The following is a 57,671-nucleotide window of genomic DNA, read 5'->3' as shown; positions in this document are numbered from 1 at the left end:
TTAGAAAAAATTTTCTATACTATTTCTCATTTCTAAAGCTTTGGTGTAATGATTGATTTCAGATCTAAATGCACAAGCATTCTTGTGTGTTTTAGAATATTCGTGTAGATGTTTTTTAAAAATATTTACTCCTAAATTTCCATAATGTTTTATAATCTCATCAAAATGAAATAAAATAATTTCTTTTTTTAAAGCCTTATCTATTTTTTTTCCTTCTTTGATTTCATAAAAAATCCAGGGGTTTCCAACGCTTGCTCTACCTATCATTAAACCATCACATTTTGTGATATTAAATACTTCATTGGCATTTGAAGCATTAATATCGCCATTTGCAATAACTGGAATTTTTACTTGACTTTTAGCATAAGCTATAGATTTATAATCTGCATTCCCGCTATAAAGAGCCTTTCTTGTGCGTCCATGAATACTTATAAAATTTATTTCAAGTTCTTCACAAATTTTAGCCATTTTTTCAGGATACTTATCATCAAATCCTAAGCGAAATTTGACACTAGTTAGAGATTTTTTGTTGTGCTCTTTAATGGTTGCAACAAGTTTTTTAAAAAGATCTAAATCTTTTAGCAAGGCACTGCCTGCACATTGTTTTACAACTTTATTTACTGGGCATCCGCAATTAAAATCAATCCCGTCTATAAAATCAATTTCATTTAATATCAATACCGCTTTTTTAATAATTTCAGCATCACTTCCTGCAATTTGAACTATATAAGGTTTTTCAAGTTCTGCTTTTTTTAACATATGTAGAGTTTTTTTATTTTCATAAACTAAAGCATTAGAACTTATCATTTCACTAATGGTTACATCAGCACCGAATTTTTTAACAACATTTCTAAATGGCAAATCTGAAAACCCCGCCATAGGGGCTAAAAATAAAGGTTTATTATTAAAATCAATCATACAATTAATTTATCAAGATCAAATTTTTTATGATGTTCTCTTAATAAAAGAATATTAGCAAAGTCGCTGAATTTCTTTTCATCATTTTTAATTTCATTTAATAATTCATCAAACATAGAAAAATGAGCTAAAAGATATAAATACGCTTTTAAAGCTTCATTGTGATTATCTTTTATTTTTTTAAAAATATTTAAAATTACATCAGGATTTAAAGATGCAGTGCTTGATTTTGCAATTTGCAGGAATTCGCTTTCATTTAAATCAGATCTATTGATTAATACTTCAAATTCAGCCAAGCTTAACTTTAGCTCTTGATTTTTAAAACGATTAATGATGGTTAAAATTTGATCTTGGGTTTTATTTATCTTGATATTTTTTATTTGTTCATATGTGCCTTTTTTTATAAGTATATCAAAAGCATATTCTGAGAGTTCATCTTCTATTTGTTCAAGATATTTTATTTTATTATAAGCATAATTTATATCATTTGCCATATGGTTTTTTTCATTTTGCAAGAATAAAATATTATTTTTTTCAAGTTTAAATTTATTAAGATTGCGGTATTCTCCACGTTTTATACCATCAATGAGATCTAAAATATCATTTATTTTGGAATTTGGTTTGTCTTTTTGATGGGTTTTTAGAATTTTTGTTAAATTAGCAACCTGCTTAAATTCTTTTGTTTGAAAGTTAATTTTTGTTTCTTTTTCCAAAAGTAAGTCAATAATAAAATTTTCAAATTTATTACTATCTTTTAAAAAATATTTAAATTTCAAATAATTTAAAAAACTATAAAAGCTTATATGTAAAATTGTAAAAATTATAAATATAACAAGGACGATAGCAAACCAAGTCATAACAGGAAGTTCTATAGAGTAACTAAAAATATTTAAAGTATAAGTTCCAAGATCAAGATAAAACATAAACAGCATTATAAAAATGGTATATATTAAAGACGCAAATATAAAAAGACTAATTTTCATTGTTTTTGCCTTTTTCTATGATTTCTCTACAAGTGATACAGTATTTTGCATGCGGTTTAATTTTTAATCTTTCTATGCCAATATCATCTTCACAAAGTTCGCATGTGCCATAAATATTATTTTTAATTTTTTCTAAAGCGTCTAAAATTTCATTTAATTCTTCTTTTAAATTTGCACTAATAGCTAAATCAATTTGCGAGTTTGTTTCTATAACTGAAAAATCAATGCTATCACTTGGTGCGCTATTGTGTAAAGCTTCAATTTCCGCTGAGTTACTATGTAAATTTTCTATAATAAAACTTTTGCGTTTTTCGAGAAATTTCTTTAAAAAATTTAAATCATTTTTATTCATGTTGATTCCTATTTGTGGTAAGGGTGATTAAAATTAATACAAAAAGCTCTATAAATTTGTTCCAATAATAAAATTTTCACAAGTTGATGAGCTAAAGTAAAAGAACTAAAACAAAGACTAAAATCTAAAGTATCAATAAATTCTTTACGTAAGCCAAAAGCTCCACCTATAAAAAAATTAACCTCATTTTTATCTTTTAATAATCTAGCAAATTCTAAGCTATTAAGATTTTTACCTCTTTCATCTAATGCTATTGAAAAGTTTTTTTTATAAGGTTCAAAAGCTTTTTCATAGCTTTTTTGGGCCTCTAAAGGACTAATATTTTGTGCAAGAGATATTTTTTGATTAAAAAGGTTAAATTCTTTAATTTGAGAATAATTAGAAATTAATTTGGTGTATTTTTTTGTAAGTTCTTTAAGCTCGTCTTTTTTTTGTATACAAATGATGTTTACACGCAAATTTATTTTCCACTTAAAAATTTTAAAATATCGCTAAGATATTTTTTTTGTTCGCTTCTTGGAACTATAGCATCTATAAGTCCATGTTCTAATAAAAATTCGGACTTTTGAAAACCTTCTGGAAGTTCAGCACCTATGGTTTGTTTTATCACCCTTGCACCAGCAAACCCTATTAAAGCACCAGGTTCTGCGATAATGATATCTCCAAGCCATGCAAATGAAGCAGAAACTCCGCCCATTGTAGGATCAGTTAAAACAGATATATAAGGAATTTTTTCTTTAGAGAGAAGTTTTAAAGCAGCACTTGTTTTACTCATTTGCATTAAGGAATAGCTACTTTCTTGCATTCTAGCTCCACCTGAGGCACAAACTATTACTAAAGGGCTTTTACTTACAATAGATCTTTGAACAGCACGAACAATTTTTTCGCCTTCAACGGACCCAAGACTACCTCCCATAAAAGCAAAGTCAAAAATTACAAGTTGCACTTTAAGAGTGTTTATTAGACATTCTCCACTCACAACAGCACTTTTTCTTCCAGTTTTGCTTTCGCTTTCGGCTAGTCTTTTTTTATAAGATTTGCTATCAACAAATTTTAAAGGGTCATTTGCTTCTAGATTTTGATCAAACTCTATAAAACTTTTCTCATCACATAAAAGTTCGATCCTTTCTTGGGGTGAAATTCTCATATGAAAATCGCATTTAGGGCATACATTAAAGCAAGTTTTAATTTCCTTATAATACATTAAAGCATGACAATTTGGACATTTAACCCAATGCTCTGGCATTTCATTTGGGCTAGGTTGTTTTTTTCTAATTCTTGAAAAGATATCTGCAAAATTCATTAAACACCCTTAAAAATTCTTAGAAAGGGATTATATCAAATTATTCTTAAGTGATTAATAAGAATATTAATAAGCGATTTATATAGGTTGTTTTATTAAAATGGGTTGGTTATTGAGCTAGCTTTAAAAAAATATAAATTATAAAATTTATAAAGTTAGCAATTGGGTTTTTAAAAAACTTAAAGCTATAAATACACAATCTAAATCAAAATACCTTAAAGTATTTTAAGGTATAAAAATTTTTGACTAAATTTATAATCCTATTACACTAATGCGTGTATTTTTATAATTAGGATTAAGTATGATATCTATCATAGCACTTGCATAATCATCATAGCCTATTTTACTTTCATTATTGGCATTGACTTCAAAAAGTTCTCCTGTTATTTTATAATTATGATTTTTTGGAAGTTCTGGAATAAAATTAGCAGCTGGTGAAACATATACCCATTTAAAACCTTGCTCATTGCGTAAAAAAGCAAGAACTTCTGCAGTGGCTTTGGCTATATTCAAATACTCTTTAGGAAAAGCTGGAGTATCCATAAGTCTTACAGTATGGCTTTTGTCCATATATAAACTTCCAGCTCCACCTACAACGAATAATTTAGAATTACTTCCTTGTAAAATTTTGCTTAAAAATTCTATATGTTTTTTATGTAAATTTAAATTTTCCCATTCTCCAAAAGCATCAATAATTGCATCAAAATGAACTAAATCTTTAGCATCAAGCTCAAAAAGATCTTTTTGTATTATTTTAGCCTTAGAAGAAAATTCGCTCATTTTAGAACTGTTTCGCACAAAACAAGTAAGTTCTAAATTCCTTTCTAGTGCTTCTTTTGCTATCGCTTTTCCCGCTTTACCGCTTGCACATAAAATCGCTATTTTCATAATTTATCCTTTAAAATATGTTTGATATAAAATAAGTGTTAGAATTATAAATATACTTATATTAAAAAATCAAGTAGATATTATTTTATAATATAATATATATTTTAGGAGTATTGTGTATTTTCAATATTTTTATTATATAATTTTTTTAAAATATGCTATAATTTTAAAAATAAGGTTATAAATGAAAAAATATTATTCTCTTTGTCCAATTGAAACAGCGCTTAATCTTATTGGAAATAAATGGAAAATTTTAATTATTAGAGATTTATTAGATGGAACTAAAAGATTTGGAGAATTAAGAAAAAGTATTTCATCTACAAAAAATCAAAACATTTCTCAAAATGTTCTTACTCAAAATTTGCGCGAACTTGAGGAGGCAAAACTTATAAAACGCAAAGTTTATGCAGAAGTTCCACCAAGAGTTGAATACTCGCTTACTTCTTTAGGAAGTAGCTTAGAGTCTGTATTGAAAAGTCTTGAAATTTGGGGAAATGATTATAAAAATTTAATTTAGCCGTTATAAAATTTTTGAAATATTTTATAATTTATCTTTTATTCTAAGTTATTTAAGCTAACTTTGACACTAAGGGCGATAAAGCAAAAGCTTTTTAAGGCATAAAAACAATATCTACTAAGCTTTCGTTTTCTAAAACTTCACATTCTTTTGGCGCTATCATCAATGCGGCTTTATTATTAAGATTATTGATGATGGCGCTAGAACCTTCTTTTTTGCCTTCTAAATTTGCCAAAATACGTCCATTTTTAAATTCTACATTGCAAGCTATAAATTCTAAATAAGGCGTTTTTTTCTTATAACTGCCTTGCAAAAAGGCTTTGCAAATATAATCTTTTGGTTGAAGCAGCCAAGCATTTAAAATTTCTCTCGCATAAAGATTGAACATTACCATAGCTGAATAAGGAAAACCAGGTAGAGCGATGATAAATTTTTCATTTGCTTTGGCTATTTTGATATGACGTCCAGGTTTTATATCAGCTTTATTGATAATAAGTTCATATTCTTGAATAGCCTTTTTTAAGAAATCAAAATCCCCCATAGAAACTCCACCCGTTGTAACCAAAATATCACAGCTTTGTAAAGCACTTTTAAGGGTGGAAAAAGTAGCTTTTTCATCATCTTTTAAAAGCGGGAAAACTCTGGTGTCGCAATTTAACTTTTTGGCTAAATTTGCTATAGCTATATGATTTGATGATCTAATTTGAGCAGGATTTTCTAAAGCTTCTCCTAGATCTTTAATCTCACTTCCGCTGCTTAAAATGCCTATAATAGGTTTTATAAATACACTAATATGAAAAAATCCAAGTTCAGCCAAAAGTGCTATCTCGCTATAATTTAGCTTAGTGCCTTTTTTTAGTAAAATTTCATCTTTTTTATAATTTTCTCCAATCTCTCTAACCGCAAAACTTTTAGGAACTTTTTTTTCTATATAAAGCATGTTATTTTCTATGCGTATATTTTCAACAGGCACTAAAGTATCACTTCCTTCACTCATAAGTGAGCCAGTAAAGGTTTTAACACAAGTGTCATTTAAAACTTTAAATTCAGGCATTTTTCCTGCAGGAGTAATACCTAAAATTTTTAAAGGTTTTTCTTGATCTTCAAATTTAATTGCATAACCGTCCATGGCTGATGTTAAAAATTCAGGTTGATTTTTATCCGCTTTGATATCAGTTGCTAAAATACGCCCTAAGCACTCTGTAAGAGCTATCTTTTCAACCTTTTCATAGGTTTTAATATGAGAGTGTAGAATTTTTAAACTCTCTTCATAAGACATCAACATAAATTATCCTTAATGCTAATTTTATATAGTTACATAAATTTGTCATACTTGATTTCATCATAGAAATGTGTTTAAAAATTATGCTATATTATTTTTTGGTTTTAAATCATTGCAAAAGACCAGCACCTTGTAATTTGCTCGATCTATCTTTTGCATAAATTCTTTTTTTGTTAATTACATCATATTTCCAAATAGGAGCATTTGCTTTAAAATCTTCTACAAAATCATTAATAAGCTTAAGTCCTAGTTTTCTTTGCTTGCTTAAAATTCCTGCAAGATATGAGCTTTCTCCTATTTTAACATCGCCAATGGAGTGTGCAAACATAAATTTTATAGTTTCATTTTGAAATTTTTCTTGCCAAGTATTAAACCAAGATTTGAGTAAAGGCTCATAAATGTCAAAACTTAAAGCTTCTATATTGTTATCATTTCTTACTATGCCACAAAAAGTAAGCAAAGCCCCGCAATTTTGCTTTACGCTAAATTCATACCATTTTGCATAAATTTCAGGGATATTTAAAGCTCCTTGAGTGAGTATAAAATTTTGCATCAACCACCACCTACAGGAGGCAAAAGTGAAATTTTATCTCCTGAATTTAAAACTTGATTTTCATCAAAAATGATTTTATCATTTAAAGCAACCGCACAAAGTCCAAGCCATTCCTTTAGACTCTCATCTTGTTTTAAAATTTCTTTTAATTCTTTAAGATTGGAGACTTTAAGTTCTATACTTTCTTTATTAATAGGTCCTAAAAATTCTATTTTAACCATATCTACTCCGTTTTTATTCTGTATGATACTAAAATATTTTTAATATCAATCTTCATAATATTAAATTTTAAATTTATGATTTATATATTTTATTGAAATTTGTTATAAAAATAGTTGATTTTAAAATAGCTTTAAGGGGGGGGGTATAATCATTTTTTATTTTTTAAGGAGAAAATTTATGGTTAAAACCTCATTTTATGCAAACAAAGTTTTATTGGGATTAAGTTTGGGGGCTATTTTAAATGCAAATGCATTAGCAAGTCAAACTATTGATATAACCTATAAGGAATCAGGGAGCAATTTTCAAGATAAATTCCAATATGATAAAAATACTCAAACTTGGACTCCTACTTTTGGGTTAAATGAAGATACTATTATAAATATTGGAATTTGGGATTTTCCTGATTATGGTGGAAATGATGAAATTTATCAAGAAGAAATGAAACTAAATATTGAATTAGCCAAGGATAAAACTTTAACTTTTAATAATAACAATAAAAAATTATCAGCACAAGAAAAGAATCCAGTTAATATAAATAATCTTAATGCTAGCGCTAAAAAAGTTGAAGCTAATGATATTATATTTCATTTTACAAAACCTTCGACGATTAATGCAGATTTTAGCGTAGTAGGCACAACAGAAGATGCTCCAGTAAATGATGAAGAAGCGGGTTCAGTTATAGGTATAGGAGGAGGTGGAGCCTCTTTGGCTAATCAAATTAATACAGGTTCTTTAACTATCAATGGAAATTTTAATGCTTCTAAAACTTTGATTTTATCCAATGTAGAAAATGCTTTTAGGGTAAATGGAACAGCTACTATTAAAAATTCAAATTTTGGTATTTTAAGAACAAATTATAGCGAGCTTGAAGCAAATGATTTTGTCTTAATAAGAGCAAAAGAATTTAATAGTGATATTTTGGATAAGAGTGCTAATAATGCGGCTGGAGCTATTTTATTTAAAGATTTAAACTCTTATTTAAGTACCAATAATGAAATTTTAAAGGATAAAAACAAATATAAAGATATTCTTCATACTGGCTACACTATATACAAGTGCTCAAGGTTATGAGTTGGCAAAAGCAGATCTTGAAAATCAAAAAAGCGAAATTCAAAAACTCATTGAGGAGGCAAATAAAAATGGTGGCAAGATAGATGATGATAAATATTTACAAACCATAGCTCCAAATTTAGCAGGAAATGATAAAAATGCGGTTTTAGTTTTAAGGGATGCGGCTGTTTTATTGGGAGCAATAGGGGCTGATTTAGCCAGTAGAGAGGGTGTTGAATTAGCACTAAATATTAAAAAAGATACAGATAATACAGGAAAAAATATATCTAATCTCAGCTCAGCTTCTAATGCAACTAATACCACCATAAACGTATCCAATGATATAGCTATTACTCAAAGAATAGCAATGCTTAATAATCCTTATGGAAATTATGCTTTAAAAATGAGCAATCTAAAATTTGCCGCTTTAGAAAGTGATATGAGGTCAAATTATATAAATGATTATGCTAATAGCGTATGGGCAAATGCTTTTGGTGGAGCTAATATTATAGATGGCGATAGTGCGGCTTTATATGGTGCTACTATAGGCGCTGATAAACAAGTAAAAGATAATGTTTTACTAGGGACTTATTTTACCTATGCAAAATCAACCATTAAAGATAAACTTTTAGAACAAAAAAGTGATAATTTTCAATTAGGTTTTTATTCTATAATCAATTTAAATCCTAAAACAGAGTAAATTTAAGAGCATATGGGCAAATTTCACCTACTAAGCAAAACAATGTTTTAGTTGATGGAGCTTATAAGGCTGATTATACAAGCAAATTCTTTGGACTTAGTGCAAGTTTAGGTCATATATTTGATTTTAGCGATAATACTTTATTTATTAAGCCTTTTGCGGGTTTAAATTATTATTATAGCTATACTCCATCTTATACAGATAAAGGACTTGTTTCTAAAAATATTGATTCTATGAGTAATAATTCTTTTTCTCTTGAAATAGGAGCTGAATTTAGAAAATATATGAATGAAAGTTCTTATCTTTTTATCACTCCAAAAATAGAGCAATTTATTATTAATAATGGAGATGATTATGTGGCAAATCTAGCTGTAAATAACGCTTTTTTTACAAGTGTAAAAGCAAATGATAAGAAAAAAACTTATGCCCAAGTAGTATTAGGTGGTAATTTAAACATCAATGAAAGATTAAGTTTTAATGCTGGAGTTGGTGCTAAACAAATATTAAATGGTAAAGTAGATAATAAAAATGAAACTTATATAAGCGGACAAGTAGGACTTAAGTATAAGTTTTGATTGTTTGCTTGATTGATTAAGTTTTTCTAATAGAGTTTATTCTATTAGAAAAATTCTTTTATTGTAAATATTTATTTTAGTTGAGTAAAGGATTACTATTTTCTGAGCCTTGGGTTTTATATTTTTTAACTACTATGCCTCTTTTATTAAATTCAAAAACAGTGCTTTCATCTTTATCAAATCTAGGTAAAGAAGTAATTCTAGTAAAATCATAATACCATATTTCTTTATTGCCTATATTTGTTTTTCTTATAGGATAGCCTATAATTTTTTCTATATCTTCTTGCGTGCTTTTTCCTATAATAATTGCATCTAATTTATTTTGATTAACTTCTAATCCTTTTGATAACAAGCACTTAAGCTAAGTCCTAAGAAAATCCATAAAATGTATTTCATAAAATTCTCCTTATTGTTTATCTTTTAAAGCTTTTGAGATTTTTTGTTCAACTTTATATTGATTAAGAGCATAAATAGTCTAAATCATAGCAACCAACCAATAAGAGTGATTTGCAAAATAAGACAAATTAAAGCAGCAAAAGGTCTTTTAATGGTTAAAAACCAAGTCAAGGCAAGATAAAACAAATTATTAATCTCATATTTATCCTTTATTTAAAAATAAAAATTCCATTATACCCCACCCCATAAAAATAAGCTTAAATATAGTTATAAATTTGAATTTTGTAGAGTTTTGGTGAAAAATTGTAGATTAAAATTATTTTTGGAATTTCAATACCAAAAAAGGTATTGAAAGTTATTTTTGTATTTCTAAGATACCCATCATACCTAAATCTTCATGTTCTAAGATATGACAATGATACATTCTAATACCTTCATAATTTTGCACCATTCTAAGCCTTAATTCTTCATTTGGACGCACGTTAATAGTATCTCTTAAGGCTCTAAAATTTGCTTTTGCAGTTTTGCCATTTAGTTTAGAGCTTATAAGTTCAAATTGTGTTCCGTGTATATGAAAAGGATGATCCATATGAGATTTATTTATAATGACCCAATCTTCTACTTCATTTAATTTTGATTTAAGATCAATACGTTTCATATCAAAAACTTTTCCATTTAGTAAAAACATAGAAGCAAGAGATTTTTTTATCTCATCTTCACTTTTTTTGTCTATACCATGCATTTGCATGTGATCTTCGCTCATAATGACTTCTTTAAAATTCTTAGGTTCTTCTTGTTTTTTGAATTTTTTTAAAGTTGAAGGGATATTGTTAGGATTTTTTTCTATTTTAATATCTGCTAAAAATAAATTCCTAGGTTCTTCTTTTATGAGCATTTTATCTCTATCATAATAAAGACTTTCTAGTTTAAATTCTCCTAGTTTATCGGCTTTTATTAGAACTTCAACTCTAGATGCAGGAGATAAGAATAATTCTTCTTGCTCTATAGGTTTTTCTATGAGCCCGCCATCTGTACCAACAAGAATGAATTTTGCATTTTGAATTTTTAAATTTAAATATCTTGCTGAGCAAAAATTATAAATACGTATTCTTTCTGCATTAATTGTAATTTTAGGTTTTAATTGTCCGTTGATTAAAACGATTTCACCTTCTCTTCCATTGAGCCAATCATTTAAATTATTTTCAGGAATTTGAGCTTTATCATCTAAACGTAGATCGCTAATAACTAAATCTTTTTCTTCTAGATGAGATAAGGCATCTTTTTTAGCTTTTACTACAAAGACTCCAGCTAAACCCATAAAAACTTGTTTGGCTGTGATGTAGTGAGGGTGCGGGTGATACCAGTAAGTTCCTGCACAATTTTGTGGTAAAGTAAAACGGTAAATTCTCTCTCTTCCTGCTAGAATAGGATCATGAGGATTGCCATCTTGATCAGGTGGTACTGGAAGCCCGTGCCAATGAATCGTAGTTGGTTCTTTGAGTTTATTTTTAACAAGAATTTCTATAGTATCTCCTTCATAAACTTCTATTTTGGGTCCAGGGATAAGATCATTATAGGTATAGAATTTGGTTTTAAAACCTTTAATAATTTCTAATTGACTTTCTTTAATTTCTATAGTGGCTCTAAAAAAATTTTTTTCTTTGCTTTCATTTTTGAGAAGTTTTAAGGCATTTAAATTTTGATGAGCTGGAAATTTTTTTTCATCTATTAAATTTACATTTTTGCTTAATTTTATAAAGCTTGTATCTATATTTGAGGAATTTGTTAAATTCATAGAATGCATGTTATGCATATTGTGAGAATTTGCAGCATAAGCTATACTTGCACTAACACCTGTTAAAATATTAAATTTTAAAAATTGTCTTCTATTCATTATTTATCCTTTTTGCTTGGGTTTTTGATTATATTATTTAAAATTTAAATGTTAGTAAATGTTAAAATATGCATTATGAAATATTTTTATTAAGGTAATGAAATGTTTGATTTTGATGTGAAAACTCCAGCTTATATTTTAGAAGAGAATAAATTAAGAAAAAATTGCGAACTTTTAGCAAGTGTAGGTGAAAAAAGTGGTGTTAAGGTATTGTTGGCTTTAAAAGGTTTTGCGTTTTCAGGAGCTTTGAAAATAGTAGGAGAATATTTGCAAGGTTGCACGTGTAGTGGACTTTGGGAGGCAAAATTTGCTAAAGAATATATGGATAAAGAAATTCATACTTATTCTCCTGCTTTTAAGGATGATGAGATAAAGCAAATTTCGGATTTATCTCATCATATAGTGTTTAATTCTTTGTATCAGTTTGAAAAATTTAAAAATTTATGCTCTAAAAATTCTTTAGGACTTCGTTGTAATTTGGAATTTTCTTTAGCACCAAAAGAGCTTTATAACCCTTGTGGAAGATATTCAAGACTTGGAATTCTAAGTAAAGATTTAGAAAATGTGGATTTAGATGGCATAAAAGGACTTCATTTTCATGCGCTCTGTGAAGAAAGTGCTAATGCCTTAGAAGCCGTTTTAAAAGTATTTGAAACAAAATTTGGCAAATGGATTAAAAAAATGCAATGGGTTAATTTTGGTGGTGGACATCATATTACAAAAAAGGGTTATGATGTTGAAAAAATCATTACTTTATGTAAAAATTTTAGCGATAAATACGGTGTGCAAGTTTATCTTGAACCTGGCGAAGCAGTTGGCTGGCAAAGCGGTGTTTTATTAGCAAGTGTAGTTGATATAGTTGAAAATGAGAAAAAAATAGCTATTTTAGATGTCTCAAGTGAAGCTCATATGCCAGATACTATTATAATGCCTTATACAAGTGAGGTTTTAGATGCAAGGATCTTAACAACAAGAGAAAACGAAAAGATTTCAAATTTGCAAAAAGGAGAGTTTGCTTATCTTTTAACAGGAAATACTTGTTTGGCTGGAGATGTAATGGGTGAATATGCTTTTAAAAAAGAATTAAAACGGGGAGATAAAGTAGTATTTTTAGATCAAATTCATTATTCTATAGTTAAAAATACTACATTTAATGGAGTAATACTTCCTAATTTGATGCTTGTAAATCAAAAAAATAAGCTTCAAATGGTAAGAGAATTTTCTTATGAAGACTATGCTAGAAGGAATTAATATTATTTCCAAATAGCATAAAATAATCTATATCAATGAATGCTTATATATTTTAATTTATATTTTATTTAAGTGCTTATAATGATAATTTAGATTAATCAATGCCTATGTTTTAGTTGTTTGAATTAATTTTGGCTTTTAATTTTTTTATAAAATTCAGTTTTTTTTAAAACAAATAATACTAAGATAAATTTTGTATAAAATAAGGTAAAATCAAATATTAAGCCATATTTGCATAATAAAAACTTATTTTATTTCCTAAATTTTAACAAAGAATTTTATCTAGGATTTTGTATGGATTTAGACAAATTAAGACTAGCTAGAAGTCTTTATTATCAATGTTTTGGAGAGCTTTTTATATTTTCTTTTTCTAAACAGAGATTAGCTTCTTTAAATGACTGTTTAAAAATAATGAAAGAAAATTTATTTGATGAAAGTTTGATTGATAGCTTTGATATTTTGCTCGAAAATTCTAAAACAAAATTAAATTTATTTTTTAATGAATATGATAATCTTTTCTTATCTTTTAAAAATTCTATTCCTACGACTTTTTCTTATCTTGAGGAAGGTTTTGAAAATTCAAGGGCGCTTATTTGTGTTAGGGAAATTCTTATGAAAAGCAAAATAAGACGCAATGAGAATTTTTTCAAAGATAGCGAAGATAATATAGGTTTTTGCTTCTTTTTAATGAGTGAATTTTTAAAACAAGAAGAGCTTTTAGCAAAAGAACTATTTGAAAAGGTTATTAATCAAAGTATTGATGAGTTTATTATTTTAATTTTGGAGCACCAAGAAGCAAAGCTTTATAAAAAAATAGCTTATATTCTAGGTGCTTTTATAGAATTTGAAAGGTCTTGTTTTAAGCTTAGTAAAAATACAAAGACTATTTCTAAAAAAGTACAAAATGATTTATCTAGATCTGAATTCTTAAGAAGAGAGGCAAATAAAAAAAGGAGGGTAGGTGAAAAATCGTAGAGAGTTTCTTAAACGATCAGCGTTAGCTTTAGGTGGCGCCAGTTTATTATCTGGTGTAAATTTAGCTTTAGCTAAAGATGAAGATCGTAAGGATTTAATCAAGGGTAAGAGTAAAAAAAAAGAAATACTTTTTCAAAGAAGTGCTAATTGGGAAAATTATTATATAAAGGCTGAGTGATGTCAAGTATAAATGAAAATATCAAACTTAATCGTCGTAACTTTTTAAAGATGGCTGCACTCTCTTCTTTAGCAACACCTCTTTTAGCAAGAAGTGAGAGTATCAGAGAGGCAAGCGAGAGCGAATTAAAAGAAGCTTATGAAGGTAGCAAGAAAGTAAAAACAGTTTGCACAGCTTGTTCTGTTGGTTGTGGAATCATTGCAGAGGTAAAAAATGGTGTTTGGGTGCGTCAAGAAATCGCTCAAGATCATCCTATAAGCTCAGGAGGACACTGTTGCAAAGGCTCTGATATGATTGATATGGTGCGTTCACATGTGCGTTTAAAATATCCTATGAAAAAAGAAAATGGAGAGTGGAAACGCATAAGCTATGAACAAGCTTTAAATGAAATTGGAGAAAAATTAGCTTCTTATCGCAAAGAAAATCCTGAAAGTGTTATGTTTTTAGGTTCTGCAAAAATGAGCAATGAGCAAGCTTATTATGTGCGTAAATTTGCAGCATTTTTTGGAACAAATAATATAGATCATCAAGCTAGAATTTGACACAGCGCAACAGTCGCCGGTGTGGCGAATACATTTGGTTATGGCGCTATGACAAACCATCTTGGAGATATACAAAGAAGTAAATGTATTATTATTATTGGAGCAAATCCAGCTGTAAATCATCCTGTAGGCTTTAGACATTTTTTAAAAGCAAAAGAAAAGGGAGCAAAACTTATCGTTGTGGATCCTAGGTTTACAAAAAGTGCAGCTAAAGCGGATATTTATGCAAGAATTCGCCCAGGAACTGATATTGCCTTTATGTATGGAATGCTAAAAATTATTTTCGATGAAGGTTTAGAAGATACAAAATATCTTGATGAAAGAGTTTTTGGGATTGATAAAATCCGTGAAGAGGCAGCAAAATGGACAGCTGAAGAAGTAGAAAATGTCACAGGAATTTCAAAAGAACTTTTAGTGCAAATTACTCATGAAGTGGCTAAAAATAAACCAACTACGCTTATTTGGGCTATGGGTTTAACCCAACATACAGTAGGAACTTCAAATACGCGTTTAGCTCCTATTGTGCAAATGGTACTTGGAAATATAGGTAAATTTGGTGGCGGAGTTAATATCTTACGCGGGCATGACAATGTTCAAGGTGCTTCAGATATGGCGTGTTTGAGTGAAAATTTGCCAGGCTATTATCCCTTAAATGAGGCGACTTGGAGATATTATGCCAAAATTTGGGGCGTAGATTATGAGTGGCTTTTGGGAAATTTTGTAAGCAAAGATTGGATGCATAAAACTGGGCTTTCACTTGCTAGATGGTGGGCAGCAGCTTTAAATGGTAAAGATGGAAATGATGCTATTGATAATGCAGGAACACCTTTAAAAGCTTTAGTAGTTATGGGAAATGGTATCACTTCAACTGCACAGCAAGTTAAAGTAAAAGAAGGTTTAGAGGCTTTAGAGCTTTTAGTTTTAGCTGATCCTTTTGTGAATGAAGCAGGAATTATTGCAGAAAGAAAAGATGGAATTTATCTTTTACCTGCAGCAACTCAGTTTGAAACAAGTGGAAGTGTAACAGCGACAAATCGTAGTGGACAGTGGAGATTTAAAGTTATAGACCCGCTTTATGAAAGCATGGAAGATCAAGAAATTTTATTTGAACTTTCTAAAAGACTTGGTTTTTATGAAGATTTTACTAAGACCTTGCGTGATGAAAAAGGTGAAATTCTTTGGCCTGAAAATGCTACAAGAGAAATTGCTAAAGCAGTTAGAAGTATAGGACTTAATGGCTGGAGCCCTGAAAGACTTAAAAAACATACTTTATACTGGGATAAATTTGATGAGGTAACTTTGGAAGGTAAAGATGAAGTTGCAGGTGAATATTATGGACTTCCTTGGCCTTGTTGGAGTGATAAACATCCAGGTTCTCCTGTGCTTTACAATACTGATATCGAAGTAGCAAAAGGTGGTATGGGCTTTAGAAATAATTTTGGACTTGAATATGAAGGTGAAAGTTTATTAGCTAAAAATGCACCTTTAAATTCTCCTATTAATACAGGTTATCCACAAATAACCAAAGATAATATAGAAAAAGTTCTAGGTATCACTTTAAGTGCAGAGGAAAAAGCTAAAATGGGTTCTACTTGGTCTTATGATGATAGTAATATCATAGCAACTAAATGTATAGAAAAAGGCATAGTTCCTTATGGAAATGCTAAAGCTAGAGCTGTGGTTTGGACCTTTAAAGACAAAATTCCACTTCACCGCGAACCTTTGCATTCTCCAAGAAATGATTTAGTGCAAAAATATCCTAGCTTTGAAGATCAAAAAGCACTTTATCGTGTGGATACTAAATTTATTTCTGTGCAACAAGCCAAAGATTATTCTAAAGAATTTCCACTTAATCTTGTTACTGCAAGGCTTGTAAATTTAAATGGTGCAGGTATGGAAAATAGAGCATCTATGTATTTAACACGTTTAACACCTGAAATGTTTTGCGAGATTAATCCTGAGTTAGCAAAAGAACAAAACATTAAAGCAGGGGATATGATTTGGGTACATTCTCCAGAGGGAACTAAAATTCATGTCAGAGTAAAGGTTAATCCAAGTGTAGCAAAAGATATGATATTCTTGCCTTTCCATTTTACAGGGGTTATGCAAGGGGTAGATTTAACGCATAATTTCCCTAAAGGAACTAAGCCTTATGCAAGTGGAGAAAGTGCTAACACTGTAACAAATTATGGTTATGATATTATGTGTCAGATTCCAGAGACTAAAGGTGGTCTTTGTAGAATCAGTAAGGATGGAAAATGAGTAAGGTAAATTTTGCAAATTTAGAAAAAGAACGTTTAAAATTCTTTTGTGATAACGAACGTTGTATTGACTGTAATGGTTGTGCAGTAGCTTGTGATGAGGCGCATGAACTTCCTATTAATATCCGTCGTCGTCGTGTGATTACTTTAAATGAAGGAATTCAAGGAAAAGAGGTTTCAACTTCTATTTCTTGTATGCATTGTGATGATGCGCCTTGTTCTATTGTTTGTCCTGTGGATTGTTTTTATATCCGTGCTGATGGTATTGTTTTGCATGATAAAGAAATTTGTATAGGTTGTGGGTATTGTCTTTATGCTTGTCCTTTTGGCGCACCTCAATTTCCAAAAGATAGTGTTTTTGGAAATAAAGGTATTATGGATAAATGTACTATGTGCGCAGGAGGTCCTGAAGAAACCAATTCAGAAAAAGAAAGAGAGCTTTATGGACAAAATCGTATCGCAGAAGGTAAAGTTCCTGTATGTGCAGCTATGTGTTCAACAAAAGCACTTTTAGTAGGAGAGAGCTCGAAGATTGAAGAAATTTATCATAATAGGCTTATGAATAGAAATTATGGTATTTTAAATCCTTCAGAAAGCATAGAGTGGAAAATCGCCTATACAGGAAAGGAACGTTTATGATAAAAGTATTAATAGCACTTTTAACAAGTTTTGTAAGTTTATTTGCCTATGGCAATGAGAGAATGGGACAAGATACTCAAATTTGGGATTTTCACCGCATTACAAATATCCCAAATTACGATACCTTTGGCAAGCTTTGGACAACCTTACAAGGTGAATATATAGCCACTATAGCTTTAATAGCTGTAATTGCTGTATTGGCTGCATTTGCTTTGCATTATATGGTTATAGGACCTAAGCAGTTTTCTCATGATGGAAAGAAAATTTATGCCTTTACCTTATTTGAAAGAATTTTTCATTTTATAGCAGCAATTTCTTGGGTTATTTTAGTTCCAACAGGATTTATTATGATGTTTGGATCTTATTTTGGAGGAGGAGTTTTTGTAAGAGTTTGTAAAAATTTACATGCTTTTGCAACAATTTTATTTATCATTTCTATTATCCCTATGTTTTTATACTGGATTAAAAGAATGCTTCCTGCAAGTTATGATATTAGATGGATGATGATAGTTGGAGGTTATTTAAGCAAAGTAAAACGTCCTGTGCCTGCAGGTAAATTTAATTTTGGTCAAAAGTCTTGGTATTACATTGCTGTATTTGGTGGCTTTTTGATGATTATTACGGGTGGATTTATGTATTTTCTTGATTTTAATTCTGTAGCAATTCAAAATCTTTTTGGTTTAACTCAAATTGAACTTTTAAGAATTTCAGCTATAGTGCATAATTTCTTAGGTATAGTTTGTGCAGTATTTTTTGGCGTGCATATTTATATGGCTGTTTTTGCTATAAAAGGAAGTATTCATTCTATGATTAATGGCTACAAAGAAGAAGAAGAAGTTTATATACTCCATTCTTACTGGTATAAGGAACTAAGTAATAAAAAACAGATTGAACCTACTTTCTGTTATGATCCTAGTGTGAAAATTTAAATTCTTTTGACTTTCTAAAAATTTTTTAGAAAGTCTTTATAATTATTATCTTATTTTATTATGATTTAATTTTTCTTTTATCTTAATGTTATACTTTAATAATATTTTACTGATTTTAAAATATAGTTATTAAAGGAAAAATATGGCTTATACAATCATAGAAGTAGAAAGAAAAACAGGAGTTTCTAGTAGAACACTTAGATTTTGGCTAGATAAGGGTTTGTTTCCTTTTGTAGAAAAAGATAAAAATGGAGTGCGTTATTTTAGTGAAAAGGATTTAGAATGGGTGATTTGGGTGGATTGTTATAGACAAATTGGTATGAGTATTGAGGATCTTAAAAGTTATATTTTTTTATGTGCTAAAGGAAAGAGTACTACAAAAGAGAGATTAGAGATTATTTTAAAATTAAAAGGAAAAATTCTACAAGATATAAAAAAATTTCAGAGTATTTTAGAAAAACTTAATTTTAAAATAGACCTTTATGAAAAAATGATTATGGAAGATAAAGATGAGTTAAATCCTTTGAGTAAAGATTATATTAAATGTAAAAAACGGGTAAAAATTTAATTTTACCCTTGACTTACACTAAGTGTTAGGTTTTATACTTTTAAAAATTTAAAAATTGAAAGGATAAAATGCTAACTTTAAATAGGGATAAAATATCTAATTCTCAAATTATTTTAGTATTTTGTTTAGGTGTATTTGGAATTTTAAGCACAGAGCTTGGAATGATGGGGATTATTCCTGTGGTATCTGAAAATTTTCATGTGAGTATTTCTGATGCGGGTTGGAGCGTGAGTGTTTTTGCACTCGTGATAACTTTTTGTGCACCTATAGTCCCTTTGCTTTGTGCAAATTTCAATCCTAAAAAATTAATGCTTATTTGTCTTTTAGTTTTTGTATTTTCTTCTTTGGCGAGCGCTTTTACAAATGAGTTTTGGCAATTGCTCATTTTTAGAATTATTCCTGCTTTTTTTCATCCTATTTATATAGCTCTTGTTTTAAGTATGGTTGCTAATTTAGTTGAAGATAAAAAAGAAGTCCCAAAAGCTACGGCCAAGATTTTTACAGCGGTGAGTGCAGGGATGGTTTTGGGTGTGCCTATGACTAGTTATTTTGGTGGAAATTTTAGTTTTGAAGTGGCGATGTTATTTTTTTGTATTTTAAATAGTTTATCTTTTTTAGCAACTTTGCTATTTGTGCCTGATTTTAAAAGGGTAAATCCTGTTAAAATAACTAAGCAACTACTTATCTTAAGATACCCACTTTTGTGGATTAGTATTCTTTGTGTTATCTGTATAAATGCGGGAATTTGGGGATTTTATTCTTATTTTTCTGATTTTTTGTATAGTGTAGCAAAGATGAATTTTACTTTCATTAGTGTTATATTGGCTATTTATGGTTTTTCAAACATTATAGGTAATTATATAGCAGGAAAAACTCTTGTGAAAAATGCACATTTTACTTTGCTTTTAACGCCTTTGCTTATGATAATAATTTATATTTTGCTTTTTAATTTTTATGATCAAATTATATTAGTAATGTTTGCTTTTATATTGGGAATTTTGGGTGGAATAATGAATAACGGCACACATTTTATGATAAATCATCCTTTTCCAAAAGCTCCTGATTTTAGTAATGGACTTTTTATAAGTGTAGCTAACATAGGATTGAGTAGTGGAACTGCTATTTGTGGAATGGTTATATCTTTGAGCAATACACGCTTTATTGTTATAAGTACTATTTTTTTGTTGATTTTAGGAATTGTAATGATTTTATTAAGAAGGAGGGTAGAAAAAATGAAATTAAGATTTTAATTTTAAAATTTAATAACCTTATATTTTATACTAAAAGGAGATAAAATGAAAACTTTAATTATTTTTGCTCATACTTTTTGGAAAGATTCAAAAGTAAATCATGCTTTATTAGAAAGCATAAAAGATATAAATAATTTAAAAATTCACAATCTTAGTACAAGTTATAATGATGGAAAAATTGATATTGATAAAGAACTTATTTTGTTAAAAGAAACAGATAAAATCATCTTTCAATTTCCTCTTTTTTGGTTTAGCACTCCAAGTTTACTTAAAGAGTGGCAAGATAGAGTTTTAAGTGCAATTTTATATGGCGAAAAAGAGCTTTTAAAAGGTAAATTTTTTCAAGTTATTACAACTTTAGGCGGTGCCGAGCAAAGCTATGATGGGCATCATGGTGCTACTTTAGAAGAGCTTTTAAAACCTATTTATTATAGTTTTGAGTATTTAGGATGTAAAAGTATTAAGCCCTATGCTATTTTTAATGCAAACATTAATACTCTTGACTTAAATACTTATAAAAAAGTGCTTGGTATAGATTAAGATTTATTAATTTAAAATAGTTTTTGTTATAAGTTATTAAGTTTATCTTTACTCAAAGAAGCTTTTTAAAAGTCGCAAAATAAGAGCTATTTTTATAATTATAAAAGGAATAAAAATGCAAAAAAGAAAATTAAGAGATTTGCAAGTTAGTATTTTAGGTCTTGGTTGCATGGGTATGAGTTTTGGTTATGGAGAAGCTAAAGATGAAAAAGAGATGATAACACTCATTCATAAGGCAAAGGATCTTGGTATTGATTTTTTTGATACAGCTGAAGTTTATGGTCCTTTTATTAATGAAGAATTAGTGGGTAAAGCAATAAAAGCTTTTAGAAATGAAGTAATATTAGCAACAAAATTTGGTGTTAGGATTGAGGGTGCTAAGCAAATTGTTGATAGCACGCTTAATAAAATTAGACAAAGTCTAGAGGGTAGCTTGAAACGTTTGCAAACGGATTGTATTGATCTTTATTATCAACACAGAGTTGATACAAATGTTCCAGTTGAAGAAGTTGCTAATTTAATGAGTCAGTTTTATAAGGAAGGAAAAATTAAGGCTTGGGGGATGAGTGAAGCAGGAGTGCAAAGCATTAAAAAAGCTCATGCAGTATTCCCACTTAGTGCGGTGCAAAGCGAGTATTCTTTATGGTGGAGAGAACCTGAAAATGAACTTTTAAAAGTTTTAGAAGAATTAAATATAGGTTTTGTTCCTTTTTCTCCTTTAGGGAAAGGATTTTTAGCAGGTAAATTTGATGCAAATTCTACTTTTAAAAATAATGACTTTAGATCACAAGTTCCGCGTTTTAAAAGTGAGAATTTAAAAGCTAATTTGGATTTAGTTTATGCATTAGAAGATATAGCAAAAGCTAAAAATGCTACTTTAGCACAAATTGCTCTTGCTTGGGTTTTAGCGCAAAAGATATTTATTGCGCCTATTTTTGGAACAACAAATTTACAAAGATTAGAAGAAAACATTAACGCTGTTAATATTGATTTTACTCAAGAAGAATTAAGTCATTTAAAGAGTATCTTAGAAAAAATAACAATCAAAGGGGATCGCTATGCAGGTGAAGCAGCTCTTAGAGTTGGGAAATAAAAGTTTATTTCTTATAATGATTTTATATAGTTTTGTTAAAGGAGTACAAATGCAAGAGCTTGAAAGTAAAGGAATCCATGGAAATTTTAAAGGAGATAATAAAATTTTTAGTGGAAATGTAAAAGTTTCTATGATGTTTAAGTCAAATGAGTGGAGGAATTTTAGCGGAGCCTTAGTTGAATTTGAGCCTAGTGCAAGAAGTGCGTGGCATACACATCCACAAGGACAAACTTTAATTGTTACAAACGGAGAAATTCTTACAAAAGTACCAGGGCAAAAAGCATTTATTGCCAAAAAAGGCGATGTGATAAGTTGTCCTATAGGGGTAAAACATTTTCATGGTGCAACCAATACAAGTAGTGGGGCACATATAGCACTTACGGGTGAAAAAGATGGCAAAAATGTAGAGTGGTTTGAGCTTGTAAGCGATAAAGAATATAAGGAAGCATTAGATGAAGCAAAAAAATAAAATTATAAAATTAATGGCGTTAGCTTTATTTTTTATTTTAGGAGTTAATATGCAAGCACAAGAATTTATGAGTGTTAAAATTTCAGAAATAGAAGTTGATTGTAAATATTTAGAAGAATATAAAAAAATTCTAAAAGAAGAGAGTGAATTAAGCGTAAAAGAAGAAGATGGGGTTTTGGTGCTTTATGCCTTATCTCATAAAGATAACCCTTGTAAATTTAGTATTATAGAATCTTATAAAGATGAAAAAAGTTATCAAAAGCATATAGAAAGCGAACATTTTAAAAGATATAAGCAAGGCACTTTACATATGGTAAAAAGCTTGAAATTTATTCCATTAGAAGCTTTAAGTCCTAATATGCGATTAAATAAAGAATTTTAAAATTTTTAGTAAGTGTTTTTTATCTAAGAAAATAGTATAAAAATTTAATCATTGCTTTATAAATGAAGAGACAAAAGATCTAAAATAATGAAGCGTAGAAGTTTTTTAAGTTTAAGTCTAAAAATTTGTATTCTTTTAGGAGGATTATCAAATGTGCTTTTTTTATATATTTTACAAACAACGCAATATCAAAGGAAGATTATGCAATTAACACAAAAAGCAAAAGAAATTTTTGAAAGATTTTTTGGAAAAGTGGAAAATCTATCACTTATGCAAAGCGATAAAGAATATTTTACAAATTATATTAATTTTGCATTTGGCGAGAGTTTTGTAAAAGCAAATCTAAAAGAAAGAGATTATTTTCTTATTATCATTGCTTCCACTCTTGCCTCTGGTGGAGAAAATGAATTTTCTATTTTTGTAAAAACTGCAATAAAAAACAATATAAAGCCTATAGAAATTAAAGAAGTAATCTATCAGGCTACACCTTATATAGGTTTTTCTAAAGTGCTTGATTTTCTTATGCTTTGTAATAATATATTTAAGGAAGCTGGTGTTGCTATACCGCTAGAATCACAAGATGTGACTATAAGATCTAATCATCGTAAAGAGAAAGGAAGAGAAGTGCAAGATACTATATTTGGCAAGACAAATATCACTAAAATGATAGAATCTACTCCAAAAGATAAAGCTTTTATAAATGATTTTTTAAGTGCAAATTGCTTTGGGGATTATTATACAAGGAAAGTTTTAGACTTAAAAACAAGAGAACTTTTAACACTTGTGTATCTTATTTCTCATGGTGGTTTAGAAAATCAAACAAGAGCTCATATACAAGGAAATTTAAATATGGGACAAAGTAGAAAAGAGTTGCTAAATGTCATTGCAGCTCTTATTCCATATATCGGTTATCCAAAGGCTTTAAATGCTCTAAATTTGCTTGATGATATTAAAAAGTAGAATGCAAGCAATAAATATTTATTGTAAATTGAGCTTAGAAGTTATTTGTAAATTAGTTTTTATCAAAAAACTTGCAATCACTTCAATATGCTTTTAAGCTCATTTAGATATTCTTGTTGTGTTTTTAGATTTTCTTCTAAAGAATTTAAAATCTCTTCGCTAGTTCTTAGGATTTTTTCTTCTTTTAAATTTGGATTTTTAGCACTTAAATCATAATTTCTTTCTTCAAGCTCTTTTTTGCTAACAAGCCAAGAATTAGCAGTGATTTTTCTTTCTTTGTAGCATTTTAGAAATTCTTTAAAATGTGCGTATTCTAAAGGCTTATTTTTAGTGAGTTTAAAAGGTGGTATAAGTTCATAATAATACACCTTATCATCATCACTACAAATACAACTTTTTCCTTTTGAAAAAAATAATACATTAGTTTTTACCGCACTATAAGGCAAAAATACCCCACTTGGTAGGCTTAAAACACACTCGAGATTAAAATTTTCTAATAAATCTTTTTTTACACTTATAAAAGCATTGGAATTTTGAAAAAGCACACCTTCAGGCACGATGATAGCACATCTTCCATTGTTGTTTAAAGATTTTAAGATGTGTTGTAAAAATAAAAGCTCGGTAGCATTTGACTTTACAGGAAAATTGTTTTGAATTTGTTCTTTTTCTTTTCCGCCAAAGGGTGGATTTGCCAAAATTACTTCATATCTTTCGCTTTGTGTTATATCTGTGATTTTTTTATTTAGGGTGTTGGTTTTGATAATATTGGGGGATTTTACTTCGTGTAAGATCATATTCATCACACCCATTGCATAGCTTAGTGGAGTTTTTTCCTTGCCAAATAATGCTTCATTTTGCAAAAATTCAAGCTCTTTTACGCTTAAATTTGCTTTTTTATTTTTAGCTCTATCTTCATATAAAATATGCAAAAAACTTTCTACCAAAAATCCACAACTTCCGCACGCAGGATCATAAATCCTTTCTTTTACTTTAGGATTTATCACTTCAACCATAGCTTTTATCAAAGGACGTGGGGTGTAAAATTCCCCACTATTTCCCCCGTCACTTCCCATATCTTTTAAAAGTTTTTCATAAACTTCGCCTAGAGCAAATACATCACTTTCTTTGCTAAAGCTAAGCTCATCGACTAAATTTATAACCTCTCTTAGAGTGTGTCCGTTGGCTATGCGATTGTCTATAAATTCAAAAATTCCGCCTATTTTATACTCTATACTTTTGAAATTTTCATTATCTTTAAAGCTTTTTAGATAGGGAAAAAGCTCATTATTGACAAAACTAAGCAAATCACTTCCACTCAAAGCATTTTTTACATCAAGTTTGCCATCTTTTTTTGGTGCTGCCCAAACACTCCAGCTAAATTTTTCTTCTAAAATGCTTTTATAATCTTTACCATCTAAAAAGGCTAGATCTTTTAAATTTGTCTCATAATCATCTAAAAATTTTAAAAATAATATCCAGCTGATTTGCTCACTATAATGCATAGCACCGCTTATGCCATCATCTCTTCTTAAAATATCTGTGATTTTATCTATTTTATTTTGCATTTTTATCCTTTAGAATTTTTAAAATAGTTTTATCAAAATCTGATTTATAATTTTTATCCTGAATAATTCTAAATTTATAAAATTCTTCTTTAGCAAAATCATCTGCTAATTTTTTACTTATTTTGCCATTATCTTTTAAAATTTCTCTTTCATTAAATTCCAAAAAAATATCCAATCTATCTTTCCAATCTTGCATACTCATAGCTATATTTTTCTTTGCTCTATCTTCAGCATAATCAAGATACATACCAACTATACGATTTAATTCTAAAAGCTCATCTTGACTAAGATAATTTTTAGCAATCACCACATCGCTTTGTAAAATTTTTCCTTCAGGAGCATTTTTCCATGTATAAAGTCCCATATTTTCTTTTTTATGATCTGCTCTTTGTTTTATAAGCTCTGCTGCGGTATGTTTATGTATAGCAAAATGAAGTTTATTTTGAACACTAGCAAAAAATTCTTTAGTTAATACATCGTTTTTATCATAGTCAATCGCAGTTGTATAAATATCTGTAATTTTTTGATAAAACAATCTCTCACTAGCTCTAATCTCTCTAATCTCTTCTAAAAGCTCGTCAAAATAGTTTTTATTTATCACGCTACCATTTTTCAAACGCTCTTTATCTAGCACATATCCTTTAATGCTAAATTGTTTTAAAATTGTCGTAGCCCATTGTCTAAATTTTGTAGCTTTATAAGAATTTATTCTATATCCTACGCTAATAATCACATCAAGGTTATAAAATGTAATTTTTCTTGTTACCTCTCTATTGCCCTCTTTTTGAACTACCGAGAAAATCTCGGTAGTTGAATTTTTATCAAGCTCATTTTCTTTATAAATATTATTAAGGTGTAGATAAATATTATCACTAGAACATTCAAATAGCTTAGCCATTAAAGCCACGCTAAGCCATATATCATCATCTTTATAAATCACTTCTAAAAAATCTTCCTGATTTTCCAAGCTAAAACTTAAAAAATCCATAGCAAGATTTCGTTTTATATTTTTTTGCATTTTCATCCTTAAAAAAATCAAAAATTTTTAACATATCTAGCTAATGTGTTAAAATTTGATAAAATTTTTAACATTTATAATCTTCCTTTAAAAGCTCTATCTAGCAATGATTTTTTAAGCTCTTGTAAATTTTTTATCTGTGTTTGATAATTTTGCTTTAAATCTTTTATATTTAAAGAAAGCTCATCTAAATATGATGCGATTTTCTCTTGCTCTTGTAAAGGTGGTAGTGGGATTTGTAAATTCTTAATAAAATCCTTAGGAACTCTTTTGTGTCCTGTAGCACCTGTCATATTTAAAATGCCATTTTTGATAAATTTTTCAGTTTTAAAAAACCACAATAAAAACTTAGATATAATATAATTACCTACTCTAATAATGTGCAATTCTGTAGTTCCAGCACCAATACCATTTTCAAGATTATTAAAAATTACAGACTTTTTATTTTCAAAACAAGGAGTAATTTTAGCTAAACCAATATCTCCTTGCTTAAAATGCGTAAAACCTTTTTTTACATCTTTCCATTTTTTAATTACATAAGAAAATTTATTGTTATATCCATCTAAAATTTTATCCATAGATATAAAAGATATATTTATTTCATCATCAACTTTATTTCTAGGATTAATTTCACAAATTTCACCCAAGCTTTTCCATTCCCAATCCTGCGGAAGTTGATAATTTTCCTTAGTAGTGTCTTTTAAAGGATTGAAAGTCTTTTGTAAAGCACTTTGCATTAACTCATCTAAATTTAGCAAATCCTGCTCTAAAATTTTTATACTCTCATCTATATTTGCAAAACTCTCATCTAAAATTCCCACTATCCTTTTTTGCTCTTTAAGTGGTGGTAAAAGGATTTCAATCTGCTTTAGTTTTTGCTGATTAAGCTTTTTAACAGTTGCTCCTGTAATATACTTTTCTAAATTAGAATAATTTAAAAAATAAACTAAAAATTTATTTATCAATATCTCATTATTTGGCTTTAAGATATGTGCGTGATTATTAACCCAATATTTTCCACTTGCAATAAAGGCTGAATTTTCAAAAGCACCCCATTTTGCTCCATCTTCTCCAATTAATACTAATTCTTCATCAAATATATATTTATCAATATAATCAACTATACCTGAAGCACCATAATAAGGATAAATTCCGCTTATTCTATTTTTTTGTGAAATCGGAACTCTTTTATTGTCTAAAATTTCACATATTTTTTCTAATTTATTTATTTTCCAAGTTTTAGTTTTCACTGCTTAATAACCAAATCTGAAGCGTATACACAACTAAGATTATTTATTTGCTTGTATATTGTTGGATTAATATCTGTTAAAACATTAGAAAAAGAAATATTTTTACTAAATCTAACATGTTCAGATATGGTATTAAGACCTATATTACATAATTTTGATGCCAAACAAACAGGTCTTCCTAACCAAATTTCTTTATTTTCACCTCTTTTTCCTGCTTTTTTCACATATACCGTTTCGCAATCTATACCTATCCTAATATTCATATTTAATTTTTTATTAAATAATGTATTTATTATTGCAGCTACATATATTCCATTGCTTTTTGAATTATTTCCATCGAATAATGCAAATCCGCCATCACCTTGTATATCAATATATTTAGCATTATATAATTGAAAAATTTCTACCAAAGCTCTTATGTATGGTATTTGAGTATTAATAGCTTCTTTAATTTCATCTATAGCCATTTTTGTTGAATTTTCCATATCTACAAACACGCATGTAACATTATCTATAACAGCAACTTTATTGGTTTCTAATTGGATATTATTTGTATTTATGATATTGTATTCTTCAAATTCAATGTTTTTAGAAGTTGTTATTTTGTCATATAAATCATTTATTATTTCTATGTAATAACACATTCTTACTCCTTTTTTAAAATATTTTTATTATGGAAAAAATTTCTATAATTATAATAATAAAAAAACATATAAATAACAGCGCTATATAAAAAAGTGAATTTGAAAAGCATTTATGTTTATTTAAGGTAATTAGCGATAATACACAAATTTGATTTAGTAAATCATTGATAAATTTATCATTTTGAATTTTTTCTTTTTCTGTGTTATCTTCTAAATCTCTAATAACAATCTCCATTAATTCCTTGCTATTAATTTTTGCCAAATCTTTAAAGAAACATATATTACATAGTTTGGAGTTATTTCGTGTTTTATTAAAATACTTGTTGTATATGCGAACTAGAAAATTATATTTTTTCTCCTTATTGTTTAAAATTGGCTTAAAAGATAATATTAATTCCCAAGCAGCGCATAATAATATTATTAATATACAAATCATAACCACCTTAATACCTATATTGCCATTATTTGAAGATTGTAAAAATCTAACAATCATAGCTATAAAAGCTACAATAAAGACTAATAAAATATTATTTTTAGTTTCTGCAAATTTTAGTTGTTCAAAGATATGCTTATGAATATCTAAAATTCTTGAATAAATTTCTTTGTGTTCCATTTTCTCTCCTTTAATTTAAATAAATCTCCCTTTGTAAATCATCAAAGCTTTGTTTTAGAATTTCTAAGCCACCAAATTCATCGGCTAATTCTCTTACATTGCCTAAAGAACTAAGCTCTATAAGCGGTTTTAAGCCATCATCAAAGTCTTTTATGCCGTATTCTTGATATCTATTTAGTAAAAATTCTATAAATTTTATAGCCTTTTCTTTTTGAAAGCGTTTTAAAAACTCACCATTTTCTACTTGCAAAACACGCTCTTGTCTTGTTTTTATCTCGCTATTAAAGCTTAAATGTGCCAAAACATCATATATATCACAATCTTTTTGAAAAATTTCTCTTAGATCTTTTAAAGCATCTTCATCGACTCCATCATTTGCAAGGGCTTTTAAAAATCTTTCTCTATTTTTTTGATCGCTCCAAATTTCACGCAATTTTGCTTCATCATCATAATACTCACCAAGCTTTCCTATTAAAAATTCCAAAAATTCTTTAGTGCCAAGTGGCTTTCCTTGTGCTCCTACATAACTTGTGGTGATATCTAAAACCTTGAGTTTTGTGCCTTTTAAATGTATGGTTACACTCTTTTTCTCTTTGTTTTCTTCTTTTGTTTGTTTTGTATGCTCTTTAACGATTTTTTCTTTTTCATCTTTTTCTTTTAACTCTTCTATTTTTTCACCATCCCATTTTGGATCATAAAAGAGCTTACTAACTCCGACAAAATCAAAAATAGTAAAAAAGTCTTTACCTTCATAAACCCTAGTGCCACGCCCGATGATTTGCTTAAATTCTACTATAGAGCCTATATTTGCCAGCAATACTATATTTCGCACATTTTTTGCATCCACTCCAGTTGTGAGCATTTTAGAGCTTGTTAGTATGACAGGATAATTTTTATCATTATCTTGAAACAATTTCAAATAATCAAGCCCTATTTTACCTTCATCGCTTGTAACTCTTACGCAATAATCATCTCTTTTAACACTTTTGTATTTATCTATAGCTCTTTTTATATCGCTTGCGTGAGCTTGATTGACACAAAAGATGATAGTTTTATCCATAGAGTCTATAAGCTCTAAAATTTTTTTAGCAATAAAGTCATTATAGTTTGGTAAAAAGATATTTCTTTCAAATTCACTTTGTTTATAAAAGCCTTTTTCAAGCTCACCTTGTATCAAATCATCGGGGTTATAAGTGTAGCCATCGCTCAAAGTTGTTTTTATGAGTTTAACTTTATAAGGGGTTAAAAATCCATCTTCAATGCCACTTTTAAGACTATAGTCATAAACACTCTCACCAAAATACTCATAAGTGTCTATATTTTCTTCTTTTTTTGGAGTGGCTGTTAAGCCAAGCTGAGTCGCATAAGAAAAATACTCAAGCACAGCTCTCCAGCTTCCTTCTTCATTTGCTCCACCTCTATGACACTCATCAATGACAATAAGATCAAAAAAATCTTTTGGGTATTGAAGATAAAATTTACTCTCTTGTTCTTCTTGGATATTTTCTTGTTCTTTGGAATTTGCAGCTAAGCTTTGATAAATCCCAAAGAAAACATTTGCATTTGTTATGATTTTTCCACCATTTTTCTTTATCTCTTCAGCACTGATTGCTTTACAATCGCTTTCTATAGGATTAAATTCTCCTAAGGCTTGATCTCTTAAACTCACTCTATCGCATAAAAACAATATCTTAGGTTTTTGATCTTTGTTTTCTTTATTCCATCTTGCTTCAAGCAAGCGATAGCATAGATTAAAAGCTATGGTCGTCTTACCTGTGCCAGTAGCAAGAGTGAGTAAAATTCTATCTTTGCCATTGATTAAAGCCTCTATGACTTTATCTATGGCTATTTTTTGATAGTATCTTAATGTTTTTTGTGGTAGATATAATTCTCTTTGGGTTAAAAGTTTATATTGCCATTCTTTTAAGTTTCCATAGATTCTCTCAAAAAGTTCGCTTGGACTTGGAAATTTTTCTATATACTCACCTCTTGAAACTCTTAAATCGTATTCATAAATTTTATCGCCATTACTGCTATAAACAAAGGGCACATTTAAGATTCTGGCATATTCTATGCCTTGAGTTAAGCCATCTAGAGCGTCTTTACTTTGTTTTTTAGCTTCTATGATGGCAAGATTGTTATTTTGAAATTTAAGCAAATAATCTGCAAATTTTCTCTTAGCTCTTTTATTGCCTATAAGTTTGCGACCATCGGTAAAATAGTAATCTCTTATGATATTTTCTTCTTTCCAAGAAGCTAATTTTAATTTTTCATCTATAAGTTTAGATCTTGTATCTTGTTCTGATAGCTGCATTTTTAGCCCTAAAATGATTTTATCAATGAAAAACATATTTTAACATATTGCAAAAAAATCTTACCTTTAAATTTGCTTGTATGCTAAATAATGATTAGTAAAGTTAAATCTAAAGTATAAGCAATCTATCAAGTTGTGATATAAGTTTAAGAATGTCAATATTGATTCAAAATATATTGCTAACATATGACTTCTTTGATTGGCGGTATTTAAATTTTTATATTTCCGATTAATTTTACTATTTGATTAAATTTTAATTAGCTTGAAAGTAGGCTATGATTTTACCAAGAGAAAATGTTAGCTCTATTTATTTATACTTTTTTGCTATAATACTTTAAAATTAGATTAAAGAAGTTTTAATGGATCCTTTATTTACAACGCAGATTTTAAAATACAAAGGCGATGAAGTTTTTACTTGTGATGATACTTTAGTCAGAGAAATCAAACTTGAGATTTTTGTCAATGATGAAAAAGTAGGAGCTTTAATGGCGACTCCTGTGGATGAACAAGCCTTAGCTGTAGGATATTTAATGAGTGAAAACATCATTGCTAAAACCAAAGATATTGAAAGTATAGAAAGCAAAGATGATGGTATGAGTGTGCATATAAAAGCAAAGATTGATCAAGAAAATTTAGCTAAATTAAATGCACAAGGTGTAGTGATAAGCGGTTGTGGTAGAGCTCATACAGCAAATATTGATCCAAATGCTATTGAGGCAAGTAAGATTACAAGTTCTACTAGTTTTAGCAAAGACGAAATTTTAAAACAAATGAGTGAATTTTATACTCAATGTGATCTTTATGAAAAAACAGGTTGTGTGCATACAGCAAAACTTTTCGTAGATGAAAATACCTTTTTTATAGGTGAAGATATAGCTCAACATAATACTATAGATAAAGCTTTAGGTAAGGCAAGACTTGCTGGGGTAGATTTAAGTCAATGTTTTTTAATGGTAAGTGGAAGACTTAGCTCTGAAATGGTTGCAAAGGCTGTTATGCATAAGGTTCCAATCCTTGTTTCAAGAACAGCACCTACTTGTCTAGGTGTAATGATAGCAAGAAAATTTAATTTAACGCTTTGTGGTTTTGCAAGAGAAAATAAAATCAATATTTATAGCGGGGAATTTAGAATTGATACAAAATAAACAAATTGTTTCTTATATGAAAGAAATGTTAAACAGCAACGAAAGATTAGATTGTGGAACAGCTTTTAAGATTGCTAAAAAATTTTCAAAAACTATTGAAGAAATAGGACAAATTGCCAACGAAAATAGCATTAAGATTGATAATTGTGAGTTGGGACAATTTGGGCATTTAGATTTTGAAAAGGCAAAAATTGAGGTTTTAAAATCAATTGAACCTTATCTTGATGAAAAACGTCGTATTTTTTGTAGTAAAGCAAGAGAAGTTGCTAAAGAAGGTTGTGGATTAAAAGCGATGCGTTCAGCTTTAAGGACTTATAAAGTTGATGTAAAGTATTGTAAACTTGGTTGTTTTAAAGAAAAAAAGGGAAAACAATTTATAGTTAGAACTAAGACATGGATTGAAAATGCTGATGGAGATTTGCTTTTTGGCAAAGGGAAAACAGAGCTTCTTGAGCTTATAGGGCAAACAGGAAGTCTTTTAAATGCTTCAAAACTTATGGGAATAAATTATAAAAAAGCTTGGATGCATTTACAGATTTTACAAAAAAATTCTCAAGAAGTTTTAGTAAGTTCAAAACAAGGACGCTCTAAGCAATCTGGAACAAAATTAACTCCTAAAGCTATAGAACTTATGGAAAATTTTGGTATTTTGCAAAAAGATATAGAAGAGTACGCTAACAAACGTTTTAAAGAATTATTTCTTAGTAAGAAAAAATAATATTTCATTTTAAGCTTTTTTTGTTTTTTATTGCTATATAATTTAGGGTTGTAAATATTAGTTTTACTGGAGGAAATAATGTTTAAGTCTTTAAATATAGGTTTAAAGCTTGTTTTATCAGTAGCTGCTATTGTAATACTAGGTTTAGTTATTTTAATTATGCTTATTACTAAACAAGTAAGTAGTAATATCATTAAAGATACTGAAAATATTATCGAATCAAATTCTAAAGGATATGCTACTCATACTCAAGGTATAATTGATGAGATCATCTCTTTAAATAAGAGTGCAGCAAGTACTTTAACAGATATGTTTAGATCAACAAGCAAAGATGATTTAGATATTGATAATATTACAAATATTATTACCAATGTTCTTGATAATGGTGCAAATGCTGATATTACTTATTTATATCTTTTAGATCCACCTGAATATTTTAAAGAAGAAAGTAAATTTTTTAAAACTCAAAGTGGTAAATTTGTTATGTTGTATGAGGATGAAGATGTTAAAAAAGGTGGTATTAAAATACTTCAAGCTACAGATGAAATTATAAATTTTCCAACAACAAAAGATATACTACAAAATGCTCGATATGGAGAGGATAAAATATATAGCAATGCACCTCTTAAAATAAAACTTGGAGATACTGAGTTTTTTGGAATAAATATAGCTTCTCCAATTTTTGATAAAAAAGATAAAGTTGTGGGAATTATAGGTATGACTTTAGATTTTGATCAAGTAGCATCATATCTTTTGGATCCAAAATCACAACTATACGATGGAGAATTAAGATTAGTTTTAAATTCTGATGGAGAAATAGCTGTTCATCCAAATAAAAATTTAATCCTTAAAAAACTTCAAGAAGTTAATAATGTAAAAGGAAATGATAAAATTTATCAAGCTATTAAACAAGGTGAAAATCGAATTTATAATAATTATATTTCTACAACCGGACTTGAATCATATTTAAGTATTAGTCCTTTTAAAATCGGAGATAAATTATGGAGCGTAATGGTCGTATCTCCTAAATATTCTGTATTTGAGCCTTTAAAGAAAATACAATTAATGATTATTGGAGCTTCTTTATTTTTTGTTATCTTTGTTTTAGCAGTTGTATATTATTGTGTGCAAAAAATAGTTGGTTCAAGACTTCCTATTATTTTAAATTCTTTAGAATTATTTTTCCGCTTTTTAAATCATGAAAAAGTTCAACTCCAAACAATTAAAGTAAGAGCTAATGATGAACTTGGTAAAATGAGTGAGATTATCAATGCAAATATCGAAAAAACAAAAAGCTCTTTAATGCAAGATGAAGATGCCATTAAAGAATCAGCTCAAACAGCAAAAGAAATAGAACTTGGTAATTTAACGGCTAGAATTACTAAAAATCCAGCTAATCCTCAGCTTGTTGAACTTAAGAATGTATTAAATAAAATGCTTGATGTTTTACAAAATAAAATTGGTTCAAATATGAATGAAATTAACCGTGTTTTTGATAGTTATAAAGCGCTGAATTTTACTACTGAAGTAAAAAATGCTAAAGGTGGGGTTGAGATTACTACTAATATTTTAGGAGAAGAGATTAAAAAAATGCTTGTTGCCTCTTCAGATTTTGCTAAAGAATTGGCAAGTCAATCTCAAGAATTAAAAACTTCAATGCACAAATTAACTGAAGGTTCCAATTTGCAGGCAAATTCTTTAGAACAATCTGCTGCAGCGGTTGAGCAAATTAGTTCATCAATGCATAGTGTTAGTTCAAAAACAGTTGATGTTGCAAGTCAAGCAGAAGATATTAAAAATATTGTAAGCGTGATTAAAGATATAGCAGATCAAACCAATCTTTTAGCATTAAATGCAGCTATTGAAGCAGCACGCGCAGGAGAGCATGGAAGAGGCTTTGCTGTTGTTGCTGATGAGGTAAGACAATTGGCTGAAAGAACTGGAAAAAGTCTTTCTGAAATTGAAGCAAATATTAATATACTTGTTCAAAGCGTTAATGAAGTTTCAGAGTCCGTTAAAGAGCAAACAGAAGGAATTTCTCAAATTAATGAAGCTATAGCTAAGCTTGAAAGTATTACTAAAGAAAATGTTGAAGTGACAAATGCAACAAATAATATTGCTAATCAAGTTAATGAAATTTCAAATGCTATTTTAGATGATGTCAATAAGAAAAAATTCTAATTCTATCCGCTTTAAGCGGATATTTATATTTTTAAATTGAAATTACTTTTTTAGTTTTCATATAATTTAAGGAAAATTATGAAAATTGATTGTCGTGATCTTACTTGTCCTATGCCAGTAGTTGAAACTAAAAATGCTTTAGAAAATCTTAATGAAGGCGAAGTTTTAGAAATTCTTATAAATTCTTCTGTTTCAAAAAACAATGTATTAAAATTTTTAACTTCTTTAAATTTAAATCCTAGTGTTGAAGATTTTAAAAATGAAAGCTGTATCAAAGTTTATAAAAGGGATATAAATTTAAACCAAGCAAATGCAAATGAGTATAATGTCTTGTTTTTAAAAACTGATAAAATAGGATCTGGAGAATTAGGAGAAAAGTTATTTGTTGGTTTTTTGGATAATTTAAAAAATATAGATTATATTCCAAGTAAAATTCTTTGTGTTAATGAAAGTGTTTTAATTAATACAGATGAAAATCATAAAGCTTATAAGGTTATGAAAGAATTGGAAAATTTAGGTGTTGAAATTATTAGTTGTGGAGCTTGTTTAGAGTTTTTCGGTAAAACAAATGAACTTAAAATAGGCAATATTGGCAATGCTTATGAAATTTTAAATGAGCTTTTTGGCAAAGCAAAAATTATTACTTTATAAGGCGTATTTTGAAGCAGTATAAAAATCAAAATTTAACATATTTTGTTAAAGCAGCAGGTTGAGCAGCAAAACTAAACCCGGGTGGTCTTAAAACAATTTTAACTTTTATGCAAAGCTCTCCTTTTTTGCTAAGTGGTATTGATAATAATGAAGATGCAAGTGTATATAAGCTCAATGATGATTTAGCTTTAGTGCAAACTTTAGATTTTATTACCCCTATAGTAGATAGTGCATATCATTTTGGTGCCATAGCTGCTGCAAATGCTTTAAGTGATGTTTGTGCTATGGGTGCAGAAGTAGTTAATGCTTTAAATATTGTAGGTTTTGACAGTAAAAATCACTCTTTAGATATTTTAAAAGAAATTTTAGAAGGAGCAAATGATAAAGTTAAAGAGTGTGGAGGATTGGTTACTGGAGGACATACTATAGAGAGCAATGAGCTTTTTTTCGGTCTTAGTGTTACGGGTAAAGTTCATCCTAATAAATTTATAGCTAATAATACTTCTAAAATAGGTGATTTAATTATCTTAACCAAACCTTTGGGAACGGGTGTTTTAAGTACAGCTTTAAAAGCTAAGCTTTTAAAAACTAAATATTTAAATGATATGCTTGAAAGTATGATGTGTTTAAATTTAAAGGCTTCAAGGATTGCTTTAAAATTTAAAATAAATGCTATGAGCGATGTGACTGGTTTTGGGCTTTTGGGTCATTTAAAAGAAATGTTAAATAATCAAATTAGTTTTGAAATTTTCAAAGACCAAATTCCTTATTTAAGTGGAGCAAAAGAGTATTTTGATATGGGATTAATCCCAAATGGAGCTTATAAAAATTTTGAATTTATTAAAGATTTTTATCCTTTGATTACAGAAGAAGAGCTTATTTTATGCGATCCTCAAACTTCAGGAGGGCTTTTGATTTCTGTTGATGAAAATGAAGCTTTAGATCTTTTAAAAAATTTAAAAGATGAAGGTATTGAGGCTAGTATCATAGCAAAGGTTTTATCAAAACAAAAAGAAAGTTTTCTTTTTAAATAAAATTATGTCATTAGCAAAGTGAAAAATAGAGTAAAAATAAAATATTTTATTGATTTTAAATTCTAAATAAATTAACAAAATAAAACGTCAAAGCATTTTAAGAGAGCAAATTAATAGTCTAGTAGCTGAGCTTGAAGGAATTTAAGGTTTTTGGATTAAAAACCTTAAAGTAGGTCCGCTTTGTTCGATTTTAAGCACATTAAAACCGCGATTTTGAGCATCTTTAGGTATAGAATTAATACTTTGAGGACAATCACATAAAACTTCTAAAATCTCGCCACTTTTAAGCTGAGGCAAGATTTCTAAAGTAGCAATAGCTGGATAAGGACAAGCTTCGCCTTCTAAATTTAGGGTATAATTTATAATCATTCTTATCCTTTTAATAAAAATATTTTTTAAAATGATTTAAATAGGCTTATAAATCATTTTCATTTTTAATAATTAGTATTTGTTTTTAAAAAAGTTCCATTTCTTAGCTCTTCAAAAGCCAAATTTAACTCTTCTTTGGTATTCATAACTATAGGCCCACCCCATTCACAAGGCTCATTTAAAGGTGTAGAACTCATAAAAAGAATTTGAGCTTTTTTATCCGTACTTTTTAGTTTAAAATACTCTCCTAAACTAAGTTTTATTGCTGTTTTTTCTTTCACTAATTGATCATTAATAAAAGCGTCTCCTTGTAGTAAAAAAAGCATAACAAAATAGTCTTTTTTTGTGTGAATGATTTGTGTTGCATTAGGATTTAAGTGAATGTCATAATAATCAAAAGGCAAAAATTTGCTTTTATATCCATTTTCACCTTGATATTCTCCTGCTAAGATTCTCATTTTGCCATTTTCTAGCTCAAGTTCTTTAATCTCATCTTCTTTAATGCTTTTATAAAAAGGATCACTCATTTTATCTTTTTGAGGTAAGTTAAGCCATAGTTGTACGCCTAGCATTCTTGTAGAAGGATGTAAAATTTCTTCGTGTAAAATTCCACTTCCAGCACTCATCCATTGAACTTGTCCATTTTGTATAGTATCTGTATTTCCTAAACTATCCTTGTGAGTCATAGAGCCTTCATAAACATAACTTATAGTTTCAATGCCTCTATGTGGATGCATAGGAAAACTTGCTTTATAATCATTAAAATTTGTACTATCAAAACAATCAAGCATTAAAATAGGATCAAATTCTTTTATAGTTTGTGGCCCTAAAACTCTTGTAAGTTTTACTCCAGCACCATCTATAGTTTCTCTTCCGCATATAAGTTTTTCTATTTTTCTTTGCATTGATACTCCTTTTAAAAAAATTTTTTATATATTATAGCCCAAATAAAAAGTGATAAAAATAATAAAAGATTTATGCTTAAGCCCCCTAAATTTCCAAAAGTATTTAATAGATTGATTTTTATACCATTTATAAAATAATAAGGCAATAAATCATAGCTCAATGCTAAAATCATAGTTCCTACAATATTAGCAACACCTGCTATCATAAAGTGAATTTGTCCTTCAAAAGCTCTATAAGTCCAACCACACTCACAACCCCCTACAAAGACTATACCAAAACCAAATAAAAAAGCTCCTAACATAAGAGCAGGTGAAATTTCTATTATTTTGCTTGTGTGTCCTTGCAAGATAAAAGCAAAGGCTATAATACTTGCAAGCATCATTGCTATTAATGCTGCTTTTAAAGGATTGTCTCTTTTGAATAAAAATAAATCTCTAAAACAAGAGGTAAAGCAAATTTGACCTTTAGCTATCAAAAAACCAAAAATAAAACCAAAAATTAAAGCTAAAGTTAAAAGACTTTTTTTATTTTGAAGATTAATGTCTCCATTTTTTAAAAAAAGATAAATTACTAAGAATAAAAACATTATAAATAACACTATTGCGAGTAAAAAATAAAATTTTTCAAATAAGGTATTATTTTTTAAGGGTTTATTTTTTTTATCAACACGTATTAATTTAGCTTTTGGTTTAAAAAAAGAAATATTACAAATTTTTACACCTGCATAAATACCTAAAATCATAAAAAAAGTAAAAATCCAAGTATGAAAGGAAAAATAAGGAAGTCCTGTAAAAAAATTGGCAAGATTGCATCCAAAAGCAAGTCTAGCGCCATAACCTGAGAGAATTCCTCCTACAATGGCTTGAAAGATACGTATTTTGCTAGCTGGAAAGCGAATTTTAAATTTATTAGATAATAAAGCTGCAATAAAACAACCCATAAACATACCAAGAATCATAATTCCATCTATTCTGGTGAAAATATTGCCTTCTAAATTTTGTTTTTGATAGTATGAGTATTTTTCCAAATTTATACCTAAGAATTCTAAGAATTCTCCACCTAATCGTGTAAATTCTCCAGTAACTGCCCAAACATTGCCAAAAATTCCAAAATATACAGCACTTAAAATTCCAAGTAAAATGAAAACGTGAGTATTATTCCAAAAAGAAATTAAATATTTTTGTTTGAAATAATTCATAAGAAAATTCCTAATTGTAATTATCAAAACCTTGATACTAAAGATAAAAATTATATGTTAAATCGGTAAAGTTGTCAAAAATTTATAATTTAATATAGATTTTAATAATTTAACTAGAAATAACTTTAATAATATTTTGTTTTTTATTTGGTTATAATAACAACGGAAGATAAGTGTATCTGGTGATCGCCACTGACTTCAAATCAGATGAAAGAATAGCTGGCTATTCTTTGGGGAGTTCGATTCTCTCATCTTCTCGCCATGCAAATAAGGATAAAAAATGAGTAAAGCAGATATTGTTGTTGGTGTGCAATGGGGTGATGAGGGAAAAGGCAAAATAGTTGATAAATTATGTGAAAATTATGATTTTGTTTGTAGAAGTGCAGGAGGACATAACGCAGGTCATACTATATGGGTAAATGGAATTCGTTATGCCCTTCATCTTATACCTTCTGGAATCTTACATCCAAGGAGTATTAATATCATTGGAAATGGTGTTGTTGTTTCTCCCGAAGTACTTATCACAGAAATGGCCCAATTTGATAATTTAAAAGGAAGATTGTATATTAGCGATAAGGCGCATTTAAATTTAAAACATCACTCTTTAATAGATATTGCTAAGGAAAAATTAAAAGGTAAAAACGCTATTGGAACAACGGGTAAAGGTATAGGTCCATCCTATGCAGATAAAATTAATCGAACTGGTCATAGGGTAGGAGAGCTTTTAAATCCAAGAAGATTGTGTGATGATTTAATAAAATATTTTAATGAAAATAAAATTTTTTTGGAATTTCTTAATGTAGAAATTCCAACGGAAAAAATTTTATTTGAGGATTTAAAACGTTTTAGTGAAATTTTATCTCCTTATATTACAGATACTACAAGAATGCTCTGGAAGGCTTTAGATGAAGATAAGAAAGTTCTTTTAGAAGGAGCCCAAGGTTCTATGCTTGATATAGATCATGGAACTTATCCTTATGTTACAAGCTCAAATACTATTTCAGCAGGAGCGCTTACTGGACTTGGTTTAAATCCTAAAGAAATAGGATCAATCATAGGTATTATTAAAGCATATGCTACAAGAGTTGGCAATGGAGCTTTTCCAACAGAAGATAAAACGCAAGAGGGTGAGAAGATTGCTCAGATTGGTAAAGAAATTGGCGTAAGCACTGGACGCAAAAGACGCTGCGGTTGGTTTGATGCTATAGCTGTTAAGTATGCAGCAAGATTAAATGGACTTGATTTTTTAGCTTTAACAAAACTAGATGTTTTAGATGGTTTTGAAAAAATTAAAATTTGCAAAGCCTATGAATATAACGGTGATGTTATTGATTATATACCAAATGATTTAGAAAATGTTAAACCTATTTATGAAGAATTACAAGGTTGGGATAAAGTTTTTGGAATAAAAGATTATGATTTATTACCTAAAGAAGCTAAAGAGTATATAGCAAGATTAGAAGAGCTTGTAGGAGTTAAAGTAAAATTTATTTCTACAAGTCCTGAGAGGGATGATACTATTATTTTATGAAGAGTAAATATAGTTCAATTGTTGAGGTAAGAAAACAACAACTTGATAAAGCCGAGCTAAATTTAAGTCAAGCTAAACAAAGAAAATTAGAAAATGAAAAAAATTTTGAACTTTCTAGGCAAGAGTTTTATGATTTAAATGTCTTGCCTAAATCAGGAAATGTTCAAGAATTAAGATCAAAACTTCAAATGGCTAGTATTGCAAAAGAGGCTTTAAAAAGAGCAAAAGAAAAAGTTGAGTTATCAAAAAAAGAAATGAACCATTATGAGTTTTTGTATAAAAAAGCTCATTTAGATTATGAAAAAATAAAAATTTTAAATACACAAGAAATAAAGAAGAAACTTAAAGAAATGCAAAAAGTTGAGGAAAAATTTCTCGATGAATTGGCTATAAGTAGATTTGTAAAAAAGGAAAAAGATGAGTAGGATAATATTTTCATTTTTTTTATTGGTTTTATCTTTACAAGCTGAACAAAATTGTGAACAGTATTTTGAATCAAAAAAAGCTCAATTAGAACTTCAGACAAGAGAATTTGATGAAGCAAGACAGTCTTTAGAAGCTTTTAAAGCTTCTTTTGAAGCCTTGCAAAAAGAAAAAATGCAAGAACTAGCCACAAAAGAAGCAGAAGTAAATGCTACTTTAGCACAGATTGATAGTTTAAAAAAAGAAAATGCTAGGCTTTTAGAAGAAAAGAAAAAAATATTAGACACTATTAATGAAAAAACAGAAGGAAGAGTAAAAGAAATTTATTCTCAAATGAAAGATGCTGCTATTGCCAATGTATTAAGTCAAATGGATGCTGAAGATGCGAGTAAAATAATGCTTTCTTTAGAGTCGAGAAAAATTTCAGGAGTTCTTTCAAAAATGGATCCTAAGAAAGCATCTGAACTTACATTATTGCTTAAAAATATGGATAATAATACAAGTTCAAATTAAGACTTATTTTAATATTCTTTTACCTAAAATAAGCTATTATTGTAAAATTATTTTTAAAAGGTTTAAAGAATGCGTATAAAACTACCACATATTCCTTATATCGCTAATAAAATAACATTAGATATTATGCATTGTTCTTTTATCGAAGTTAAAGATCAATTAGAAAAGATTAATTTATGTATAAAAAATGTTTTAGAAAATGATGTATTAAATGAAAGAAGATTAGATGAGAGAGTAAAAAAAATTTTAGAAGAGCAAGAAGAAGAAATAGAATTTATGCAAATAGATCGTAAAAATATGTTTTGGCTTATTAAAAAAAGGCTGGCAAATGAATTTAGAGTGATTTTAAATTCGGAAGACAGACATAATAATTTGGCCCATGAAATTTTAAGCGAATTGATTGATAATGATTATATAAATTTTCTTGTTTCGGAAAATAGAGTAAAAAATTTGATTTTTTCAAGTATAGAAGGATATTTAAAAATTTATGAAGAGATTGAAGATGAGGTTTATGAAAAAATAAGTAATTATAAAACTAAACCTATACCAGGAAGTGAAGAATATGAACTTATCTTTGAGAAACTTTATCAAGAAGAGCTTAGAAAAAAGGGAATGTTTTAATGAAGGCTTATGTGTATTTAGAAAATGGTATTTTTTTGAATGCTAAGGCTTTTGGAGCTAGTGGAACTTTTTTAGGAGAGCTTGTTTTTAATACTTCTTTAACAGGATATCAAGAGATTATTTCAGATCCTTCATATGCAGGACAATTTATCGTTTTTTCTATGCCAGAAATTGGTATAGTAGGGACAAATGATGATGATAATGAAAGCGAAGAAATTTTTGCTAGTGGAATAGTTATTAGAGAATTAAATAATTATTTTTCTAATTTTAGAGCCAAAGAAAGTTTACAGACCTATCTTAAAAAACATAATAAAATAGGCATTTATGATATAGATACAAGATTTTTAGTTAAAATGATAAGAGATAATGGAAATTTAAGAGCTATTATTTCAACCGAAATTTCTAATAAAGAAGAATTAAAAGAGAAACTAAATTCAAGTGCTAAATTTGATCAAATTAATTTTGTAAAAAATGTAAGTACTAAAAAAATATATTCTCATAAAAATGGCGCTTGGAATCACAATACTAAAAAATTTAATCCTTCGCAAAAAAATTCTAAAAAACTTGCTGTTATTGATTATGGCGTGAAAAAAAATATTCTTAATGAACTTGTTGAAGTAGGTTTTGAGGTAGATGTTTTCCCTTATAATACTAAAGCTAAAGATCTAATTGCTTTATATGAACAAAAAAAAATCCATGGAGTATTTCTCTCTAATGGCCCAGGTGAGCCAAAAATTTTGAAAGATGAGATACTAGAAATTAAAAAACTTATAAAAGCCAAAATTCCAATACTTGGAATTTGCTTAGGACATCAACTTTTAAGCAATGCTTTTGGTTATGAAACTTATAAAATGAAATTTGGTCAACATGGGGCTAATCATCCTGTGTTAAATTTAGAAAATAAAAAAATAGAGATTACTGCTCAAAACCATAATTATAATGTTCCAGAAGAACTTTGCGAAGTAGCTATTATTACGCATAGAAATTTATTTGGAGATAATGTAGAAGGTGTTAGATATAAAGATTATCCTATTATCTCAGTTCAACATCATCCAGAAAGTTCATCAGGACCTCATGAGAGTAAATATATTTTTAAAGAATTTATGAATTTAATGTGAACTTAGATCTTTTAGTCTTTATAAGCATTGCCTTTTTATCGAGCTTTGGACATTGTTATTCAATGTGTGGAGGTTTTGTTTTGCTTTTTTTAAATTTAAATAAAGAAGCAAAGAATTTATTTATTCTTCAAATAATTTTTCATTTTTTTAGAATTTTGACTTATGTTTTTTTGGGTGTTTTGTTTAGCCTAATTGGAAATTTTTTTCTCATTGATACTACAATTCAAAATCTGTTTTTTTTTATTATAGGCTTATTAATGATTTTTTTAGGTTTTGCCTTAATATTTAGAGGTAAAATTTTATTTTTGATTGAAAATCATATTTTTTACGAAAAATTTATTATAAAAATATTTCAGAAAGCTAAAACTTATAAAGGTGTGAAATCAGCCATATTTTTAGGTTTTTTTAACGGTTTTATACCTTGTGGTTTGGTGTATTTTTTTATAGCTTCAGCTATGAGTAGGCAAAATATTTTAGAAAGTGCTTTGATTATGTTTATTTTTGGTCTTTCTACCTTACCTGCTTTATTTCTTTTTTCGCTAATGGCTAAATTTTTAAGTGATTTGTTTAGAAATATTTTTAATTATATTGCTTATTTTGCCATTATATTTTATGGATTATATTTATCTTTTATAGGTTTTAAAAATTTCTAATTTGTAACAAATCATTAACTATTTGAATTTTTTAAGAAAAAATCTATTGTTATTGTTTTATAATAATTAACTATAAAAATTCTAAGGAGAATTGATGCACCCAGGTAATATGTTAAATTACGATTATACGGTTGCTAAATATTTTATGTTTACTACCATAATCTTTGGGATAGTCGGTATGGCTATAGGAACTCTAATAGCTTTTCAAATGGCATATCCTGATTTAAATTATTTAGCAGGAGAGTATGCTACATTTTCGAGATTAAGACCTTTGCATACTTCTGGAGTTATTTTTGGTTTTATGCTTTCAGGTATTTGGGCAACTTGGTATTATATAGGACAACGTGTTCTTAAGGTTAGTATGGCAGAATCTCGTTTTTTAATGACTATAGGTAAATTACATTTTTGGCTTTATGTCATAACTATGCTTATTGCTATTATTTCTTTGTTTGCTGGCGTTACAACTTCTAAAGAATATGCTGAACTTGAATGGCCTCTTGATATTATGGTTGTTTTGGTTTGGGTTTTATGGGGTGTTAGCATCTTTGGTCTTATTGGAATTCGTAGAGAAAAAACTCTTTATATATCCCTTTGGTATTATATTGCAACCTTTTTAGGTATAGCAATGCTTTATCTTTTTAACAATATGGCTGTTCCTACATACTTTGTTTCTGGTATGGGAAAATGGTGGCATAGTGTCTCTATGTATGCTGGAACAAATGATGCTTTGGTTCAATGGTGGTATGGACATAATGCGGTTGCTTTTGTTTTTACTGTAGGAATTATTGCTCAAATTTATTATTTTTTACCAAAAGAGAGCGGACAACCTATTTTTTCTTATAAGCTTTCTTTATTTGCATTTTGGGGTTTAATGTTTGTTTATCTTTGGGCTGGAGGCCATCATTTGCTTTATTCTACTGTTCCTGATTGGATGCAAACTATGGGTTCTATTTTTTCTATTATACTTATATTACCTTCTTGGGGATCAGCAATTAATATATTACTTACCATGAAAGGTGAATGGGAACAATTAAGAGAAAGTCCATTGATTAAATTTATGATTCTTGCTTCAACTTTTTATATGTTTTCAACTCTTGAAGGTCCTATTCTTTCTATAAAATCTGTAAATGCTTTAGCTCATTTTACTGATTGGATTCCAGGTCACGTTCATGATGGAACATTAGGTTGGGTTGGTTTTATGACTATGGCAGCACTTTATCATATGACTCCTAGAATTTTTAAAAGAGAACTTTATAGCAAATCTTTGATGGAAGCTCAGTTTTGGATACAAACAATAGGAATTGTGCTTTATTTTAGTTCAATGTGGATAGCAGGTATTACACAAGGGATGATGTGGAGAGCTACTGATGAGTATGGAAATCTTCTTTATGCTTTTATAGATACTGTTGAGGCTATTATTCCTTATTATTGGATTAGAGCTATTGGAGGATTATTATATTTGGTAGGATTTTTCATATTTGTTTATAATATTTATAAATCTATTACTTGTGGAAAAGTGCTTAATAAAGAGCCTAAAAATGCTTCACCTATGGCAATATAAGGAGAAAAAATGTTTAGTTGGTTAGAAAAAAATCCATTCTTTTTTGCTGTAGCGGTTTTTATTGTAATTGCTTATGCTGGGATAGTTGAAGTTTTGCCAAATTTTGCAGAAAGTGCAAGACCGATCGAGGGTAAAAAACCTTATACTGTTTTACAACTTGCAGGAAGATCAGTTTATATTAAAGAAAGTTGCAATGCATGCCATTCACAGCTTATCCGTCCTTTTAAATCTGAAACAGATCGCTATGGAATGTATTCTTTAAGTGGTGAATTTGCTTATGATAGACCTTTTCTTTGGGGTTCAAAAAGAACAGGACCAGATCTTGCACGTGTAGGGAATTATAGAACTACAGACTGGCACGAAAATCATATGTTAGATCCAACTTCTGTAGTTCCTGGATCTATTATGCCTTCTTATAAACATATGTTTGTTAATAATGCAGATATAGAAACTGCTTATGCAGAAGCTTTAACTGTTAAAAAAGTTTTTAATGTTCCTTATGATAAAGAGGGTCAAACTAAACTTGGAACTTGGGAAGAAGCACAAGAAGAAGTTAAGCTTGAGGCTAAGAGTATAGTAGATGAGATGAAAGATCAAGAAGTAAAAGATGCTTTTGCCAGAGGAGAAATAAAAGAAATTGTAGCTTTAATTGCTTATTTAAATAGTTTAAAGTAAAGATATGAAAGATTTAATAATAATATTTGATGTTTTTAAAAATCTTATCGTTTTTGATTTATCTGCTATTTCTAAAGATGAATGGCAGATTTTTCAAGGATATGGTTTTTTTGTATTTGTTGTTTTTTTAGCTATTGTTTTGTATGCGTATTATTTTCATCTTTATAAAAGAGAAAAGATGGGTGAAAGAAATTATGAGAAATATGCAAAACTTGCTTTGAATGATGATATTAATGATAGCGTTTTAGAAAGTAAAAGGAGTGCTTAATGCAATGGTTAAATTTGGAAGATAATGTCAATCTTTTATCTTTAATAGGCGCAGTTTTAATTATTTTAATTACTCTAATAGTAGTAAATAGAATTTTTAAACAAATTAAAGAGAAAAAGAAAGAAGATTTAGAATTAAGTGAGCATAGTTGGGATGATATAAAAGAATATAAGAATAATATTCCTATAGGATGGTTGGCAGTTTATGTTTTAACTATTGTTTGGGCTATATGGTATTTTTTATGGGGCTATCCTTTAAATTCGTATTCAAGGATAGGAGAATATAACGAAGAAGTAGCTTTACACAATGCCAAATTTGAAGAAAAATTTAAAAATTTAAGCGAACAAGATAGAATTACTATGGGAGAAAATATATTTTTAGTGCAATGTTCAGCTTGTCATGGAATAACTGCAGATGGAATAAATGGAAAAGCTCAAAATTTAAATATCTGGGGTTCAGAAGAAGGGATAGTTGAAGTAATAAAAACTGGATCTAAAGGGATGAATTTTGCAGGCGGGGAAATGCCAGCGGCTTCTGATTTAGGCATAGAAGATGATGATATAAAAGCAATTGCTGCTTATGTTTCTAAAGAGCTTTCTGCTATTAAAAAAACCAATAATGAGGATTTGGTTGCAAAGGGTAAAGAAGCTTATGCAAGTTGTGCAGCCTGTCATGGAGAAGATGGAAAAGGACAAGATGGGATTTTTCCTGATTTAACAAAATATGGTTCAGCTTCTTTTGTTGTAGATGTATTAAATAGAGGAAAAAAAGGTTTTATTGGTTCTATGCCTTCATTTCCAACTTTAAATAGTATTCAAAAACAAGCTGTTGGTGAATATGTAATTTCTCTTTCAAGGAGTGAATAATGGAAAATATAAAAAGATCTGTATTTTCACTGTCTGGAGTAAGTGGTTTGCTAATTGCAACCTTGCTTTTAATTGTCATTTTGGTTGCTCTTACTATATGGGGCATTAAAGCGCAACAAGAAGTTATGCAAAAACCATACACTTTAAAAAATACACAAGAAATTAAAATGCTAGGCTCTAAGGTTGAGGATTTTAAAATGATAAAGGAAAATAATGAATAAGGTTTTAGAATATTTAGTAGTTATTGGTCTTTTGGTTACAGCAGCTATTACAGCTTGGTCTGTTTTGAGTATTAATCATTTAAATATAGGATGAGAACTGTCTTAAAAGGCATTTTTTTTGCCTTTTTATTTTTTTTTCCTTATAAAATTTTTGCTTTTAATGCAATTGTTTTAAATGAAAATATTTTAAATGATAAAGTGATTAAAGAAATAAACCTTATAGGAAAAGAACTTTACGATAAAACGGGTATTTTTGTAGGTGTTGCTATAGCAGAACAAACTCCTTTTGAGGATTTATTTAAGCTTCAAAAACAACTTATTAAACCTAATGTTTTATTAATATTATCAAAGATTTCTCATAAAGTTGACATTATAGGGACTAAAGATTCTTTGCTTTTTTTTGATAAAAATAAAGTTTTAAGTCCTTATTCTGGCACGGGCACTATACTTCCTATTCTTACTTCTAGTAAAGGAAAAGATGTTTTTAATGCTGCTGTTTTAAATGGATATGCTGATATCTGTGATAAAATTGCAAAGTATTTTAATCTAGAGCTTGAGAATTCTATAGGCAATGCAAATCGTGATACTATAAATATTTTAAGAATTTTAATTTATGGATTTATTTGTTTTTCATTGCTCTATTTTGTGCAAAGAAAAATGAAGAGGAAGAGAAATGGTTAAAAAGACTTTTTGGCCTTATGGAATTTTACTTTCTATATTAGCTATTGTTATAGCTTGTATTACTACGATCGTTATAGCAAGTGATTATCCTGTGTATGAGGATAATTTTTATTTTGATACCTATCAAAACGTAGAATCAAACTATAATAAAATTCAAAACAATCAAAAGCACTTTGATGAAAATTTTAAATTACATATTAAAGATAAAGAAAGTTTTATATATAAAAGAAAATTGGTTTATTATATTAATGAAGGGCAAAATGAATTTAGAATTTTTATTGAAAATTTAAAAAATTATGATTTAAATAAACTTCAAATTGAAGCTTTACTTTCACGTCCACATACAAATAAAAATGATGAAAAATTACAAGTAAAGCTAGATACTAATGAATTAGTTTTTGATTTTAATGTTAAAGAAAAAGGTAATTGGCAATTACTTTTAAAAATTACTCAAAATGAAAATAGTATAGGTTTTTTTAAATTCTTTTTGAAAACTAAATAATGAAACTTTTTGTATTTAGCTCTTTAAGAGCTTTAAGAAAATATTATGAGGAAAAATTACAAGAAAATACTTTAGTGAATCCAGCCATGAGTATAGCTGAATTTATACAAAAGTTAGTATTTTCTGAGTATTTTGAAGCTACACGTTATGAGTGTTTGCTTTTGATGCAAAAAGCTTGTGAGCAAACTAAAAATTTGGAACAGAGTTTAAAAATACCAAGTAATTTTTTTGCATTTTTAAAAAATAATGCTTATTTGTTTAGCTTTTTTAAAGAATTAAGTTTAGAAAAAAAAGATATTAATGAACTAAAATTTCATGACGCTTATGCTCAATATGATGAGCATTTGCAAATTTTAGAAGAACTTTTTAAAAATTATTTAACTTTGTTAAAAGAGCATAATTTATATGATGAAATTTCATTGCCACTAGATTATAAAATTAATGTTGATTTTTTAAAAAACTATAATGAAGTTATTTTTGATTTTCAAGGATTTTTAAATGCTTTTGAGGTTGAACTTTTATTAGAGGCTAAAAAACTAATTCCTATTAAAGTGCAATTTAATTGCACTAAGTTTAATAAAGATTTTTTAAATTCTCTTAGTTTTTTGCAAGGATTTGATTTTAAAGAAAATTATTCTTATTTATATGATTTAAACCAAAATCAAATTTTAAAAGAATGTTCTTTTCTAAAAGAAAGTAAAATTAGCTATAAAAGTTTTAATCTAAGATCCCTACAAGCCGCCTTTGTATTTGAAAAAATTAATACTTTTTTAAAAGCAGGTATTAGTGCAAAAGATATTGTGGTGATTACACCTGATGAAAAGTTTGTGGATATTTTAAGATTGTATGATAGGGACAATGTTTTAAATTTTGCAAGTGGAAAGAGTATTAAAAACACACATTTTTATCATAAATTAAGAGCTCTTTATGAGGGTGCTAAAGATGATGAGTTTGAATATGAGAGAAATGATGATTTTTATAATGAGCAGAATTTAAATAAGCATTTGTGTAATTTGCATTTTTTTTCTAGTATAGATTTTCAAGAATTTAAAAAAAAATTTAATGAAAATGTTTCTTTTGAGTTTTTTGAAAGTCTTATACATCAATTATTAGAAGATAGTGAAAATGAACTAAAAGACTATATTACACAAGAGCTTATTTTTATTAAAGAACTTATTAAAACCCATAAGCTAGATTTTTCACAGATTTTAGAATTATTTTTTATGCAAATAGATAATATAAAATTGAGCAGTGTGGGAGGCGGAGAAGTCACTGTTATGGGTCTTTTGGAGAGCAGAGGTCTTAGTTTTGATGGGGTGATCATAGTTGATTTTAATGATGATTTTATCCCAAAAAGAGTTTCAAGCGAATTATTTTTAAATAATGAAATTCGCAAAAAAGCAGGACTTATAACGCACACTCAAAGAGAAAATTTACAAAGACATTATTATTATACACTAATAGCTAAGGCAAAATTAGTAGGCATTTCTTTTGTGGAAAATGAGGAAAAAATCAAATCAAGATTTTTAAACGAGCTTGAATTTGCTTTACATGAAGATAAAATTTATAGCAATAATGCTTATTTGAAATATTTTCAAACCTATAAATGCTCTTTCAATCTTGAGCCTATTACACATATAAAAGCAAAGCATGATTATTTTAAAGAAATTTTATCTTTTTCAAGACTTCATCTTTTGATTAATTATGGCTTGGATTATTATTATAAGTATGTTTTACGTTTAAAAGAACCAAAAAATTTAAATAATACACTTAAAGCAAATGAATTTGGAAGTTTTATCCATAAAGCTTTAGAAATTTATTATACTGAAGTTTCAAACAATCATTTTAATTATGAAGCTTTTATGCAAATAATCAAGAATACAAAGCAATATAACGTAGATGCATTAAGTTTTGCTCTCATTGAGGCTATATTTAAAGAATTTCAAATACTTGAAAATGAGCATTTTAAACAAGGTTATGTAGTGGAAAAGTGTGAATTTAAACCACCAAGAAAAGAATTTATTGCAGATAATGGAGTAAAAATTTATTCTAGTGGTTATTTAGATAGAGTGGATAATAATGGCAAAGAAAAAATGATTATAGATTATAAAAGTGGCAAAGTAGACGATAAATCCTATCAACTTGCTTTTTATAAGTTTTTATTGGAGGGTAAATATCCATTAGAAAATATAAAAGCTTGTTTTTACGATCTAAAAAATATTAAGATTATATATGAAAGTGCCAAAAGCAAAAGTGTGCAAGAGCTTAAAGATTTATTTAATAAGCTTGCCAAAGAGCCATTAGAAAAAGAATTTTATAATCAAAAAAATGACAATACTTATAGTCCTTATACTATGCTTTATAAAAAGGAGTTTAAACTTTGAGTTCTAAATTTGAGCCTTTTTTAGCTTTAGAGGCTAGTGCAGGAAGTGGAAAAACTTTTGCCTTAAGCGTGCGTTTTGTAGCCCTAGTTTTGATGGGTGCTAAAATTAATGAAATTTTAGCTCTTACTTTTACCAATAAAGCTACAAGCGAGATGAAAGAAAGGGTTTTTAAAACTTTTTTAGAATTTGATAGACTTGAAAATGGTGATGATAAAGCAGAGTGCAAAGAGCTTATGAAAATGCTAAATAAAAGCAAAGATGAACTCATAATTTTAAGAGAAAAATACAAAGAAGATTTTCTAAGATCAAAACTTAATATTTATACTTTTGATAGTTTTTTTTCTCAAATTATTCGTTCTTTTGCTTTAAATTTGGGTCTTATGAGTGATTTTGAAATCATACAAAATCAAGATAGCTATAAAAATTTCATTAACAAGCTAAATAAAGAAGAGTTAAATACTTTAGCGTATTATATAATCCAAACTAAAAGTAAAAGTGATTTTTTGAAAAATCTTGAGAGTCTATATGAAAAATCTTGTGAGATTAAAATTATCAAAAATGCTCATTTTCCAAATAAAGCCTCTTTAGAGGAAAGTCTTAATAAATTTATATCTTATGCAAAAACTTTAAGCACTGATAAAAATTATCAGAAAAATTTTGATTTTGAAAGTATAGAAGATTTTTTTGCTAAGCCTATTATTTGTGATTTAGAGAAAAAATATTTTGAAAAAATCATGGATAGTGAATTTTTACAAAAAAGAGCCGAATTTTTACAAAATGTAAAAGAGTATTTTATCCAAATGGAAAATTATCGTATCAATATTCTTGCTAGGCTTTTAGCACACTTTAAAGAGGCAAGAAATGAAGATAATATTAAGCAAAATGCTTTAACTTTTTCAGATATAGCCTTAAAATGTTATGAATTAATTAGTGATGAGGCAAATAAGGATTTAATTTATTTTAGACTCGATGGCTATATTTCACATTTATTAATTGATGAATTTCAAGATACCAATGTTTTACAATATCAAATTTTAAAACCTATCATAGCTGAACTTGTCTCAGGTGAGGGCGTGAAAAAAAATAGAAGTTTTTTTTATGTGGGTGATAAAAAACAAAGCATATACGGCTTTAGAGGAGGAAAAAAGGAGCTTTTTGATAAGCTTTTAAAAGATTTTCCACAAATTAAATTAGAGCATTTAGATACAAATTATCGTAGTAAAAAAAATATAGTTGATTATGTAAATGAAGTTTTTAAAGATAAATTTTTTGATAGTTTTAATAAGCCCAATTTTACTTTGCAAAAAAGCATTAAAGAAGGCGGATATGTAGAAATTTTGCAAAATCAAATCCCATCAAAAAGTGATTTGTATGAAGCAAGTGGAAAAGAAGTTTTAAGAATTATTCAAAAACTTTTAGAAAAAGGAATTAAACTCAGTGAAATTTGTATTTTAGTATGGATTAACAAAGATGCTACTTTAATGAAAGAATTTCTTGAAAAAAATAGTATCAAAGCTTATACACAAAGTAGTGTTGCTTTAATGGATTGCATTAGTGTAAGGGTGCTTTTTGAGTATGCTAAAGCTTGTGTACTTAAAGACGAGTTTAGTTTGTATTTTGTAAATAGTATTTTAGAAAAAGATCTTTCTTATATCGAGCTTGATTTAAATCGTGGCGTAAGTGAAATTTTAAATTATTTAATCCATATTTTAAAACTTGATTTAAGTGATATAAATTTAATCGCGTATTTAGAATATGCAAGCACTTTTGATAATTTCATAGATTTTTTATTTCATCCTTGCGAGTTAAAATCTTTGCAGGCTCAAGATGATGGAGTAAGCATTATGACTGTGCATAAATCTAAAGGATTAGAATTTGAAAATTTAATTGTGCTTGATAGACTTAGCAAGGATAGTAATGATACTCAAACCTTAATGTTTGAATATGATTTAGAACAAGGTTGGGAAGTAAGATATAGGCATAGTGTAAGAAAACATCTAGAAGATGAAAACTATAATGCTTTTTTAATGAAAAGAAAAAAACTTCAAGCAGAAGATGAAATAAATTGTTTATATGTAGCATTAACTAGGGCTAAAAATTCTCTTTTTATTATAAAAAATGATGAGAGTTTTAAAACTTTTAAGAGTTATTTTAAGGATTATGAAGAAAAGCAAATTGGCGTTTTGGAAAATAAATCTCAAGAAGAAGAAAAATTAAAAAATTTAGAACAAATTGAAGAATTTGAAAAATTTCAAAAGGTGAATTTACAAGAGATCAAGATAAAAAACTACCTTTCAAGCAAACAAGTTCATTTTGGTTTAGCTTTGCATGAATTTTTACAATATTTTGATTTTAATGAAAAAAATAATTTTGAATTTTGCAAACAAATGATATATAAAAAATATCGCTTTTTCTTAGATGATGAAAGTTTTAAAGATCTTTTTAAAAGGCTTATGAGGCTTTTGGAAAATGAAAATTTTAATAAGCTTTTAACAAAAAAGACACTACTAAAAGAGCAAATTATCACTTATAATGGCGAGCAAAAACAACTAGATATGTTAGCACTTAGCAATGATGAAGCTATCATTATAGACTATAAAACTGGTTTAAATTTAAATGAGCATAAAAATCAAGTTTTACTTTATAAAGAAGCTATAGAGAAAATTTTAGCCAAAACTTCTACTAAGGCTTTTTTAGTGTATGTTTTAAAAGATAAAGTGGAGATGATAGAGGTTTAGCTAAAGACCTATAAAACCTATAAAATTGTTATAATGTGTATAGCGGTATTTTTTAAAAGCTAGATAATTTTTGGAGTATAAAATGTATAAGATAAGTAAGATAGAAAATTCCATGATAAAACTCGATATTAAAACTTTTAAAGAGCTTGGTTTTACAGAGCGATATCATCTACAAGAATGGATAGTAAAATCTCCTGATTGTTTAGGCGAGGAATTATTGATTATACAAAAGGAATTTAGCGGTTTTAGTGATACTAATGAAAGACTTGATTTATTGGCTTTAGATAAAGAAGGAAATTTAGTTATCATAGAAAATAAACTAGATGACAGCGGAAAAGATGTTACCTGGCAAGCTATTAAATACGCTTCTTATTGCTCTACTTTTAGTAAAAGTGATATAGAAAGAATTTATTTAGAATATACAAAAGATGAAAATTATAAAGAAAAATTATGCGATTTTTTTGATGTGAATAATTATGATGATATTAAAATAGAAAATCAAAAACAACGTATAATTTTAGTAGCGGCGAATTTTAGAAAAGAAGTAACTTCAGCTGTTTTATGGCTCAGAAATAAAGACTTGGATATAAAATGCTTTAGGGTTACGCCTTATGAATTCAATCAAGAATATTTTTTAAGTATAGAGCAAATCATACCTGTAAAAGAAATCCAAGATTATATGATCGAAATAGCAAGAAAAGAACAAGAACAAAATGTGATTAATAATTTTAAAAAACAAACGCATATCATAAGATTAAAATTTTGGAATAAATTATTAAATAAAATCAAAGAAGAAAATTTTAAATTGTTTTCAAATATTAGTCCATCAAAGGATAGTTGGATTTCAGCAGGAAGTGGTTTTGGTTTTTGTTGTTATTCTTTTGTTTTTAATAAAGATTGCGTGAAGATAGAGCTTTATATAGATAGTAAAGACAAAGATAAAAATAAAGCTATATTTGATCAACTTAAGGAAAATGAAGAAGCATTAGATAATGATTTTAAAGATTTAAAATGGGAAAGACTTGAAAATAAAAGAGCCTGTAGAATTAAATTTGAAAAAGAATATGATAGCTACAATGAAGCAAATTGGGACGAAATGATAGAATTTATGATAGAAAATATGAAAAAATTTGAAAATACTATGAAAGGCTATATTCAAAAAATTAAAATATAAAATTGTAAATTGAAAATATTTATATCAATGATAACTAACAAGAAATAGAATGATATCAAGCTTTATATATTCTTAAATTAAGTTATTTATAAGCTTATTTTAATATAATCATACTTTAAAATTTTTGGCAAAGGTAAAATAATGACAAAGATAACAAAGCCAAACGAAGTAAAACGTGAATGGATCGTTTTAGATGCTGAAGGAAAGCGTTTTGGTCGTCTTTTAACAGAAGTAGCGACTATATTAAGAGGTAAAAATAAACCTTGTTATACTCCAAATGTTGATTGTGGAGATTATGTTATAATCATTAATGCTTCTAAAGCAGTTTTTACAGGAGCTAATAAAGCAGAAGATAAACTTTATCACAGACATTCAGGATATTTTGGAAGTGTAAAAAGTGAAAAATTTGGTGATCTATTAGCAAAAAATCCTGCAAAATTATATAAATTAGCAGTTAGAGGTATGCTTCCTAAAACAAATTTGGGAAGAGCAATGCTTAAAAAATTAAAAATTTATGCGGGTAGTGAGCATCCACATACAGCACAGCTTGCTAAAGAAGGAAAATAATATGGCAACAATTTATGCAACAGGAAAAAGAAAAACAGCTATTGCAAAGGTTTGGTTAAAATCAGGAAGCGGGAAAATCAGTGTAAATGGCATCGATTTAAATACTTGGCTTGGCGGCCATGAGTCAATTAAGCTTAAAGTAGTTCAGCCTTTATTGGTTACTAAGCAAGAAACTTCTATGGATATTTGTGCTATAACTTTGGGCGGAGGATATAGTGCTCAAGCTGAGGCTTTAAGACATGGTATTTCAAAAGCTTTAGCGGCTATGGATGCAGATTTTAGGGCATTACTTAAGCCAAAAGGCTTGCTTACTAGAGATAGTAGAAGTGTTGAACGTAAAAAATACGGACGTAGAAAAGCAAGAAGAAGTCCTCAGTTTTCTAAACGTTAATAATTTTAAAACATTATTATTTAAAATTATTAGTTATATTCAATTAGTATTATTAAATTTAATACTAATTGATTTTTAATATGCTATTAATATTTTTTAAATAACTACAAAGTTAAAACTTCAATTTTATACTCTATTAAAGCTTTTTTAATTTATTTTTTAATTTATGTTAAACGCCTTTTAAGAGAATTCATAGTAAATTCATCTATAAATATAAAAATTAAGGAAGGTCTTAATGAGTAAAGTAATGAAAACAATGGATGGCAATGAAGCAGCCGCTTATGCTGCTTATGCATTTACTGAAGTAGCAGGAATTTATCCTATTACTCCAAGTTCTCCTATGGCCGATTATACAGATATATGGGCATCTCAAGGAAAAAAGAATTTATTCGGTGTTCCTGTTAAAATTGTTGAAATGCAAAGCGAAGCCGGAGCTGCTGGATCGGTTCATGGATCTTTGCAAATGGGAGTTTTAACAACAACTTATACAGCTTCTCAAGGCTTACTTCTTAAAATTCCAAATATGTATAAAATAGCTGGTCAACTTTTACCAGGTGTAATTCATGTTGCAGCAAGATCTTTAGCTTCTCAAGCGCTTTCAATTTTTGGAGATCATCAAGATATCTATGCTGCAAGGCAAATAGGTTTTGCTATGCTTTGTTCGCATTCTGTTCAAGAAACAATGGATTTAGCAGGTGTTGCTCATTTAGCGGCTATTAAAGGTCGTGTTCCATTTTTACATTTTTTTGATGGTTTTAGAACAAGTCATGAGATTCAAAAAATAGAAGTTATGGATTATGCACATTATGATCGTTTGCTTGATAGAGAAGCTCTTTTAGAATTTAGAAATGCAGCTTTAAATCCTGAAAATCCTAAAACACGTGGAACTGCTCAAAATGATGATGTTTATTTTCAAACTAGAGAATTAAGCAATCGTTTTTATGATGCTCTACCTGATGTTGTTAATGAATATATGCAAGAAATTACTAAAATTACTGGTAGAGAATATAAACCTTTTGTTTATTATGGAGATGAAAATCCAGATAGAATTATTATTGCTATGGGTTCATCAACTCAGACTATTGAAGAGGTTGTTGATCATTTAAATTTAAAAGGAGAAAAGGTAGGTTTATTAAAAGTTTATCTTTATAGACCTTTTAGTTTAAAATATTTCTTTAATGTCATGCCAAAATCTGTTAAAAAAATAGCAGTACTTGATAGAACTAAAGAGCCAGGAAGTTTAGGAGAACCTCTTTATTTGGATGTTAAATCTGCTTTCTATGGAAAAGAACATAGTCCAATTATCGTAGGGGGTCGTTATGGACTTTCTTCAAAAGATGTTGATCCTGCACAAATTATAACAGTATTTGAAAATTTAAAACAAGATAAACCAAAAGATGGCTTTACTATCGGTATTGTAGATGATGTAACACATACATCGCTTCCTTGCGGAGAAAAGATTTCTTTAGGCGATGAAAGTACAATTGAGTGTTTATTTTATGGTCTTG

The 57,671-nt window shown here is 28.3% G+C and carries 60 protein-coding genes, 1 tRNA gene and 1 pseudogene (2 of these 62 running past the window's edge); 42 read left to right on the top strand and 20 right to left on the bottom strand.

The window, feature by feature from the left end:
• Nucleotides 1-4 carry the 3' end of an FHA domain-containing protein gene (locus CNZW441b_RS07320; RefSeq protein WP_131165738.1) on the top strand. It extends 866 nt beyond the left edge of the window, so only the last 4 of its 870 coding nucleotides appear in the window; the start codon falls outside the window, past its left edge; the stop codon is at nt 2-4.
• Here CNZW441b_RS07320 and CNZW441b_RS07315 read toward each other — a convergent pair.
• The 6 genes from CNZW441b_RS07315 to CNZW441b_RS07290 form a co-directional block, all read right to left on the bottom strand.
• Complete coding sequence (locus tag CNZW441b_RS07315; RefSeq protein WP_131165737.1) at nt 1-918, bottom strand: tRNA dihydrouridine synthase; 918 nt, start codon at nt 916-918, stop codon at nt 1-3. The two genes, CNZW441b_RS07320 and CNZW441b_RS07315, sit on opposite strands and share 4 nt — an antisense overlap.
• Nucleotides 915-1,901, bottom strand: coding sequence for a hypothetical protein (locus CNZW441b_RS07310; RefSeq protein WP_131165736.1), 987 nt, complete (start codon nt 1,899-1,901; stop codon nt 915-917). Before CNZW441b_RS07310 ends, CNZW441b_RS07315 begins: the two co-directional genes overlap by 4 nt.
• A complete protein-coding gene (gene dksA / locus CNZW441b_RS07305) occupies nt 1,891-2,253 on the bottom strand; it encodes an RNA polymerase-binding protein DksA (RefSeq protein WP_131163070.1) in 363 nt (120 codons plus the stop codon). The genes CNZW441b_RS07310 and dksA overlap by 11 nt, the downstream gene beginning before the upstream one ends.
• Before the next feature lie 8 nt (nt 2,254-2,261).
• On the bottom strand, nt 2,262-2,711 hold the full coding sequence (locus CNZW441b_RS07300) for a 23S rRNA (pseudouridine(1915)-N(3))-methyltransferase RlmH (RefSeq protein WP_131165735.1): 450 nt from the start codon (nt 2,709-2,711) through the stop codon (nt 2,262-2,264).
• A 2-nt stretch (nt 2,712-2,713) separates the two neighbouring features.
• Nucleotides 2,714-3,556, bottom strand: a complete 843-nt coding sequence (gene accD, locus CNZW441b_RS07295) for an acetyl-CoA carboxylase, carboxyltransferase subunit beta (protein ID WP_131163072.1) — start codon at nt 3,554-3,556, stop codon at nt 2,714-2,716.
• Between the two features lie 252 nt (nt 3,557-3,808).
• Entirely contained in the window at nt 3,809-4,444 is a 636-nt protein-coding gene (locus tag CNZW441b_RS07290) for an NAD(P)-dependent oxidoreductase (RefSeq protein WP_216681380.1), read from the bottom strand.
• A gap of 184 nt (nt 4,445-4,628) precedes the next feature.
• Here CNZW441b_RS07290 and rrpB point away from each other — a divergent pair, with 184 nt between their 5' ends.
• Nucleotides 4,629-4,961, top strand: coding sequence for a MarR family transcription factor RrpB (rrpB, locus tag CNZW441b_RS07285; RefSeq protein WP_131165733.1), 333 nt, complete (start codon nt 4,629-4,631; stop codon nt 4,959-4,961).
• A 94-nt stretch (nt 4,962-5,055) separates the two neighbouring features.
• Here the strand turns inward: rrpB and CNZW441b_RS07280 are convergent, their stop codons facing one another.
• From CNZW441b_RS07280 to CNZW441b_RS07270, 3 genes are all read right to left on the bottom strand, one after another.
• Nucleotides 5,056-6,246 carry a molybdopterin molybdotransferase MoeA gene (locus tag CNZW441b_RS07280; RefSeq protein ID WP_216681379.1) on the bottom strand — a complete coding sequence of 397 codons (1,191 nt, stop codon included), beginning with the start codon at nt 6,244-6,246 and terminating at the stop codon, nt 5,056-5,058.
• A 106-nt stretch (nt 6,247-6,352) separates the two neighbouring features.
• Entirely contained in the window at nt 6,353-6,796 is a 444-nt protein-coding gene (locus tag CNZW441b_RS07275; RefSeq protein WP_216681378.1) for a molybdopterin synthase catalytic subunit, read from the bottom strand.
• Nucleotides 6,796-7,017: a MoaD/ThiS family protein gene (locus CNZW441b_RS07270; protein ID WP_131163077.1), complete on the bottom strand. Its 222-nt coding sequence runs from the start codon at nt 7,015-7,017 to the stop codon at nt 6,796-6,798. The genes CNZW441b_RS07275 and CNZW441b_RS07270 overlap by 1 nt, the downstream gene beginning before the upstream one ends.
• 646 nt (nt 7,018-7,663) lie before the next feature.
• Here CNZW441b_RS07270 and CNZW441b_RS08300 point away from each other — a divergent pair.
• Nucleotides 7,664-9,343, top strand: a pseudogene (locus CNZW441b_RS08300) (autotransporter outer membrane beta-barrel domain-containing protein); the annotation flags it as partial.
• Nucleotides 9,344-9,419: 76 nt separating this feature from the next.
• Here the strand turns inward: CNZW441b_RS08300 and bamE are convergent.
• The gene (bamE, locus tag CNZW441b_RS07255; RefSeq protein WP_216681376.1) at nt 9,420-9,695 is read right to left on the bottom strand and encodes an outer membrane protein assembly factor BamE domain-containing protein; all 276 of its coding nucleotides are present in this window, start codon (nt 9,693-9,695) and stop codon (nt 9,420-9,422) included.
• Nucleotides 9,696-10,094: 399 nt separating this feature from the next.
• Nucleotides 10,095-11,633, bottom strand: coding sequence for a multicopper oxidase family protein (locus CNZW441b_RS07250; RefSeq protein ID WP_216681375.1), 1,539 nt, complete (start codon nt 11,631-11,633; stop codon nt 10,095-10,097).
• Nucleotides 11,634-11,735: 102 nt separating this feature from the next.
• Here CNZW441b_RS07250 and nspC point away from each other — a divergent pair, with 102 nt between their 5' ends.
• The 13 genes from nspC to CNZW441b_RS07185 all read left to right on the top strand — a co-directional run bounded on the left by nspC (nt 11,736) and on the right by CNZW441b_RS07185 (nt 23,670).
• Entirely contained in the window at nt 11,736-12,884 is a 1,149-nt protein-coding gene (gene nspC, locus CNZW441b_RS07245) for a carboxynorspermidine decarboxylase (RefSeq protein WP_216681374.1), read from the top strand.
• 294 nt (nt 12,885-13,178) lie between these two features.
• Nucleotides 13,179-13,859 carry a TorD/DmsD family molecular chaperone gene (locus CNZW441b_RS07240; RefSeq protein WP_131165728.1) on the top strand — a complete coding sequence of 227 codons (681 nt, stop codon included), beginning with the start codon at nt 13,179-13,181 and terminating at the stop codon, nt 13,857-13,859.
• A complete protein-coding gene (locus CNZW441b_RS07235; RefSeq protein ID WP_131165727.1) occupies nt 13,846-14,037 on the top strand; it encodes a twin-arginine translocation signal domain-containing protein in 192 nt (63 codons plus the stop codon). Before CNZW441b_RS07240 ends, CNZW441b_RS07235 begins: the two co-directional genes overlap by 14 nt.
• Entirely contained in the window at nt 14,037-16,841 is a 2,805-nt protein-coding gene (locus CNZW441b_RS07230; protein ID WP_131165726.1) for a formate dehydrogenase subunit alpha, read from the top strand. The genes CNZW441b_RS07235 and CNZW441b_RS07230 overlap by 1 nt, the downstream gene beginning before the upstream one ends.
• The gene (fdh3B, locus tag CNZW441b_RS07225) at nt 16,838-17,479 is read left to right on the top strand and encodes a formate dehydrogenase FDH3 subunit beta (protein ID WP_131163086.1); all 642 of its coding nucleotides are present in this window, start codon (nt 16,838-16,840) and stop codon (nt 17,477-17,479) included. Before CNZW441b_RS07230 ends, fdh3B begins: the two co-directional genes overlap by 4 nt.
• Nucleotides 17,476-18,408 carry a formate dehydrogenase subunit gamma gene (locus tag CNZW441b_RS07220; protein ID WP_216681373.1) on the top strand — a complete coding sequence of 311 codons (933 nt, stop codon included), beginning with the start codon at nt 17,476-17,478 and terminating at the stop codon, nt 18,406-18,408. The genes fdh3B and CNZW441b_RS07220 overlap by 4 nt, the downstream gene beginning before the upstream one ends.
• 142 nt (nt 18,409-18,550) lie before the next feature.
• Nucleotides 18,551-18,976, top strand: a complete 426-nt coding sequence (locus CNZW441b_RS07215; RefSeq protein ID WP_216681372.1) for a MerR family transcriptional regulator — start codon at nt 18,551-18,553, stop codon at nt 18,974-18,976.
• A 68-nt stretch (nt 18,977-19,044) separates the two neighbouring features.
• The gene (locus CNZW441b_RS07210) at nt 19,045-20,226 is read left to right on the top strand and encodes an MFS transporter (RefSeq protein WP_216681371.1); all 1,182 of its coding nucleotides are present in this window, start codon (nt 19,045-19,047) and stop codon (nt 20,224-20,226) included.
• Between the two features lie 45 nt (nt 20,227-20,271).
• Nucleotides 20,272-20,766: an NAD(P)H-dependent oxidoreductase gene (locus CNZW441b_RS07205; protein WP_216681370.1), complete on the top strand. Its 495-nt coding sequence runs from the start codon at nt 20,272-20,274 to the stop codon at nt 20,764-20,766.
• A gap of 115 nt (nt 20,767-20,881) precedes the next feature.
• The gene (locus tag CNZW441b_RS07200; protein ID WP_216681369.1) at nt 20,882-21,859 is read left to right on the top strand and encodes an aldo/keto reductase; all 978 of its coding nucleotides are present in this window, start codon (nt 20,882-20,884) and stop codon (nt 21,857-21,859) included.
• 49 nt (nt 21,860-21,908) lie between these two features.
• Nucleotides 21,909-22,328 (top strand): cupin domain-containing protein, encoded by a 420-nt coding sequence (locus tag CNZW441b_RS07195; protein ID WP_216681368.1) that lies wholly within the window; start codon nt 21,909-21,911, stop codon nt 22,326-22,328.
• The gene (locus tag CNZW441b_RS07190) at nt 22,312-22,710 is read left to right on the top strand and encodes a putative quinol monooxygenase (RefSeq protein ID WP_243830584.1); all 399 of its coding nucleotides are present in this window, start codon (nt 22,312-22,314) and stop codon (nt 22,708-22,710) included. The genes CNZW441b_RS07195 and CNZW441b_RS07190 overlap by 17 nt, the downstream gene beginning before the upstream one ends.
• Before the next feature lie 201 nt (nt 22,711-22,911).
• A complete protein-coding gene (locus CNZW441b_RS07185; RefSeq protein WP_216681367.1) occupies nt 22,912-23,670 on the top strand; it encodes a carboxymuconolactone decarboxylase family protein in 759 nt (252 codons plus the stop codon).
• 77 nt (nt 23,671-23,747) lie between these two features.
• Here CNZW441b_RS07185 and CNZW441b_RS07180 read toward each other — a convergent pair whose 3' ends face one another.
• The 6 genes from CNZW441b_RS07180 to hsdR all read right to left on the bottom strand — a co-directional run bounded on the left by CNZW441b_RS07180 (nt 23,748) and on the right by hsdR (nt 31,074).
• The gene (locus CNZW441b_RS07180) at nt 23,748-25,235 is read right to left on the bottom strand and encodes a type I restriction-modification system subunit M (protein WP_131165721.1); all 1,488 of its coding nucleotides are present in this window, start codon (nt 25,233-25,235) and stop codon (nt 23,748-23,750) included.
• Nucleotides 25,225-26,253, bottom strand: coding sequence for a virulence RhuM family protein (locus CNZW441b_RS07175; RefSeq protein ID WP_131165720.1), 1,029 nt, complete (start codon nt 26,251-26,253; stop codon nt 25,225-25,227). Before CNZW441b_RS07175 ends, CNZW441b_RS07180 begins: the two co-directional genes overlap by 11 nt.
• A 74-nt stretch (nt 26,254-26,327) precedes the next feature.
• The gene (locus tag CNZW441b_RS07170) at nt 26,328-27,503 is read right to left on the bottom strand and encodes a restriction endonuclease subunit S (RefSeq protein WP_216681366.1); all 1,176 of its coding nucleotides are present in this window, start codon (nt 27,501-27,503) and stop codon (nt 26,328-26,330) included.
• The gene (locus CNZW441b_RS07165; RefSeq protein WP_131165718.1) at nt 27,500-28,147 is read right to left on the bottom strand and encodes a hypothetical protein; all 648 of its coding nucleotides are present in this window, start codon (nt 28,145-28,147) and stop codon (nt 27,500-27,502) included. The genes CNZW441b_RS07170 and CNZW441b_RS07165 overlap by 4 nt, the downstream gene beginning before the upstream one ends.
• Nucleotides 28,148-28,160: 13 nt before the next feature.
• On the bottom strand, nt 28,161-28,760 hold the full coding sequence (locus CNZW441b_RS07160) for a Pycsar system effector family protein (protein WP_131165717.1): 600 nt from the start codon (nt 28,758-28,760) through the stop codon (nt 28,161-28,163).
• 10 nt (nt 28,761-28,770) lie between these two features.
• Nucleotides 28,771-31,074, bottom strand: a complete 2,304-nt coding sequence (gene hsdR, locus CNZW441b_RS07155; RefSeq protein ID WP_244985437.1) for an EcoAI/FtnUII family type I restriction enzme subunit R — start codon at nt 31,072-31,074, stop codon at nt 28,771-28,773.
• 359 nt (nt 31,075-31,433) lie between these two features.
• Here hsdR and fdhD point away from each other — a divergent pair, with 359 nt between their 5' ends.
• The 5 genes from fdhD (at nt 31,434) to selD (ending at nt 36,803) form a co-directional block, all read left to right on the top strand.
• The gene (gene fdhD / locus CNZW441b_RS07150; protein WP_216681364.1) at nt 31,434-32,219 is read left to right on the top strand and encodes a formate dehydrogenase accessory sulfurtransferase FdhD; all 786 of its coding nucleotides are present in this window, start codon (nt 31,434-31,436) and stop codon (nt 32,217-32,219) included.
• 16 nt (nt 32,220-32,235) lie between these two features.
• Entirely contained in the window at nt 32,236-32,937 is a 702-nt protein-coding gene (locus tag CNZW441b_RS07145; protein ID WP_131163132.1) for a winged helix-turn-helix domain-containing protein, read from the top strand.
• Between the two features lie 78 nt (nt 32,938-33,015).
• Nucleotides 33,016-35,118 carry an aspartate chemotaxis receptor CcaA gene (ccaA, locus tag CNZW441b_RS07140; RefSeq protein ID WP_216681363.1) on the top strand — a complete coding sequence of 701 codons (2,103 nt, stop codon included), beginning with the start codon at nt 33,016-33,018 and terminating at the stop codon, nt 35,116-35,118.
• A gap of 78 nt (nt 35,119-35,196) precedes the next feature.
• The gene (gene yedF / locus CNZW441b_RS07135) at nt 35,197-35,769 is read left to right on the top strand and encodes a sulfurtransferase-like selenium metabolism protein YedF (RefSeq protein WP_216681362.1); all 573 of its coding nucleotides are present in this window, start codon (nt 35,197-35,199) and stop codon (nt 35,767-35,769) included.
• An 8-nt stretch (nt 35,770-35,777) separates the two neighbouring features.
• On the top strand, nt 35,778-36,803 hold the full coding sequence (gene selD / locus CNZW441b_RS07130; protein WP_216681361.1) for a selenide, water dikinase SelD: 1,026 nt from the start codon (nt 35,778-35,780) through the stop codon (nt 36,801-36,803).
• A gap of 141 nt (nt 36,804-36,944) precedes the next feature.
• On the opposite strand, the gene yedF (CNZW441b_RS07125) is transcribed toward selD, so the two are convergent.
• From yedF (CNZW441b_RS07125) to yedE, 3 genes are all read right to left on the bottom strand, one after another.
• Entirely contained in the window at nt 36,945-37,172 is a 228-nt protein-coding gene (yedF, locus tag CNZW441b_RS07125) for a sulfurtransferase-like selenium metabolism protein YedF (protein WP_131163102.1), read from the bottom strand.
• Between the two features lie 65 nt (nt 37,173-37,237).
• Nucleotides 37,238-38,077, bottom strand: coding sequence for a pirin family protein (locus tag CNZW441b_RS07120; protein ID WP_216681360.1), 840 nt, complete (start codon nt 38,075-38,077; stop codon nt 37,238-37,240).
• 11 nt (nt 38,078-38,088) lie between these two features.
• On the bottom strand, nt 38,089-39,276 hold the full coding sequence (gene yedE, locus CNZW441b_RS07115) for a selenium metabolism membrane protein YedE/FdhT (protein ID WP_216681359.1): 1,188 nt from the start codon (nt 39,274-39,276) through the stop codon (nt 38,089-38,091).
• Between the two features lie 164 nt (nt 39,277-39,440).
• Between yedE and CNZW441b_RS07110 the strand changes: the two genes are divergently transcribed.
• From CNZW441b_RS07110 to nifJ, 21 genes are all read left to right on the top strand, one after another.
• A tRNA-Sec gene (locus CNZW441b_RS07110) sits at nt 39,441-39,538 on the top strand.
• Between the two features lie 18 nt (nt 39,539-39,556).
• Nucleotides 39,557-40,807, top strand: coding sequence for an adenylosuccinate synthase (locus tag CNZW441b_RS07105; RefSeq protein WP_131186462.1), 1,251 nt, complete (start codon nt 39,557-39,559; stop codon nt 40,805-40,807).
• The gene (locus tag CNZW441b_RS07100; protein WP_131163106.1) at nt 40,804-41,232 is read left to right on the top strand and encodes a flagellar export protein FliJ; all 429 of its coding nucleotides are present in this window, start codon (nt 40,804-40,806) and stop codon (nt 41,230-41,232) included. The genes CNZW441b_RS07105 and CNZW441b_RS07100 overlap by 4 nt, the downstream gene beginning before the upstream one ends.
• Nucleotides 41,225-41,743 (top strand): MotE family protein, encoded by a 519-nt coding sequence (locus CNZW441b_RS07095; protein ID WP_131163107.1) that lies wholly within the window; start codon nt 41,225-41,227, stop codon nt 41,741-41,743. The genes CNZW441b_RS07100 and CNZW441b_RS07095 overlap by 8 nt, the downstream gene beginning before the upstream one ends.
• A 69-nt stretch (nt 41,744-41,812) precedes the next feature.
• Nucleotides 41,813-42,364, top strand: a complete 552-nt coding sequence (locus tag CNZW441b_RS07090) for a DUF507 family protein (RefSeq protein ID WP_131163108.1) — start codon at nt 41,813-41,815, stop codon at nt 42,362-42,364.
• Nucleotides 42,364-43,482: a glutamine-hydrolyzing carbamoyl-phosphate synthase small subunit gene (carA, locus tag CNZW441b_RS07085; RefSeq protein ID WP_131163109.1), complete on the top strand. Its 1,119-nt coding sequence runs from the start codon at nt 42,364-42,366 to the stop codon at nt 43,480-43,482. Before CNZW441b_RS07090 ends, carA begins: the two co-directional genes overlap by 1 nt.
• The gene (locus tag CNZW441b_RS07080; RefSeq protein ID WP_200286956.1) at nt 43,479-44,135 is read left to right on the top strand and encodes a sulfite exporter TauE/SafE family protein; all 657 of its coding nucleotides are present in this window, start codon (nt 43,479-43,481) and stop codon (nt 44,133-44,135) included. The genes carA and CNZW441b_RS07080 overlap by 4 nt, the downstream gene beginning before the upstream one ends.
• Nucleotides 44,136-44,229: 94 nt before the next feature.
• Nucleotides 44,230-45,696: a cytochrome-c oxidase, cbb3-type subunit I gene (gene ccoN / locus CNZW441b_RS07075; protein WP_131163111.1), complete on the top strand. Its 1,467-nt coding sequence runs from the start codon at nt 44,230-44,232 to the stop codon at nt 45,694-45,696.
• Nucleotides 45,697-45,705: 9 nt separating this feature from the next.
• Nucleotides 45,706-46,371 carry a cytochrome-c oxidase, cbb3-type subunit II gene (gene ccoO, locus CNZW441b_RS07070; protein ID WP_131163112.1) on the top strand — a complete coding sequence of 222 codons (666 nt, stop codon included), beginning with the start codon at nt 45,706-45,708 and terminating at the stop codon, nt 46,369-46,371.
• A gap of 4 nt (nt 46,372-46,375) precedes the next feature.
• Complete coding sequence (locus tag CNZW441b_RS07065) at nt 46,376-46,639, top strand: cytochrome c oxidase, cbb3-type, CcoQ subunit (protein WP_131163113.1); 264 nt, start codon at nt 46,376-46,378, stop codon at nt 46,637-46,639.
• Nucleotides 46,639-47,505, top strand: a complete 867-nt coding sequence (locus tag CNZW441b_RS07060; RefSeq protein WP_131165710.1) for a c-type cytochrome — start codon at nt 46,639-46,641, stop codon at nt 47,503-47,505. Before CNZW441b_RS07065 ends, CNZW441b_RS07060 begins: the two co-directional genes overlap by 1 nt.
• A complete protein-coding gene (locus CNZW441b_RS07055) occupies nt 47,505-47,726 on the top strand; it encodes a DUF4006 family protein (RefSeq protein ID WP_131165709.1) in 222 nt (73 codons plus the stop codon). Before CNZW441b_RS07060 ends, CNZW441b_RS07055 begins: the two co-directional genes overlap by 1 nt.
• On the top strand, nt 47,719-47,820 hold the full coding sequence (locus tag CNZW441b_RS08170) for a hypothetical protein (protein ID WP_234193988.1): 102 nt from the start codon (nt 47,719-47,721) through the stop codon (nt 47,818-47,820). Before CNZW441b_RS07055 ends, CNZW441b_RS08170 begins: the two co-directional genes overlap by 8 nt.
• Nucleotides 47,817-48,407 (top strand): hypothetical protein, encoded by a 591-nt coding sequence (locus tag CNZW441b_RS07050; protein ID WP_131165708.1) that lies wholly within the window; start codon nt 47,817-47,819, stop codon nt 48,405-48,407. Before CNZW441b_RS08170 ends, CNZW441b_RS07050 begins: the two co-directional genes overlap by 4 nt.
• On the top strand, nt 48,400-48,909 hold the full coding sequence (locus CNZW441b_RS07045; protein WP_131165707.1) for a FixH family protein: 510 nt from the start codon (nt 48,400-48,402) through the stop codon (nt 48,907-48,909). Before CNZW441b_RS07050 ends, CNZW441b_RS07045 begins: the two co-directional genes overlap by 8 nt.
• Nucleotides 48,909-51,293, top strand: coding sequence for a PD-(D/E)XK nuclease family protein (locus tag CNZW441b_RS07040; protein WP_216681358.1), 2,385 nt, complete (start codon nt 48,909-48,911; stop codon nt 51,291-51,293). The genes CNZW441b_RS07045 and CNZW441b_RS07040 overlap by 1 nt, the downstream gene beginning before the upstream one ends.
• A complete protein-coding gene (locus tag CNZW441b_RS07035) occupies nt 51,290-54,031 on the top strand; it encodes a RecB-like helicase (RefSeq protein WP_216681357.1) in 2,742 nt (913 codons plus the stop codon). Before CNZW441b_RS07040 ends, CNZW441b_RS07035 begins: the two co-directional genes overlap by 4 nt.
• An 82-nt stretch (nt 54,032-54,113) precedes the next feature.
• Entirely contained in the window at nt 54,114-55,205 is a 1,092-nt protein-coding gene (locus CNZW441b_RS07030; RefSeq protein ID WP_131165704.1) for a DUF4268 domain-containing protein, read from the top strand.
• 141 nt (nt 55,206-55,346) lie between these two features.
• A complete protein-coding gene (gene rplM, locus CNZW441b_RS07025) occupies nt 55,347-55,772 on the top strand; it encodes a 50S ribosomal protein L13 (protein ID WP_131163121.1) in 426 nt (141 codons plus the stop codon).
• A 1-nt stretch (nt 55,773) separates the two neighbouring features.
• Nucleotides 55,774-56,163, top strand: coding sequence for a 30S ribosomal protein S9 (gene rpsI / locus CNZW441b_RS07020; RefSeq protein ID WP_216681356.1), 390 nt, complete (start codon nt 55,774-55,776; stop codon nt 56,161-56,163).
• Nucleotides 56,164-56,398: 235 nt separating this feature from the next.
• Nucleotides 56,399-57,671, top strand: partial view of a pyruvate:ferredoxin (flavodoxin) oxidoreductase gene (gene nifJ, locus CNZW441b_RS07015; RefSeq protein ID WP_216681355.1) — the 5' portion only. Its footprint extends 2,285 nt past the window's final position; only the first 1,273 of its 3,558 coding nucleotides appear in the window; its start codon is at nt 56,399-56,401; the stop codon falls past the right edge of the window.

It is taken from the genome of Campylobacter novaezeelandiae (genome assembly GCF_018968685.1).
Classification (GTDB): Bacteria; Campylobacterota; Campylobacteria; order Campylobacterales; family Campylobacteraceae; genus Campylobacter_D; species Campylobacter_D novaezeelandiae.
Note: the sequence above shows the minus strand (reverse complement) of the source record. Positions and strands in the feature narration are given on the sequence as shown.

Excerpts from the sequence above, each read along its gene's own strand:
- CNZW441b_RS07315 (WP_131165737.1), bottom strand. The coding sequence starts at position 918 with ATGATTGATTTTAATAATAAACCTTTATTTTTAGCCCCTATGGCGGGG.
- CNZW441b_RS07310 (WP_131165736.1), bottom strand. The coding sequence starts at position 1,901 with ATGAAAATTAGTCTTTTTATATTTGCGTCTTTAATATATACCATTTTT.
- dksA (WP_131163070.1), bottom strand. The coding sequence starts at position 2,253 with ATGAATAAAAATGATTTAAATTTTTTAAAGAAATTTCTCGAAAAACGC.
- accD (WP_131163072.1), bottom strand. The coding sequence starts at position 3,556 with ATGAATTTTGCAGATATCTTTTCAAGAATTAGAAAAAAACAACCTAGC.
- CNZW441b_RS07290 (WP_216681380.1), bottom strand. The coding sequence starts at position 4,444 with ATGAAAATAGCGATTTTATGTGCAAGCGGTAAAGCGGGAAAAGCGATA.
- rrpB (WP_131165733.1), top strand. The coding sequence starts at position 4,629 with ATGAAAAAATATTATTCTCTTTGTCCAATTGAAACAGCGCTTAATCTT.
- CNZW441b_RS07280 (WP_216681379.1), bottom strand. The coding sequence starts at position 6,246 with ATGTTGATGTCTTATGAAGAGAGTTTAAAAATTCTACACTCTCATATT.
- CNZW441b_RS07275 (WP_216681378.1), bottom strand. The coding sequence starts at position 6,796 with ATGCAAAATTTTATACTCACTCAAGGAGCTTTAAATATCCCTGAAATT.
- CNZW441b_RS07270 (WP_131163077.1), bottom strand. The coding sequence starts at position 7,017 with ATGGTTAAAATAGAATTTTTAGGACCTATTAATAAAGAAAGTATAGAA.
- CNZW441b_RS07250 (WP_216681375.1), bottom strand. The coding sequence starts at position 11,633 with ATGAATAGAAGACAATTTTTAAAATTTAATATTTTAACAGGTGTTAGT.
- nspC (WP_216681374.1), top strand. The coding sequence starts at position 11,736 with ATGTTTGATTTTGATGTGAAAACTCCAGCTTATATTTTAGAAGAGAAT.
- CNZW441b_RS07240 (WP_131165728.1), top strand. The coding sequence starts at position 13,179 with ATGGATTTAGACAAATTAAGACTAGCTAGAAGTCTTTATTATCAATGT.
- fdh3B (WP_131163086.1), top strand. The coding sequence starts at position 16,838 with ATGAGTAAGGTAAATTTTGCAAATTTAGAAAAAGAACGTTTAAAATTC.
- CNZW441b_RS07220 (WP_216681373.1), top strand. The coding sequence starts at position 17,476 with ATGATAAAAGTATTAATAGCACTTTTAACAAGTTTTGTAAGTTTATTT.
- CNZW441b_RS07215 (WP_216681372.1), top strand. The coding sequence starts at position 18,551 with ATGGCTTATACAATCATAGAAGTAGAAAGAAAAACAGGAGTTTCTAGT.
- CNZW441b_RS07210 (WP_216681371.1), top strand. The coding sequence starts at position 19,045 with ATGCTAACTTTAAATAGGGATAAAATATCTAATTCTCAAATTATTTTA.
- CNZW441b_RS07205 (WP_216681370.1), top strand. The coding sequence starts at position 20,272 with ATGAAAACTTTAATTATTTTTGCTCATACTTTTTGGAAAGATTCAAAA.
- CNZW441b_RS07200 (WP_216681369.1), top strand. The coding sequence starts at position 20,882 with ATGCAAAAAAGAAAATTAAGAGATTTGCAAGTTAGTATTTTAGGTCTT.
- CNZW441b_RS07195 (WP_216681368.1), top strand. The coding sequence starts at position 21,909 with ATGCAAGAGCTTGAAAGTAAAGGAATCCATGGAAATTTTAAAGGAGAT.
- CNZW441b_RS07190 (WP_243830584.1), top strand. The coding sequence starts at position 22,312 with ATGAAGCAAAAAAATAAAATTATAAAATTAATGGCGTTAGCTTTATTT.
- CNZW441b_RS07185 (WP_216681367.1), top strand. The coding sequence starts at position 22,912 with ATGCAATTAACACAAAAAGCAAAAGAAATTTTTGAAAGATTTTTTGGA.
- CNZW441b_RS07180 (WP_131165721.1), bottom strand. The coding sequence starts at position 25,235 with ATGCAAAATAAAATAGATAAAATCACAGATATTTTAAGAAGAGATGAT.
- CNZW441b_RS07175 (WP_131165720.1), bottom strand. The coding sequence starts at position 26,253 with ATGCAAAAAAATATAAAACGAAATCTTGCTATGGATTTTTTAAGTTTT.
- CNZW441b_RS07165 (WP_131165718.1), bottom strand. The coding sequence starts at position 28,147 with ATGTGTTATTACATAGAAATAATAAATGATTTATATGACAAAATAACA.
- CNZW441b_RS07160 (WP_131165717.1), bottom strand. The coding sequence starts at position 28,760 with ATGGAACACAAAGAAATTTATTCAAGAATTTTAGATATTCATAAGCAT.
- hsdR (WP_244985437.1), bottom strand. The coding sequence starts at position 31,074 with ATGCAGCTATCAGAACAAGATACAAGATCTAAACTTATAGATGAAAAA.
- fdhD (WP_216681364.1), top strand. The coding sequence starts at position 31,434 with ATGGATCCTTTATTTACAACGCAGATTTTAAAATACAAAGGCGATGAA.
- CNZW441b_RS07145 (WP_131163132.1), top strand. The coding sequence starts at position 32,236 with ATGAAAGAAATGTTAAACAGCAACGAAAGATTAGATTGTGGAACAGCT.
- ccaA (WP_216681363.1), top strand. The coding sequence starts at position 33,016 with ATGTTTAAGTCTTTAAATATAGGTTTAAAGCTTGTTTTATCAGTAGCT.
- yedF (WP_216681362.1), top strand. The coding sequence starts at position 35,197 with ATGAAAATTGATTGTCGTGATCTTACTTGTCCTATGCCAGTAGTTGAA.
- yedF (WP_131163102.1), bottom strand. The coding sequence starts at position 37,172 with ATGATTATAAATTATACCCTAAATTTAGAAGGCGAAGCTTGTCCTTAT.
- CNZW441b_RS07120 (WP_216681360.1), bottom strand. The coding sequence starts at position 38,077 with ATGCAAAGAAAAATAGAAAAACTTATATGCGGAAGAGAAACTATAGAT.
- yedE (WP_216681359.1), bottom strand. The coding sequence starts at position 39,276 with ATGAATTATTTCAAACAAAAATATTTAATTTCTTTTTGGAATAATACT.
- CNZW441b_RS07105 (WP_131186462.1), top strand. The coding sequence starts at position 39,557 with ATGAGTAAAGCAGATATTGTTGTTGGTGTGCAATGGGGTGATGAGGGA.
- CNZW441b_RS07100 (WP_131163106.1), top strand. The coding sequence starts at position 40,804 with ATGAAGAGTAAATATAGTTCAATTGTTGAGGTAAGAAAACAACAACTT.
- CNZW441b_RS07095 (WP_131163107.1), top strand. The coding sequence starts at position 41,225 with ATGAGTAGGATAATATTTTCATTTTTTTTATTGGTTTTATCTTTACAA.
- CNZW441b_RS07090 (WP_131163108.1), top strand. The coding sequence starts at position 41,813 with ATGCGTATAAAACTACCACATATTCCTTATATCGCTAATAAAATAACA.
- carA (WP_131163109.1), top strand. The coding sequence starts at position 42,364 with ATGAAGGCTTATGTGTATTTAGAAAATGGTATTTTTTTGAATGCTAAG.
- ccoN (WP_131163111.1), top strand. The coding sequence starts at position 44,230 with ATGCACCCAGGTAATATGTTAAATTACGATTATACGGTTGCTAAATAT.
- ccoO (WP_131163112.1), top strand. The coding sequence starts at position 45,706 with ATGTTTAGTTGGTTAGAAAAAAATCCATTCTTTTTTGCTGTAGCGGTT.
- CNZW441b_RS07065 (WP_131163113.1), top strand. The coding sequence starts at position 46,376 with ATGAAAGATTTAATAATAATATTTGATGTTTTTAAAAATCTTATCGTT.
- CNZW441b_RS07060 (WP_131165710.1), top strand. The coding sequence starts at position 46,639 with ATGCAATGGTTAAATTTGGAAGATAATGTCAATCTTTTATCTTTAATA.
- CNZW441b_RS07055 (WP_131165709.1), top strand. The coding sequence starts at position 47,505 with ATGGAAAATATAAAAAGATCTGTATTTTCACTGTCTGGAGTAAGTGGT.
- CNZW441b_RS08170 (WP_234193988.1), top strand. The coding sequence starts at position 47,719 with ATGAATAAGGTTTTAGAATATTTAGTAGTTATTGGTCTTTTGGTTACA.
- CNZW441b_RS07050 (WP_131165708.1), top strand. The coding sequence starts at position 47,817 with ATGAGAACTGTCTTAAAAGGCATTTTTTTTGCCTTTTTATTTTTTTTT.
- CNZW441b_RS07045 (WP_131165707.1), top strand. The coding sequence starts at position 48,400 with ATGGTTAAAAAGACTTTTTGGCCTTATGGAATTTTACTTTCTATATTA.
- CNZW441b_RS07040 (WP_216681358.1), top strand. The coding sequence starts at position 48,909 with ATGAAACTTTTTGTATTTAGCTCTTTAAGAGCTTTAAGAAAATATTAT.
- CNZW441b_RS07030 (WP_131165704.1), top strand. The coding sequence starts at position 54,114 with ATGTATAAGATAAGTAAGATAGAAAATTCCATGATAAAACTCGATATT.
- rplM (WP_131163121.1), top strand. The coding sequence starts at position 55,347 with ATGACAAAGATAACAAAGCCAAACGAAGTAAAACGTGAATGGATCGTT.
- rpsI (WP_216681356.1), top strand. The coding sequence starts at position 55,774 with ATGGCAACAATTTATGCAACAGGAAAAAGAAAAACAGCTATTGCAAAG.